We start from the raw sequence: 57,257 nt of genomic DNA, 5'->3' as shown, positions 1-57,257 counted from the left end.
AGCCCCTTGCCTGATTAGGCCAAGCGTTCCTCGGCTTTTTGGCGAGGTAATCTGCCCGGGAACGGCAAAAACGTCACGTCCGGCCTCCAGCGCGGCGTCAGCCGTAATTAACGAACCGCTGCGGGCATCCGCTTCCACGACGACCGTTCCATGCGTTAAACCAGCAATAATTCGATTGCGCTGCGGAAATAATCCAGGATGTCCCGGAGTATCCATCGGATATTCCGACAAAATCAACCCCTGCTCACTGATCATTCGATACAAGGAGGCATTTTCCGGCGGATAAATGACATTTATCGCCGTCCCGAGCACGGCCACTGTTTTGCCCCCGCAGCGGAGCGCGGCTTCATGGCAGTAGCCGTCAATCCCTTTGGCCAGCCCGCTAACAACAACCATGCCCCGGCGGCAGAGCGCTGCGGTTAACTCCGTGCATACCTTGCGTCCATAAGCCGTAGGGAGACGGGTTCCGACCATGGCGATGGAAGGTTCGGCAAGCAGCCTCATATCCCCTATACCATACAAAACCCAAGGCGGCCGAACGCTTTCCTTCATTAATAAGGGATACGGAGGATCGAAGATCGTCAGCGTACTTATCCCCTTGCAATCCAGTTGCTCCAGCCTTTCCTCGATCCAGCTTTTTGTCAATGTCTTAGTCAGCCTTAAAGCGATATCCGCCCCAATTCCCCGCTCCACCCAATCCGTGGCGGTAAAATCCAAAGCATGCACCCAATCGTCGTCCCGGCTCAATATTTGCTCAATCCGCTTCCAGCCGAGCCCCTGGCTTTCATGTAATCCAATAAGTATCGACCGCTTGTCCAATTCCTGTTCCTCCCGTCATATAAGTGGATTAACCGAAAATAAGCAAAAAAAGCAACCCTCCTGCCATTTTGGCCAAGAAGGTTGCTTACCTTACCCACTATTATAACAGAGACCTATTAATGTGTCGTGCAGAGATTAAGAATTCCGCGCTCTTCGAGCACGCTTACCAGCGTGGAGCCCATTTCCGAAGGAGTAGGGGCGACTTTGATGCCGCATTCCTCCAGCTTGGAAATTTTCTCCTTCGCAGTCCCCTTGCCGCCGGAAATGATTGCGCCAGCGTGGCCCATCCGTTTCCCCGGAGGTGCTGTAACGCCGCCGATGAAGCCGACGACTGGCTTCTTCATATTGTCGCGAATCCATTCTGCCGCTTCTTCCTCGGCCGTTCCGCCGATTTCTCCAATCATGATGACAGCATGCGTGTTGTCATCTTCATTAAAGCGGCGCAGAATATCGATGAACTCCGAGCCTTTAACAGGGTCGCCCCCGATACCCACAGCCGAAGACTGGCCGATGCCGCGGGTAGTCAGCTGATGAACGGCTTCATAAGTGAGCGTTCCGCTCCGCGATACTACGCCAACATGACCTGGCATATGAATGTATCCCGGCATAATTCCGATTTTGCACTCTCCAGGCGTAATAACGCCAGGACAGTTCGGCCCAATCAATACTGTCTTCTTCCCTTCCATATAACGGGATACTTTGACCATATCGAGCACAGGTATGCCTTCCGTAATACAGATCACAAGCTCCATCTCAGCTTCGACAGCTTCAAGGATCGAGTCCGCAGCAAACGCCGGCGGCACATAAATGACGCTTGCCGTCGCCCCGGTAGCTTCCTTAGCTTCCTTCACGGTGTTGAACACCGGCAGACTTACCGTTTCACCGTTATCCAGCGCGATATCCACCTTCGTTCCGCCTTTGCCCGGCGAAGTACCGCCAACCATTTGCGTACCGTAATCCAGGGCGCCTTTCGCGTGGAACAGGGCAGTTTTTCCGGTAATCCCCTGCGTAATCACTTTTGTATTTTTATCGACCAAAATACTCATCGTTCGAGCCTCCTCTGATATGGATTGGAAGATTAAATTATGATACTAGTTCGACGATCTTCTGAGCACCGTCGGCCATGGAATCAGCAGAGACGATCGCAAGACCCGAATTCGCCAAAATATTCTTCCCGAGCTCGACGTTCGTTCCTTCCAGCCGCACAACAAGCGGACGATCAAGACCCACTTGCTTCGCAGCCTCAACAATTCCCGAAGCGATGACATCGCATTTCATGATGCCGCCAAAAATATTGACGAAAATTCCTTTGACTTTCGCATCGGACAAAATGATTTTGAAAGCTTCCGTTACTTTCTCTGCGGTTGCGCCGCCCCCTACATCGAGGAAGTTGGCAGGATCGCCGCCGTAATATTTAATAATATCCATCGTCGCCATCGCCAGGCCTGCGCCGTTGACCATGCAGCCGATATTGCCATCTAGGGCAATATAGCTCAAATCGTATTTCGAGGCTTCGATTTCCTTCTCGTCTTCTTCTTCAAGATCGCGAAGCGCCAAAATATCCTTCTGGCGGAACAATGCGTTGGAATCAAAGTTCAGCTTGGCGTCAAGCGCCATCACTTGACCGTCGCCCGTAACAACGAGCGGGTTGATTTCAGCGATGGAACAGTCCTTATCCACAAACGCTTCATACAACGCCAGCATAAATTGAGCCGCTTTGTTCACCAGCTCATTCGGAATATTGATAGCATAAGCCAGTCTGCGAGCCTGGAACGGCTGCAAGCCGATAGCTGGATCAACGATTTCCTTAAAAATCTTCTCTGGCGTAGCCGCAGCTACTTCCTCAATTTCCGTACCGCCTTCTTCCGAAGCCATCAGTACGACGCGTCCCGTTGCCCGGTCGACAACGACGCCGACATAATATTCCTTCTTAATGTCGCAGCCTTGCTCGATCAACAGGCGTTTTACTTCTTTGCCCTCAGGGCCTGTCTGATGAGTTACAAGTACCTTGCCGAGAATTTCTCCGGCATATGCCCGCACTTCATCCAGATTCTTCGCAACCTTGACGCCACCGGCCTTGCCCCGGCCTCCAGCGTGAATTTGGGCTTTGACCACAACGACTCCGCTGCCCAGTTCTTCCGCTGCTTTCACGGCTTCATCCACCGTAAATGCAACTTGTCCCTTCGGCACGGCTACCCCGTATTGCTTCAGGACTTCTTTTCCTTGATATTCATGGATATTCATTCGTAGAATCCTCCTATCAACAGGCGGTAATTAAGGTGAACATATGAAACCCAGTTCATTGTACCATGTTTTTAAAACGCTTTCCTTAAAAATTCATTCTTTATACACAACTTTTTTATATCGGTTCGATCTAATTCCGATATAGGTCATATTCCGGGTCTCTCCATTTTCAGGAATTCCGCCGGATTTGCCCCTTCCTTTACACAGCTGATAAAATACGACCTTTCGGCAAATTGAGTCAAAATCCCCGCCTCGCTTTATCCAGGTAAAATATATCATATCGAGATAGATCGACCTGTAAGCCGCATATCTCTAGCCAATTTTTATCATGTAACTTTTTTAATAGCGAACCAGAACAAAGCAATTGCTCTACGCTCGTTTATTGACTTTTCGTGGATTTTCTTCTAATATACGGTCATGAGATTGTCGGAAAGTTGAGGAAGCACCCTTTTCCTAAATTCGGCATTGGACGTGTCATGCCAATGCTGCAAATGAAAAGAAGGGGTGTTTTTTTATTATGTACGGTAAATTGTACAGCGCATGTCTTTACGGGATAGATGGCAGATTAATCGAGGTCGAGGTAGATTTGTCGAACGGCATTCCGCAAACGATGATTGTAGGCTTGCCGGATTCCGCCGTGCGCGAGGCTGTTGAACGAGTGAGATCGGCGATCAAGAACTGTGGCTATGCCTTTCCTCTTCAGCGGGTAACGATAAATCTGGCGCCGGCTGATCTGCGCAAAGAAGGCTCCGCTTTTGATCTAGCGATCGCGCTTGGCATACTGTCTGCGAGCAAGCAGATTGTATTGCCCGAAAATGAACGGATCCTCATGATCGGAGAACTGTCTCTCGATGGCTTGCTCCGCCCCGTCCCCGGCGTCATTTCTATGGTAGATTTGGCCAAACGCCAAGGCTTTGACGCAGTGCTTCTTTCCAGGGACAATGTGGAGGAAGCGATGCTGATTAGCGGAATTTCAATTTACGGTTTGAAGCATTTAAGCGATTTATTGCCTATAACTGATGGGCGCTCCAATTCAAACAAGCATTCGGCACAGACCATGGAAAGGCCGCTTGTTATCTCATCGTTTGATCACTTACTATGTCCTAAAAACAAGACAAGCAGCCTGCCCCAACTGCGGCGTCCCTTGACGGAGGACTACAGCGATGTCCTAGGACAACGGCACGCCAAGCGGGCTTTGACGATTGCAGCTGCGGGAAGGCATAATATTATGCTCATTGGACCGCCTGGCACCGGTAAAACGATGCTGATCCGCCGCCTCCCTTCTATTCTGCCCGAGTTAAGCGAAGATGAAGCGCTGGAGGTAACGAAAATCTACAGCTCCGCCGGGAAATTCAAAGGAACGGAACCCAGTCTAATTCGCAGCAGACCTTTTCGCTCTCCCCATCATACGATTTCAGCGGCGGGACTGGTCGGCGGCGGCGGCATTCCGCGGGCCGGGGAAATTAGCCTGGCTCATCATGGCGTGCTGTTTCTCGACGAGCTGCCGGAGTTTGCCCGCAGTGCCCTGGAGGTTCTTCGCCAGCCGCTGGAGGAACGTAAAGTTACGATCAGCCGGAGCCGAGCGGCATTCACTTTCCCGGCAAGCTTCCTGCTTGCGGTTTCTTTGAATCCTTGTCCGTGCGGATTTTTTGGAGGCCAGCCACCGCTGCCACGCTGCACCTGCAGCCCCTACCGGGTCGCTCAGTACCGGGAGCGCATTTCCGGCCCTCTGCTGGATCGCATCGATATGCATGTCGAGGTTCCGCTGCCGGCAGCATGGCCGGACGACAAGCAGCCGGTAAGCTCTGGGGAAATGAGAGAGGCGGTGCTTCGTGCACGGGAGCTGCAGAAGCAGCGTTACAACAATTTTGAAATCTCCAGTAATAGCGAGCTAAGCGGTAAGCTGCTGCGGGAATATGCCAGGATGGAGCGGGAAGCGGTGCAACTGCTTGAAGCCACTTTCCAATCGATCGGTCTCAGCATGCGTGCCTATGACCGGATCATCAAGCTTTCCCGCACGATAGCGGATTTGGAAGGGGCAGCAGGCATTTCTGCCGGCCATGTCGCCGAAGCGATCCAGTACCGCCAGCTTGATCGCCGAATCGCGGATACGCTCGGGTAACTCGGCAGATCTATACGAAACAAACATAGCCTTGCCGTCTTCGGGCGCGATCAGAGCATTTCTGGCCGCTTCTTAGACAGCAGGGCTATATGGTTTACATTCCGTGAGAACACTAACGTTAAAATGCAGCGGGGATATGCTCGATGGAAATAATCTCGTCCCTTCTCATCTGCACCGCCAGGACGTCGAACCGAACCGGTTCGTTATATTGATGCGTCCTATGCAAATATACCGCCGCAGTCTCTCTGATTTGCTTGACTTTGCGAGGCGTTACGGATTCCGCGGGCGTCCCGAACTGTTCATTATGTTCGCTCCGGCTTCTCACTTCTATGATTACAATCACGCCGTCTTTTCTTCCGATCATGTCGATTTCTCCAGAACGGCAGCGCCAATTGCGCTCTAGCAGCACGTAACCTTGTTCTTGTAAATAGCGGGCTCCGGCTTCCTCGGCCAATCGGCCTCTTGCCTTTCTTCTATCCAAAGGGCGCTTCCGCTTGCCATTTGGGTCAATATTCATGGGAAATCCCCTTCTCTGCCATTTTATCTGTACGATATATGAAGCTGAGTATCTCAGCTACCAACGTATACAGCTCCGGGGGAATCTGCTGATCCAAATCCAATTTAGAGAGCACTTCTACGAGTGCGGCATCCTCTTGAACGGGCACACCATGTTCTTTCGCTTTCTCCAGTATTTGATCAGCCAAATAACCGCTTCCTTTGGCGGCGATGACCGGGGCGTCGCTTTGTGATGGATCGTATTTAAGGGCGACAGCTTTTCTGATTTGGTAGGGGCGCTGATCTTCGCTGCTCTCGCTCATACTCGATAATCCACCCCTTTATAGGTCGTCGGCGTATACGAAAATGGGGAACCCGGCTCGTTTGCGCCCATCGTTTCAGGCTCGACGGAAGGCAGCAGATCGCTTTTCAGGGATACAAGCTGGTAACCGGCCGTGTGCAGCGCCTCCTGAACCTCCGCTTCCCTTGATTCCAGAAACTGACCCGTCGTCTCCGCTTCAGTATAAATTTTCAGCATGACCTTCTTGTCCAGCACCTGGACGTCAAGCATGATCAAGCCTAGCGATTTCATTTGCAGATCGAACCAGAGCCGGCAATTGGCCGCGTCAAGCTCCCCTTTGCGGCCGCGGCGGGACTCGATATGGACGGCTGCAGTCTGTTCGCCGTCCGCACCAACGAAGGGCAGGAACAGCGTCACCTGCGCAAAAGGCGCGGTACGGTCCGTATTCAGCAGCAACTGCTGCCCTGTAAGCTGATGGACGAGCTGGCGGGCAGCTTCCTGCAGTGGTGCCGGCACGTCATCCGCAGCCAGCAATTGCAGCAGCACGCCCTTCAGCGTCTCGCGGGCCGCTGCCTCTGGCAGGGCGCCAGCTTGCTGTGCTGCGGCGCTCGCGGCAGCTGCGCCATGCGTCTGCGCCCCGGGCACCGCAGCGGCTGCCCTGTCGGCGCCGCCCGTGGCTGCGCCTGCGCTGGCCTGCAGCGTGCCGCTGGCCACTTCGCCGCGTGGCGCCGCCGCATTGTCCGGCGCGGCCGCAGGCGCGCTGCCGGCCTGCCCACTGCCGCCTGGCGCCTCCGCGCCCCCGGCGGCAGCCCGCTGCGCCGCGCCTGCGGCTGGCGGCGCCTCCTGCGCGCTGCTTGGCGCAGCGCGCAGCACCTGCTGCTCGTGCTCCGCACCGAGCAGCTTGAGCACGCGTCCCACCCACGGTTCTGCCTCGGGGGCGGGACGCGTCAGCGCTGGCGAAGCGCCCGGAGGGGCTTCGCCTTGCGCATGCGCCTGCGCTGCAGGCGCCGCTGCCGCTGCCGCATGCGCAGCGGCACTGCCGGCCGCGGCGGTTGGCGCGCCGGCCGGGCTCTGCGGCGGCGGGCTTGCCGCGCCCCGCTCTGCGGCTGCTGCTCCGCCTGGCGGCGACATCGCCGCGCGCAGCTCGTGCAGCACCTGCTGCAGCTTACCTGCTAGCGCTTCGACGGATGGCGCAGCAGCGCTTAGCATCGCTGCCTGTCCGCCCTGTGCCGTTTGTGCGGCTGCCTGTCCGCCTGCCGGGTTGCCTGCAGCTGCCGCTGAATGCGCTGTAGACGAAGCACTGGCAGCAGGAGCCTGACCGGAAGCAGCATTACCCCCCTGGGCGGACGGTTGGCCTGTTGCCATCTGCCCCTGCGCTTGATCCGGCACAACCCGATTTCCGGCAGCAACCTTGGCCCCGTTCCCTACAGCTGAACGCACTACATTACCAAGCAATTCATCCAGCGTTGAAATCAGCTCGTGAAGCGGCGGGCCAAATACGGCCTGGTGCAGTCCCGCAACCGTCTCTCCCGTCAGCGGAAGACCCCGTCCCAGCGCAATTCCCGCAGCTTGAATCCATTCCGACATCGGTACAGCTGCTGGTTTATGTAAAGTTAACTGCTGCAGCGTCTGCAAGCTCTCTTTGGTTAAAGGCAGGCCGCTAGCCCGCATCATCTGCACCAGCTCGCGATTTCCCGCCGTATCCTCCAGTCCCATAGCCGACAAGGCGTTTGCTAGCGAAGCAGCAGACATCGGTGCAGCCGTATTTGAGCCAACAGGCTTTAATACAGCCAATCCGTCAGCTGACGGCTGCTGTACCTGCAGCAACGTCGTTTCTCCTTGACGAAGCGGAGTCTCCAGGGCGGCGTGAAGCTTCACGCCCTGTACCTGTATGACCGCTTCTTGTCCATCCTCCGAGACACTCAGCACAGTCCCTCTCACGATTTGTCCCGTTTTAAGTTCTAACGCTCGCGGTTCTCCTGGCCGGGTATCCCCCATAAGACTGCGCATCAGCGGTCCGATATTCATGAGCATCCTCCTGTATTAACATCAATGATACGGAAAACCCGCCTTACTCAAGACGGGTCATGATATGAAGAAACGTTGTTTAATGTTCTTACTTTAGATGCTTATAATCTCTTTAAAACAACGTCTGTTCTTGCACGAATAAATTACGCATAAAGCTCTTGCGATGCATGGGCGTTGGGCCGAGAGCCTGTATCTGTTCCCGGTGCAGCTTAGTCGCATAACCTTTATGCGCGGCGATGCCGTATTCCGGATATCGCACGTCCCACTCGCCTTCGCATAAGCGGTCGCGAGTCACCTTGGCCACGATCGAAGCGGCGGCGATGGATTGGCTTACCGCATCCCCTTTGATCACCGCAAGCTGCTGGATGTCGACATCGACCTTCTCCGCATCGATGAGAAGAAAATCCGGCCTAATCGCCAACTGCTCTACCGCCTGCTTCATCGCAAGGCGCGTCGCCTGTTTAATATTAAGACGGTCAATCGTTTCCGCATCGACGAACCCCGTGCCCACGGCCAGTGCTTCTTTCATAATGATATCGTATAATTTCTCGCGCTTTTTGGCGGTCAGTTTCTTGGAATCATTGACTTCCTCTAACACTAATCCATGCGGCAAAATAACCGCCGCGGCAACGACGTCGCCGAACAAGCAGCCCCGCCCGACTTCGTCAATTCCCGCGATATGATGGAACGAACGCTGCCAATATTCTTTTTCATAATCTAGTAAATCACTCATTGTGCCTCCTTGTATTTGCAAACCCACCGTCCCAACCTATACAACCAAATCATACAAACCAAATCCGAGTTCCGTATACGGTTATATCAGTAATATCGGAAATTAAGCTTCTTTTATATAGACTTTAAGCAAAATAAAAGACCGGGGCGCTTCTCCCGGCCTGACTTAATTTAAGTTTGAATAAGGAGCAGGATAATCGATGACAGGCAAAGACATGTACTGATCAGCATTAAAAACATGACGGTTTGCCGGTGGGTAAGACCCGCTCGCAGCAAGCGATAATGAACCTGGCTCGCATCTGCCTCGTAAATGGATTTCCCCTGCAAAAAACGTTTGATCACAACGAAAATATTATCGAAAATCGGCACGCCAAGCGCCAATACAGGTATAAAGAGCGATAGCACCGTAGCTTGCTTAAATGCCCCGTCCAGAGCGATTACTGCTAAAATGAAACCAAGAAACGTCGCCCCAGCGTCCCCCATGAAGATTTTGGCCGGCGGCTTGTTGTATCGCAAATAAGCCAGCGTTACCCCGACGAGGATGATTGCCATAATTGCAGAAGTCGATTGACCTTTGGTTAAAGCAACGATGAACAGAGTAATTGCCGATATAGCCGATAGTCCTCCGGCCAGCCCGTCCAAGCCATCCGAGAAATTAATAACCGTAGTTACTCCGAAGATCCACAGAATCGTCAGAATACACTGCAATATTCCCGGTAGCACCACATATTCCCCCGAGATTGGGTTGAAAAAGCCAGTAAACGAAATACCTGATGCATATACGATCACGGCAGCCGATACTTGGACGATCAGCTTGGGAAGAGCCGGAAAATCCTTGCCTTTCGTCTTGTACCAATCATCGAGCGTGCCAATCACGAGCAGCAATACTCCGCCGATAAATATCGCCAGCGTCTCCATGTTGAACTCTCGGCCGATGGCTAAATATGTAACAAAGAAGCCAATAAAAATAACATAGCTTGCCGTAAGCGGAATCGGCTCCCGGTGCAGCTTGCGTTCTACATCCTTCCGGGGTTTATCTACGAAATCGAGCCGAAAAGCCAGTCTCCCAAACGGAGGAATAAGCAAATATACGATAAGAAACGACATAATTAACGAAACTACGTAAATAATGATCAACACCACCATCAAGTATAATCAACAAGATTATACAATCTTAACGAAAGATTGTCGATATTCTAGGTAACTCACCAGCCTCGGCAGACTGTATTATGCTCTAACAAAATAACCGCCTTCCCTTGATGGAAGGCGGTTAAGATGAATTCAGTATGGGGATTCCAGGGAATATCTTCCTAGCCTTCCGGCCCGCAGTTCGCGCAACAATACGCCGGAAGCTTTCTCAAGATCTACCCGTCCGCCACTGACCAAGCAGCCGCGTTTGCGTCCTACGGCTTCCATGACGGCCACGATTTCATCCGGATTCTCAAAATCCTGCGGGGCCTCTTCCAGTTCGAATCGTTCAGCGAGCGGCTCCCAATAATACTTCGCTAAATATTTTACTGCAAAAAAAGCAATATCCTCAATGTTGAGTATTTCTTCACGGACCGCTCCGGTCATAGCCAAACGGTAGCCCACATTCTGATCCTCGAATTTGGGCCATAATATACCCGGCGTATCCAGCAGTTCCATCTCCGTACCTACCTTGATCCACTGCTGTCCCTTGGTAATGCCTGGCCGATCGCCGGTTGCCGCAATATTTCGCCCGGCCATCCGATTGATTAGCGTGGATTTGCCGACGTTTGGAATCCCAACGATCAGCGCTCGGATCGCTCGCGGATTCATGCCCTTAGCCAGTTGCTTCTCGATTTTGTCTTGAAGTAATTCTTTTGCTAATGCCGGAATTTCCTTAACGCCCTGACCGCTGGAAGCATCGATGGCAACAGTGGCAAAGCCCTCTTTCTTGAAATAATCAATCCATTCGCGCGTGACCGCCGGGTCTGCCAGATCCGCTTTGTTGAGCAGAATCATCCGCGGCTTGCCCTGCAATATTTCATCAATCATCGGATTGCGGCTAGACAAAGGCAGCCTCGCATCCACCAGTTCTATTGCGACGTCAATCAGCTTCAGCTTATCCTGAATCTGACGGCGCGCTCTCGTCATATGTCCGGGAAACCACTGTATCGTCATGTCATCACCTCAGTTCCCGTTGATCCCGCTTTCGGGTATTCATTCATTTATGCTTAATCACTTTGATATCCTTGAAGGGCCAGAACACGAGGTCCGCTCTCCCTACGATATCCTTGTACGGCACAAACCCGATTCGGCGGCTATCCGTACTATTGGAGCGATTGTCCCCAAGTACGAAAATATGCCCCTCCGGAACCGTGCTCTCTTGAACGAATTCATTCGGGAAATTTCCTTCTGTATTATAAAGCTGATTATTGTTATGCTTCTCATTTACGACATCTTTAATGTAAGTTTCGTCTACTACTTCCCCATTCACCATAACGGTATCGCCCTCGACCTGCACCGTATCGCCAGGAACGCCGATCACCCGTTTAATGAAATCTCGGCCCTGCGAAGGCACATGGAATACGACGACCTCGCCGTGCTTTGGCCCACGGATGTCATAAAGTATTTTGTTAACGATGATTCTCTCGCTTGTATGAAAGTTCGGCTGCATCGACTCTCCATCTACGATAAAAGGAGCAAACAACAGCCAACGGATGACAAGAACCAGCACGACAGCAATTACTATCGCTTTCAGCCATTCCAAAGCCTCGTTTTTTTCTTTACTTGGCGGATCTTGCGTAACGCCCGATTGACCTGTTTCCGATTGAAATTGCTGTTCCATTGTTCGCAACCTCACTTTGTCATGGATTATGTAGCCTTACGACAGTCAGAAGAAATAGTAAAGGGGCTTGAATAATACAAGCCCCCCCTGATCGTTAACGAATTAACGACGCGCTTCTTTAATTCTAGCTGCTTTACCGCGTAGTTCACGAAGATAGTATAGCTTCGCACGACGCACTTTACCACGGCGAGCCACTTCGATTTTATCGAGTTTCGGGGAATGAAGCGGGAAAGTTCTTTCCACGCCAACACCGTTAGAAATTTTACGAACTGTAAAAGTTTCACTGATTCCGCCGCCACGACGCTTAATTACAACACCTTCAAACAACTGGATACGCTCACGAGTTCCCTCGATAACCTTAACGAACACTTTCAAAGTGTCACCGGAACGAAAGCTCGGAATATCTTTGCGAAGTTGTTCTTGCGTAATCGCTTGTACGATATTCATCTATGACTCCCTCCTTCCACTCAGGTGTTCTTGCCTCTTCCGGAGAACCCCATTGTTCTCCCTCATCATCCGCAGCGGACCACCGAATTCACAACAAGAAAAATTTTATCACATTTAACCAGCGTTAGCAAGCGATAATAAGAAGTGCAAACCCTGTCACCTGTCGTTGCAAGCCTCTGATCAAAAAATACTAATATAGAGTTTAAAATAAGCCTTTTGTATCTACATAAAAAACAAACTGGGATGTTAAAGGACTGCCGTTCAATGCAAAACCAAAAACCATAGTTTGGGTCCCTGGTGAAACTGTTGATATCTTCATAGTACCAGTGACTTCACTATCAACTTCGATAGGATCATTTCTATTCCCCCAACCCTAATATTTCCATCATTCTAACACCATCAACCACATTGATCTAGGGAATTAATGTAAAAATAAAGATTTAAATAAAACTGAATCACTTGGCAAACTGAACAGATTATTTTAGAGCATATGTTAGAAGACTTTGACTATCATGATTCTACTGTCTGAATTCAATATAATAATCAATAAACCCTTATAATAAAAAAGTTATGCAAGAGAATGTAAGTCTCTTTGCATAACTTTATTGGATCGGAGTAGCGGGATTCGAACCCACGGCCTCACCCACCCCAAGGGTGCGCGCTACCTGACTGCGCCATACCCCGATTTGATTAATATATGTATATGTAATTACCCTTCATATATGAGAAATATTAGCATATTCCAAGGGATGATGTCCAGTACGCCTTCCACCAGAAGATAAAGAGCGTTTACAGTGACAACTCACTGTAAACGCTCTTATTATCTTTGACATATCACCCTGTCCTCAATCATATGGCAAGTTCTCGTTCAACAATTCGAATTCTGCGTCTATCGGGTCAATTAAGTATTCACTTAACATCCAGGTCCCTCCTTCGCTGCACAAGCTAATTCCGGCGGCCGGCGTAAAATTCCAGGATATCGTCTACCGTCAACATGCGATCATCTTCACTTCTTCCATGATCCTGAGACTGCTGTTGTTCATTCTTCTCTGTCTGTTCCATGAAGCTCTAGCCTCCCAAACAAATAAGCGTGATTAGACGCTTCTAGTTATTTAACCAGAAGCTTCAACCCTGAAACAAAAATTTCTACATCATATGCTCTGTTTTACGACAAGAAATATACGTGCATATTCATCCTATTCGGCAATAAGCAAACAGGTGCCAGTCCTGCAAAAAAAAATTAATGAATAGTTTACTATTTCTAAACCTTTTCCATACCTGGTTTCATATACAATAGAATGGCATGTTATTGAAAAAGGAGAGTCATTATGCATCGGATTAAGAATTATGCTTTGATTTCGCTTGCTTTCATCATTATCCTTTACGCTGTGGCTGTTGCCAATCCCGGTACAGTCCTATCGCGCAAAGCCTGCAGTTCTTGGAGCTTGGTCAAGGATCAAGCCTTTGTAATGACTCACTCACAGCAGGACAACAACCTGAAGCTTCCCGCCAATTTTTCGATCCAGCCCGGCACTGCCGAGCAGATCCCTGTTCTTATGTATCATTACATTACGCCACAGGCCTACAACGATCAACCCAACAATAAATCGATCATTACGCTGGAAGCCTTTGAAGAGGGCATGAATTACTTGCATGAGCAAGGGTACTACACGGCTACGATGGAGGAACTGGAGCAGTATGTACTCGGCAAAGCGCCCCTGCCAGCCAAAACTGTAGTCATTACTTTCGATGACGGCTATCAGAACAACTATATTTATGCTTATCCTATTTTGAAAAAATACGGATTTCACGCGACCATCTTCGTCATCGGCAGCAGAATACAGCCAGAGACATCGCCCTTTGATCCAGCAAAAAAGAGCTTCCTCTCCTTTGAGGAAATCAAGGCTTCCTCTGACGTATTTCAATATCACAGCCATACGTATGATCTGCATCAAAAAGGCTTTAAGAAATGCGGACTGGATTACGCCTCGGGATTCGATACGCAAAACTTGGAGGCTGACATCGCCAAAATGAAGGAAATTGGCATCGATACCCCGTATTTTGCCTACCCATTCGGCGAGAAAAGCACGCAAATGGTTTATTCGCTGCAACAAAACAACTACCGGATGGCCTTTACCGTAATTCAGGGTTTCGTTAAACCTGGCGATTCTCTCATGAGGCTCAACCGCTTCACGGTGACCTCGGCAACCAATATGGCGGAATTATTGCAAAATGGGGGTCTTTAAGAAAAGCATTTATCACGCGATCAAAACCGCGATCAGCGGCAGTTTTATAGTCTAAAATACAAATTACCCTCGCCGCCGGCGAGGGTTTCCCTTTAAATTCTCTATTCATTATGCTCCGCTCGAATTTCTTCCAGCCACTTTTGATCCTTTGGAGTAAGCTCAACATGCTCCAGCATGTCGGGACGACGCAGCCACGTTCTGCGCAGCGCCTCTTTTCGGCGCCAATCCGCTACGTTCGCATGATGTCCGCTCAGCAGGATATCGGGCACCTTCCAGCCCCTGAACTCCACAGGCCGGGTATAATGCGGATATTCCAGCAGCCCTGTGCTGAAAGAATCGGTGATGGCGCTAGTCTCGTTTCCGAGCACACCCGGCAGCAAGCGAACGACGCTATCGATGACGGCCATCGCCGGCAGCTCCCCGCCCGTCAGCACATAATCTCCGATCGACAGCTCGTCCGTTACGAGGTGCCCCCTGATCCGTTCGTCATACCCCTCATAATGGCCGCATATAAAGATGAGATGCTCCTCCTTGGCCAGTTCCTCCGCTTTACTCTGCGTGAAGCTCTCGCCTTGCGGGCACATCAGGATAATACGGGCTGCCGGCGCATCCGCAGCCTTATCAGACAACAAGTCTTCCACTGCCCGAAAAATCGGGTCAGGCTTTAGCACCATTCCCCCACCGCCACCGTACGGCGTATCATCCACCGTACCATGCTTATTTCCGGCATAATCGCGAAAATTGACCGGCTTTAAGGATACGATTCCCTTATCCTGAGCCTTGCCAAGAATGCTCGTCCCAAACACGCCCGTGAACATCTCCGGAAACAGCGTCAATACATCCACTCTCATGCTTACAGCAATCCTTCCATAAGGTGAACTTTAACGAGCTTCGCCTTCACGTCTACGTCAAGCACGACGTCGTCAATGACCGGGAGCAGGAGCTGCTTGCGGGAAGGCATTTTGACTACCCAGACATCATTTGCGCCCGGGCGGAGAATCTCCTCTATGACACCAAGCTCTTCCCCTTCTTCATCTACGACACGGCAACCGATGATTTCATAGAAGTAATACTCGTTATCCGGCAGCTCAATGGAATCCTCTTTACTGACTTTCACGTCGAAGCCCTTAAATTTTTCAACCTGATTAATATTGTCATACCCCGTGAATCGAACGATGAACGTCCCTTTATTAGGGCGTGCAGAAGCGACCGTTACTTGAACCTGTTCTCCGGTTTCCGGATGAACCAAGGTCAGCTCGTTCTTCGGGGCGAAGCGCACCTCCGGGAAATCCGTGCTGGAAATAATCTTCAGTTCTCCGCGGATGCCGTGTGTATTAACTATTTTGCCAACAGACAGCAATGAATCCGACATAACATCCTCCTTGATAAAAGTTTATCGTTTACTTCATCGTACTCTATTTCCGGCTTCAGCTTCAGCATGTACGAAAAAGGGCTAGGACAGTCATCCTAACCCTCTTTCGTATATTTTTAAGATATGATATCCACGGTGACCCGCTTATCCATCTTAACGGCTGCCGATGCCACAACCGTGCGGAGCGCCTTAGCGATTCTTCCCTGTTTGCCGATCACTTTCCCCACATCGTCAGGATGCACGGATAGTTCGTACACAATCAGGTGTTCCTTCTCTACGACCTCCACACGGACATCGTCCGGATGATCAACAAGAGCCTTCGCAATAACGCCGACTAATTGTTCCATAAAGGGACCCTCCGAATCAGCAATTATTTCTGCTGCTTAAGCTCATGAAATTTCTTCATTACGCCTGCTTTGCTAAGCAAGTTGCGGACAGTATCAGATGCTTGCGCACCGTTTTGAAGCCATTTCAACGCTTTCTCTTCGTCAATGTTTACTGCTGCCGGTTCAGCGACCGGGTTGTAGTAACCAATTTCCTCGATAAAGCGGCCGTCACGCGGGGAACGGGAATCCGAAACCACGATACGGTAGAAAGGAGCTTTATGAGCACCCATGCGTTTCAAACGAATACGAGCTGCCATGAAAATTCACCTCCTTCAAAGAATCAATTCATCATATTGTTACGGCTTAACGGAATGGAAACCGCATCCCTTTGCCAGCTTTCGCCTGCAATTGCTTCATCATTTTGGAGCCCTTGCCTTTCGGCCCCATCATATCGGAGAACTGCTTCATCATCCGGCGCATTTCATCGAACTGCTTGATCAGCCGATTCACGTCCGCGAGCGATGTACCGCTGCCTGTAGCGATACGCTTGCGTCTGCTGTGGTTGATCATGTCCGGATTCTGTTTCTCTTCCTTGGTCATGGAGCGGACGATCGCCTCAACGCGTCCCATCTGCTTCTCATCGACCTTGATATCCTTCATCTGCTTCATCTTGCCCATGCCGGGAAGCATATCCATGATCTGGTCCAGAGGACCCAGCTTCTTGACTTGTTCCATCTGCTCCAGGAAATCATCGAACGTAAACTCGGCATTGCGCATTTTGCGTTCCATTTCCTTGGCTTTCTCAGTGTCGATATTCGACTGGGCCTTCTCAATCAGCGAGAGCATATCGCCCATGCCGAGAATCCGTGAAGCCATCCGTTCCGGATGGAACGGCTCAAGAGCGTCGATCTTCTCGCCTAGCGCCGCGAACTTGATCGGGCATCCAGTAACGGCTTTGACCGACAATGCCGCACCGCCACGAGTATCGCCGTCTAACTTAGTCAGCACGACGCCCGTCAACTGAAGCTGCTGATTGAAGCTCTCCGCAACGTTAACAGCGTCCTGACCGGTCATCGCGTCAACGACAAGCAGCACTTCATCCGGCTGCGTTACTTCGTGAATCTGGCGAAGCTCTTCCATCAATTCCTCATCGACATGCAGGCGTCCCGCGGTATCGATAAGCAGGTAATCGTTGCCGTTGTCCTTCGCATGCTGCAGCGCCTGACGGGCAATCTCTACCGGACTGTTGCCTTCCGGGAGCGTAAATACGGGTACCTTGATCTGTTCACCAAGCACCTGCAGCTGCTTAATGGCAGCCGGGCGGTAAATATCTCCGGCCACGAGCAGTGGGCGATGGTTGCCCTTCAATAACAATTTGGCCAGCTTGGCCGAGGTTGTCGTCTTACCTGCGCCTTGCAAGCCCGCCATCATTACGACGGTCGGCGGACGGTTGCTCTTCGCCAGCTTCGCCTGGCTGCCGCCCATCAGTTCGGTCAACTCTTTGTTAACAATATCAATAATGACCATACCCGGCGTGAAGCTGTCCATCACTTCCTTGCCGACGGCCTTCTCCTTCACCTTGGAGACAAATTCCTTGACCACTTTGAAGTTGACGTCCGCTTCTAGCAACGCGAGCCGCACTTCTCTCATAGCTTCGTTGACATCGTCCTCCGACACCTTGCCTTTGCCGCGCAACTTGCTGAATACGCTCTGCAATCGGTTCGTTAAACCTTCAAAAGCCATCTTCGGTCACCTCCGCTCAAGGATTGAATACTTCATATCAAACACTTCCTGTAAGCCGACGGAAGTCGGCTTATCATATCATAATTGCTCAACCTCGTCGAGCAAGTTCCTTGCTTCCTCTTTATGTACGGCGGGCAGTTCGCTACTTGCGATCAATTCTCCCAGCCGGACAAGCACAGCGCTTCGTTCCTCATGCTTATGAAGCAGCCTGAGCTTCTCCTCATATGCCTCCAGCATGCCTTCAGCCCGTTTGATATGCTCATAAACAGCCTGTCTGCTGATTCCGAACTCGGCGGCAATTTCGCCAAGCGAGAAATCATCGTGGAAATAATATTTCAGGAACGTCTGCTGCTTCTCTGTAAGCAGCTTCTCATAGAAATCAAACAAAAGGTTGATCCGATTCGTCTTCTCAAGCCTATTCTCCTGACTCATATGGGCACTCCCTCCGTCAAGGAAAAACACTTTACAGCGCGCATCAACGTTCTTTATCATACCTAATGGAAAGTATGATGTCAAGTACTTTCCCTTAACATGTGATCAACGCTTTTACTGCTAACATTTCTCGGCAGAGAACGATCGAGGCCGCCTGTCGTTCAAACGGACAGCGGCCTCGCCATAGTCATCTTTTGCATATATTTAGTTACTACCATTTCGGCAGCAGGTATAGCAAAATAGCGAAGAAATGCGTCACGCTGCCACCAAGCACGAAGAGATGCCAAATCGCATGGTGGTAAGGAAATGCTCGCCATACATAGAATACCGTGCCCAGTGAATAAAGAATGCCTCCTGCTACCAGCAACGCGATGCCTTGGGAAGGTACCGCAGCCGTAAGCGGTCCCCAAGCGATAACGATCAGCCAGCCCATAATTAAATAGAAAACTGTGGACATGAACAAAAATCGTTTGACGAAGAATGCCTTAAACAGTACGCCGAGCAAGGCGATTCCCCAAATTACCCCGAACAAGCTCCAGCCAAGCGGGCCGCGTATCGCCACAAGCAAGAATGGCGTGTACGTCCCGGCGATATAAAGGTAAATCGAGGAATGGTCGAAGAACTCGAACAAATCCTTCACTTTGCCTTCCTTGAAGCTGTGAACGAGAGTAGAGCAAACATACAGCAGAAGCATGGTGACCCCGTAAATTGTAAAGCTGACCACATGCCAGGCCGTCCCCTTCAAACTGGAGAATACAATGAGCAGAACGAGCGCTGCCACGCTAAGCACAGATCCAATCCCGTGGGTAATGGCATTGGCGATTTCCTCTCTGCGCGGATAAGTATGCGTATTAGCCATACTGTATCGCCTCCTATCATTTTGGAATGCTTCTCTCTAATCGGTCCGTTACTCAGTACTGGCTCCAGCGGCTTCTTCCTCTTCCTGAATCAGGCCGGCAAATAGGCCGTGGACAAATTGCTCGGAATCGAATTTCTGCAAATCCTCCATCTTCTCTCCAAGACCAACGAATTTCACAGGCAAGCTCAGCTCTTGGCGAATAGCGACCACGATGCCGCCTTTGGCCGTGCCATCAAGCTTCGTCAGCACAAGCCCGGTCACTCCGCTCTTCTCGCCGAACAGCTTCGCCTGGCTGAGCGCGTTCTGCCCGGTCGTGGCGTCAAGCACCATCAGCACTTCATGAGGAGCGTCCGGAATCTCCCGCTGAATCACCCGGTAGATTTTATTCAACTCCTCCATCAAATTTGACTTGTTCTGCAGACGCCCTGCCGTATCGCAGAGAAGAATATCCACGCCGCGCTGCTTCGCGGCCTGCACGGCATCAAACATAACCGCAGCCGGATCGGAACCGGGCTGCTGCTTGACCACATCTACGCCAACGCGCTCTCCCCATACCTCAAGCTGCTCGATCGCTCCCGCTCGGAACGTGTCTCCGGCAGCAAGAAGTACTTTCTTGCCCTGCTGCTTGTAATGATGCGCCAGCTTGCCGATCGTGGTCGTCTTACCGACGCCGTTGACGCCAACGAAGAGGATGACGCTAATCCCATTTGGATTCAGCCTCATCTCATTATCCTCATCGCCCCGCAGCAGCTCCGTGAGCTTCTCCGACAGAACCGGCTGCAGCTCCGCTGCGTCTTCGATCCGCCGTTTCTTCACTTCACTGCGCAAATCATCAATCAGATTCATAACGGTGTTTACGCCAACATCGGCCCCGATCAATATTTCTTCCAATTCCTCGAAAAATTCCTCATCGATCTTCTTGCGCCGAATGACGAGATCGGCCACTTTCTCCACGAAGCCTTTGCGGCTCTTCTCTAACCCGTCCTTAAACTGCTTCGTGACCGCCTCCGTCTTGGAGGAGATGCTGTCTTTTAATTTTTTAAAGAAACTCATAAGGTTCCTCCCTTAAGTAATCATCCCTGATCCAATATCAAACTTAATCTCGCTGCTTTAATTATGCCATGGCTGGGCCGCTCAAGCAATTTCCACCGTTTCCTCATCCTCCAGCTTGACGGAGACGAGCTTGGATACCCCGCCTTCCTCCATCGTTACCCCGTAGAGAACATCCGCCTCTTCCATCGTTCCTTTGCGGTGTGTCACGACGATGAACTGGGTCTGCTCGGAGAATTCGCGCAAATACTGGGCGAACCTTGCAACGTTAGCTTCATCCAGCGCCGCCTCTACCTCGTCAAGCACACAGAAAGGCACCGGCTTGACGTGCAGGATGGCGAAGAGTAGGGCCATTGCCGTCAAAGCCCGCTCTCCCCCGGATAGCAGCTGCAGGTTCTGCAGTTTCTTGCCCGGCGGCTGGGCCACGACGTCGATTCCGGTCTCGAGCAGATTATCCGGATCGATAAGAACGAGATCCGCACGTCCGCCTCCGAACAGCTTGGTGAATACCGTGCCGAATTCACGGCGAATCGCATCGAAGGTAACTTTGAAGCGCTTGGACATTTCGTCATCCATTTCCTTGATGACCTGGTAAAGCGTCGCCTTGGCTTCCACAAGGTCATCCTTCTGCTCGCTGAGGAATTGGTAACGCTCTGAGACACGCTCATATTCGTCAATCGCTCCCAAATTCACTTCTCCCAGAAGAGTAATTTGGCGTTTCAACTCTTTGACCTCTGCCTGTGTCTGCGGCACATCCTCAGGCACGGCATAACGCTGCTTCGCAAGTTCAAAGCTTAGCTCGTATTCGTCGCTTAGCTTGTGCAGTATGTTATCGAGCTCCACATCCAGCCGGTTCGCTTGGATCTCCGTCTGACGGAGCTGTTCCTCAACTGTTTTCAGTCCAACTCTCTGCTCCTTGGTTTCGTTCTCGCCTTCCTCAAGCTTCTTCACCAGCACGCTTCGTGAAGCGCGCTCCATGTCAAGCTGCTCGCTAGTGCGCTCTTTCTTCAGCTTGAAGTCGTTCAGCTCTTCCCGCTGCTTGACACTTTGCAGTTCATTCTGCTTCAAGTCGGCCTCGATCGCCTGCAGGATGCTGCGGTTCTGCTCCAGTTCCTTCTTCTGAATCTCGAACTCTTCCTGCGACCGCTGCAACTGCTCGCGAAGGGAAAGGCACTCTTGATCGAGCTTGCCTTCACGTACTTTGAGCCCGGTCAATTGATGCTGCAGCTCCTCTTTTACGGATTCGTTCGCTTTGCGGGCAAACTCAGCGGCCTGAATCGACTGACGGATCGTCAGTTCTTCCTTCTCCAGCTCCTGCAGTCTCGCTTCGGCGGATACTTTGCTCTTCTCTAGGTCCTCGAGCTCCTGAACGTAATGCCCTTTCTCCTGCCCATACAGCTCGTATTGCTCGGAGACGTGTCTCCACTCATGCTCCACTTGCTTCAATTCACTAGTTTGCGACTGCTCTTCTGCACGCTTTCCGTCGCCAGCTTCGCGAAGCTTCTCCAACTCCTGCTCGCACTGCTTCATTTGACCGCGAACATCGTTTAGCCCGCTTCTCAGCTTATCCAGCATATCCTCGCTTTCGCGAATATCTGCTGCAAGTTGATCCAGCTGGCGCTTCCGCCCTAATAGATTGCTGTTCTTGCGATGCTGGCTTCCCCCGGTCATCGAACCGCCGGCATTGACGACATCGCCCTCCAGCGTGACGATCCGGAAACGATATTGGCAGCGCGCCGCCATTTTGTTCGCCCGTTCCAAGTCGCTGGCGAACACGACGTTGCCAAGCAGGCTGCCCACGATGTTCGCATAACGAGGATCATGGCCGATAAGCTCGGCACCGATGCCGATATAGCCCTCGGCTTCTTCCATTGACCTTTTGTCCGCTGCGGACATCTGCCGGGGACGAATGACATCGAGCGGCAGAAAGGTGGCCCGTCCAAGCTGGCGCTGCTTTAAGAACGCAATCGCCTGCCGGGAAACCGCTTCATTCTCCATGACGATATGCTGCATCGCGGCTCCAAGCGCGGTCTCGACGGCAAGCTCCAGTTTCTCCGGCACCTGAATCAGTTCGGCTACGGCGCCGTGGACTCCGCCCAGCAGCGATTTGCGGGAGGCTTTCAACACTTCTTTTACGCCGAGGGCAAAACCGTCGAAGTCCTCCTCCATCTCCTTCATCGTATCCCGGCGTGAGATCAGCGATTCCCGCCGCTGCTCCCATTTACGGATGTTCGCAGAACTTTCCTCAGCTAATTTCTGCAGGGACTGTTGACGCTCGCTTTCCGTAATGTAGCGACTGCGGAGGTCGGCAATTTCCTTGGCAAGACGCTCCAGAACCTTCTCAAGCTCGGTCTTTTTGCCTTTCAGCCGCTCCAGCTCAACCCGCCATTTTGCGCCCTCTTCCTCCGATCGATCCATACGGCGCTGGACACTTTCCTTCTGTTGATCGGCATAGCGAATTTCATTGCGTGATTCGGCCATCTGATTCATTGTTTCGAGCAATTGTCCCTTGAGTGCTTCCTCCTGAGCCTGACTGATCCCGCCGGTAACGCCAACGAGCTTCACTTCCTCGGCCGACAGCTCCGTTCTGAGCTCATTCAGCTGCTTCTCGGCCTCCGCAAACTTCGCGGACAGAGCATTCAGCTCTTCCGCGCGCTGCGCATAGCGCTCTTCATTGACAGCGAGCGACTGGCGAAGCTGATCCCGGTTCTGAATCAGGTTCTTCTCGCGCTCCCGCAGCACCTCGCCGAATCCTTCGCTCTTCTCGAAGCTCTCGCTGTACTCCAGGAGTTGTCCCTGCAGCACATCGATATGCTCCTCCAATTGGCGAAGCGCCAACCGGTCGCTCTCCAGCTTGGCATCGTGAGCAGATACGATCGTCGATAGCGCAAGCTGCTCCTCCTGCAGCTTGGCCAGCTTGCCATTCGCCTCGCTCCAGTTCTCGTGGATTTTCTCAATTTGGTGGACGTAGAGCGATATTTCCTTATGCTTCAGCTCCTCACGGAGCTCTTTATAACGGAGCGCTTTCTCAGACTGCTCCTTTAAAGGGCCGATTTGGTCCTCGAGTTCACTGACAAGATCGTGAATACGCAGCAGGTTTTGTTCCGTATCATCGAGTTTGCGCCGTGCATCCCGTTTGCGGCTCTTATATTTCACAATCCCAGAGGCTTCTTCGAAAATCCCTCTCCGATCCTCGGAGCGTGTGCTCAGAATTTCTTCGATCCGCCCTTGTCCGATAATCGAATAAGCTTCCTTCCCGATTCCCGTATCCATGAACAGCTCGGTAATATCCTTCAAGCGGCAGGATTGCTTGTTGATCATATATTCGCTATCCCCGCTGCGATGAACCCGGCGCGTTACCGTGACTTCGCTGAAATCGAGCGGAAGAGCATGGTCCGTATTATCGAGGGTTAATGAGACTTCTCCATAATTCACCGCTTTACGTGCATCGCTGCCCGCAAAAATGATATCTTCCATCTTGCCGCCGCGGAGCGATTTGGCGCTCTGCTCGCCCAGCACCCAGCGAATGCCGTCGGAAATATTGCTCTTTCCGCTGCCGTTGGGGCCGACTACAGCCGTAATGCCGCGCACGAATTCCATTTCCGTTTTGTCGGCAAATGATTTAAATCCTGATAACTCGATTCGTTTCAAAAACATACCTTCACGATCACCTCTACCAACTATTGTAACATACAAAAAAGCTTATGGGGACAAGCAAAAAGCCCCCGTGCAGCAAGCAACGGGGACGATCCTTAAACATCAATATGACTGTCATTCATTCGAAGTTTTCAAACGCTCTAGCGCCACTGCGGCAGCCTGCTGCTCAGCTTCCTTCTTGGAACGTCCAGTTCCTTGCCCCAGCGCGCGGCCATCCATAGATACCTCGGAGACGAACTCCCGCTCATGAGCCGGTCCGCGCTCCTCGATAATACGGTACTCCAGCACGCCCATGTTGTGATGCTGGGTGAGTTCCTGCAGCTCCGTCTTGAAATCCGTCGTCTGCAGCTTACCGCTGAGCGTGAACTGCGTGAACACGTACTGATGAAGGAAAGCATCAACGGCCTTTAACCCTTGATCCAGATATAGAGCGCCGATGAACGACTCAAAAACGTCGGCCAGCAGCGCCGGACGAGTCCGTCCGCCGGTTAATTCTTCTCCCTTTCCCAGCAATACGTATTTGCCAAACTCCAGGCTCTCAGCAAATTTCACGAGCGATGGCTCGCATACGATGGCTGCGCGAAGCTTGGTCAGCTCTCCCTCAGGACGGTCCGGAAACATCCGATACAAATGCTCGGATACTGTCAGCTCCAGAACAGCGTCGCCCAGAAATTCCAGGCGCTCGTTGTCCTGATGCTGGCTGAACCGATGTTCATTCACATATGATGCATGGGTAAAGGCCTGTTTCAACAGCTGTCGGTTTTGGAATACAATTTGAAGTTTGTGCTGTAACTGCTTCAGATCTCCACTCAACAGACTGACCCCTTATGCTTCAAATTTCTTCAGAACGATGGTGGCATTGTGACCGCCGAACCCGAAGGAGTTGGACATGGCTACTGTAACATCTGCGGATCTCGCTGCATTTGGCACGTAATCCAAATCGCATTCCGGATCCTGGTTCTCGAGATTGATCGTCGGAGCAATTTTGCTATTAGTGATCGTCAGGCCGCAAATAACAGCCTCCACACCGCCCGCTGCACCAAGCAAATGACCGGTCATCGATTTCGTCGAGCTGACGGCCACTTTGCGTGCATGCTCTCCCAGCGCCTCTTTGATCGCGATGGTCTCGGAGCGGTCGCCTGCCGGCGTCGACGTGCCGTGGGCATTGATATAATCAATCTCGTTTACGTTAATGCCCGCCTCGCGAATCGCCATCTGCATGCAGCGGCGCGCTCCGTTCGGATCCGGATCGGTCATATGATGCGCATCAGCGCTTAATCCGTAACCAATCACTTCCGCATAAATTTTCGCTCCGCGCTTCTGCGCGTGCTCCAGGGACTCCAGCACGAGTACCCCCGAGCCTTCGCCCATGACAAAACCGTCGCGTCCTGTATCGAATGGACGGCTTGCTTTCTCAGGCTCATCATTGCGGGTCGACATCGCCCGCATTGAGCAGAATCCGGCGAGACCGGTCGGTCTGATCGTTGCTTCTGCGCCGCCGCAAATCATGACATCGGCATCGCCACGCTGAATTAATTTAAACGAGTCGCCAATGGAATGAGTTCCGGTCGCGCACGCCGTTACAGCTGTACTGTTTGGTCCTTTCGCTCCGAACAGTATCGACACGTGGCCGGAAGCCATGTTCGCAATCATCATCGGAATGAAGAAAGGGCTTACGCGTTTTGGGCCTTTTTGCAGCAAGATGTTATGCTGGTCTTCCCAGGTTCCCAGTCCGCCAATCCCTGAACCGATAATAACGCCGACGCGCTCAGGATCAACCTGCTCACCAATTACGAGGCCGCTGTCTTTAATAGCACTTGTAGCCGCCGCCGCTGCAAATTGAACGAAACGGTCCATCTTGCGCGCCTCCTTGCGGTCTACGTAATCTTCGGCATTGAAATCCTTTACCGAAGCAGCGATCCGGGTCGGATACTCGCTAACGTCGAACGATTCGATCGCGGATACCCCCGATTTTCCCGCCATGAGATTATTCCAGAACGTATCCAAATCTTGACCGAGGGATGTAACGACTCCCATACCGGTAATTACCACTCTATGCTTCAAACACACTCACCTCGTCTAGATCGCATGTGCAATACAGTAATGTAAACAACTAATGTAAATCTAATGATTTTGCTAATGATGAGGAGAAGTCCCGCCTACATAAGAGGTACGGGACTTTGAATGACATTAGGTATGAGATTGTATGTAGTTTACAACTTCACCTACGGTCGTAATCTTCTCAGCATCTTCATCTGAAATTTCCAAATCGAATTCATCTTCAAGTTCCATAACCAATTCGACTACATCCAGCGAATCAGCACCCAGGTCATCTTTGAAAGACGCTTCAAGCGTCACTTCAGCTTCATCTGCGCCGAGGCGATCCACTACAATGCGTTTTACGCGCTCCAATACATCGGACATCCGGTTCACCTCCTCCTTCGTATTATACGAAAATTAAAATCAAAATGCCATAGAAGCGAGACTCGAAATCACATATACATCCCGCCGTCTACATGCAAGGTCTGCCCCGTCATATAAGACGCTGCGTCGGAAGCCAGGAATACCGCGACTTTCGCGATTTCTTCCGGCTGCCCAAGACGTGCTAACGGAATATCGCTGAGCAGATTCTGCCGCAAATCTTCCGGCAGCTGATCTGTCATATCCGTTGCGATGAATCCTGGCGCAATGCAGTTCACCGTAATATTCCGGCTGGCCAGCTCACGCGCGGACGATTTGGTCAAGCCGATCACTCCAGCCTTGGCCGCCACGTAGTTGGCCTGTCCGGCATTGCCAAGCACGCCCACCACAGACGATATGTTGATAATGCGACCGGAGCGCTGCTTCATCATCGGGCGGGTAACCGCCTTAATGCCGTTGAATACACCTTTGAGATTCGTCTCGATGACTGCGTCGAACTCTTCTTCTTTCATCCGCATAATTAGATTATCTCTAGTAATTCCGGCGTTATTCACCAGAATATCGATTCGGCCCCAAGTATCCAAGGTTTGCTTGACGATCGCCTCGAATTGAGCGCTGTCGCCAACATGCCCTTTGACGGCAAACGCCTGAACGCCAAGAGCCTCGATTTCGGCGACGACGCGAGCCGCCGCTTCCTCATTGCCCGCATAATTGACGGCAACATTTGCCCCTGCTTCAGCAAGCGCGAGCGCAATGGCGCGTCCAATGCCGCGAGAGGCTCCTGTAACCAGAGCTGCCTGACCACTTAGCAATTTCGTCATTGTACTCTCTCCTTTCCTAGGATATACTGTGCCGTTATAGTACTGAACCACCTATTTGCAAGCTACAGCAGCGCGGCTGTCGTCTGCTCCAAGCTCTCCAGGCTGTTCACATTATACGTCGTCACACCTCGGTTAATTTTCTTGATCAGCCCGGTTAACACACTGCCGGGTCCGATTTCCACGAATGTATCTACGCCCTGCTCGATCAGCCAGGCAATGCTGTCCTCCCATAGAACCGGCGAATACACCTGTTCCACAAGCAACCGGGAAATCTCTTCTCCGCGCTGAACCGGACTGGCTGTAACATTGGCAACGACGGGAACCGAAGCGTCACCGATCGTGATCTGCTCCAGCTTGCCAGCCAATTTATCCGCCGCCGATTTCATGAGCGACGAGTGGAACGGGCCGCTGACTTCGAGCGGAATCGCCCGTTTGGCGCCGATCTCCTTGACGCGCTGGACGACGGCGTCTACGCCTTCCTTGGTACCGGAAACCACAATTTGGCCCGGACAATTGACGTTCGCCAGCTCAACCAGGCTCCCGGCAGCCGTAATATCAGCACACAGAGCGGCCAATGCCTCGCGCTCTCCGCCAAGTACCGCTGCCATCGCGCCTTGACCACCAGGAACGGCTTGCTCCATGAACTCGCCCCGTGCACGAACGGTTGCGACTGCGTCGCTGAAGCTTAGCGCTCCGGCGGCCGCAAGCGCGCTGTATTCCCCAAGGCTGTGGCCCGCTACGAAGTCGGGCTTAATACCTTTGGCCGCAAAAGCCTGATATAACGCTACACTCGTCGTTAGCAGAGCCGGCTGCGTATTCGCCGTCTGCTTCAGTTCCGTATCCGGTCCTTCAAAAATAAGGCGGGTCAACGGGAAACCTAGAATCTCGTTCGCTTGATCGAACAGCTGCCGGGATTCCGGCACCGATTCATAGATGTCCTGACCCATGCCTACACTCTGAGATCCTTGACCCGGAAATACAAATGCCAGCTTACCCATAAATTCGTCAGCACTCCTTCTCTCTACAAAAAGCATATAAAGAACGTAATCACACTCGTATCATGAATCAATGATATGATTACCAGACAAGCACGGATGCGCCCCAAGTCAGGCCGCCACCAAATCCTACAAGAAGCAAGGTGTCGCCTTCCTTCACGCGGCCTTCCTCCACTGCTTCCACAAGCGCAAGAGGAATGGATGCCGCCGAGGTGTTCGCATATTTATCCACGTTAATGACGCATTTCTCCTCCGGCAAATTAAGCCGCTGCATAGCGGATTGGATAATGCGGATGTTCGCTTGATGCGGAACGAACAGATCGATTTCGCTCTTGTCCTTGCCCGCTTTGCGCAGCACTTCCTCCGTCGCCGTTCCCATGACGCGAACGGCGAATTTGAACACTTCCCGGCCGTTCATGTAAATAAAATGCTTGCCGCTGCGTACTGTCTCTTCAGACGCCGGGCAGCGCGAGCCGCCGCCTTCAAGCTTGAGCAGCTCTCCACCCGCTCCCTCGGCTCCCAGATCAAAGGAAAGGAAGCCTCTGCCTTCCGGTACCTCACCGACCACAACCGCGCCGGCTCCGTCGCCGAACAGGACACAGGTGTTGCGATCCGTGTAGTCCGTTATGCGGGACAATGCATCCGCCCCGATGATAAGAGCATTGTTGTACATCCCGGTCTGAATGAAGCTGTTGGCCGTAGCGAGGCTGTATACGAATCCGGAGCAGGCCGCCGACAAATCGAAGGCTGCCGCTTTCTTCGCCCCGAGCTTCTCCTGCAAAATGCAAGCGGTGGACGGGAATGTCATGTCCGGCGTTATCGTCGCTACAATGATTAACTCTATATCTTCAGCGGCCAAGCCTGCCGATTTCAAAGCTTGAACGGCCGCCTCGTAAGCCAAATCCGAAGTCGCCTGATCCGGAGCCGCAATGTGACGCTCGCGGATTCCCGTCCGCGATACGATCCATTCGTCGTTGGTCTCTACCATCGTCTCCAGTTCGGCGTTCGTTAACACCCGTTCAGGCACGTACTTTCCTGTTCCGATAATGCCCACTGAACGTGATTTCATCATTCTACCACTCTCTTCCCGCTGATTTCCTGTGCTATGCTCTCTGTCAATCGACTCTGAATTGCTGTTCTAGCCTGCCTTACCGCGTTCTTGATCGCTTCGCCGTCAGAGGAACCGTGCCCCTTTACGACAAGCCCGCTAAGACCAAGTAGCGGAGCTCCGCCATGTTCCTTATAGTCGAGCGTCTTCTTCATTCCCCGAAGTGAAGGCATCAGCATGGCAGCGGCCAGTTTGTTCTTCAGCGATTTGGAGAACTCCTGCTTCAAAATCGAGAATATCGTGCCCGCGGTACCTTCCAGCGATTTCAGCAAAATATTCCCCGCGAACCCGTCGCAAACCAGCACATCGCAAGCCCCCGTCAGGATATCGCGCGCTTCTACGTTGCCGACGAAATTTATCGGAAGCTGCTGAATGAGCGGATAAGCTGCTTTCGTTAGCTCATTGCCCTTCATTTCCTCAGTCCCGACATTCAGGAGGCCGACGCGCGGGCGACTGATACCATGCACCTTCTCCCGGTAAATGCTGCCCATCAGCGCGTATTGCGCCAGATGCTCCGGCTTCGCATCCATATTCGCACCCAGATCCAACGCCAGTACGCCCCGCTCGTCCACCGTCGGAATCATCGGTGCAAGCGCTGGACGCTCGATCCCATCCATCCGGCCAACGACAAGCAAGCCTGTCGTCATCAGCGCGCCCGTATTGCCGGCAGAGATCATCGCTTCGGCCTCGCCTTCGCGCACAAGCCGTCCCGCGACGACCATAGAGGCGTCTTTCTTGCGGCGTACCGCCCGCACAGGCTCATCATCCGCCCCAATCACCTCCGAAGCGTGATGAACCTTCAGATTAGCAGGCACAGTCGAATCTTTCAGCAGCGGTTCGAGCTGTGCCTGGTCACCAACGAGAATAACTTCGATATCATTCCATTCCTTGGCTGCGGCCAGGGCGCCTTCAACCGTGCTTTGCGGCGCGTGGTCGCCACCCATGGCATCAATGGCGATTCTCATGCTGACTTCCTCCTTCGTTGTTGTCCTCTACCGCAGAGCGGTAAATGACGAAGTTCCCTTGGAACACCATCTCTTCGCCGACATAGGTGAAAACTTCGACCTTGGCCTTGCCCTTGTTGCCGGATACCGGACGAACATATGCTTTGGCGATGCACTTCTCGCCCAAATGAACCGGACGGATAAACCGGATATCCGCCGAGAACGTTAGCGCAATTTCATCGTTGATGACCGCTACAGCCAATGAGTTGGCTTGTGCAAATATATGATGTCCGCGCGCGATGCCCGTCCGTGAAAAGACATGCTCCTTGCTTATTTCAAAAATAGAAATCCCGCTCTTATCCAACTGCAAATCGACGATTTCACCGATAACCTCATGCAGCGGCAATGAACGCACCTGGTCATAGGATCGCTCCGCCATCAGCTTCATCCGCTCGCGCAGCTCAGGGATACCGAGCTCCATCCGGTCTAGCCGGATCGTCTGGATGCTCACCTTCAGCTGGCGGGTCAACTCCTGATCCGTGACGAAAGGATTCTCTTCGATCAGTTTGACGAGCTGCTGCTGTCTCGCCCTCTTGGGCAAACGTTCGATGGGTAACACCCCCGAGTGATCACATTGTTTTTTATGTAAAACGAACCGCATCTGTTTAGAACCTGGTACTAAGATAGAGTATAAAACATCTCCCTGCAAAAATAAAGAGAATTCATCATCCATCCTGTAATTTCCACTTCAAACAATAAAAAACAGCACTCCATGGAGTGCTGTTTAGGTTCTGAGATATTATCTGGAATTAACCTTTGATAACTTCTCTTGCTTTGTATGTTCCGCATACTTTACATACGTGGTGAGCAAGCTTCAATTCTCCGCATTGTTCACATTTTACCATGCCCGGCACAGCCAATTTGAAATGCGTGCGGCGTTTGTCGCGGCGCGTTTTGGACGTTCTCCGTTGAGGTACTGCCATGGTTCCCACCTCCTTAATGAAGTCAACCTTATTACGGTATCACATTGTAATCTCATTTTTTGAAAAAGTCACCTAGCGCTGCCAGCCGCGGATCGATCCGCTCATTGTTGCAGCCGCAATCCCGTTCATTCAAGTCCGTACCGCAGTTGGGACAAAGTCCCTTGCAGTCTTCCTTGCATACGACAGCATATGGAAGATTGAGAAGCAAAGCTTCTTCAATATATGGATTCAACTCCACCTGATCTTCGGCAATCAGCCGAATGTCATCCTCTTCTTCATTCTGCCCTTCTTCTTCGGGGGTGTCAATGCGTTTGAAAGTTTCCTCAAATTCGATATCGACTTTACGCTTCAAAGGCTTGAGACAGCGAGAGCAGGACATGTCCATTTCCGCGGACAGCGTGCCTGTTACCCCGACTACGTTCCCTTCCGCGTACTCGGCCGTCAAGTCGCATACGAGCGGACTGATGCCGTGAATATCATTGCGTCCTTTGACGACATGACTCATATCCAGAGCTTCATGCAACTGCTTTGGCCCGTCGTGAGAGGCCATCTGGCGAAATCTAAAATTCATGAGTATCACTCCAAACAAACAAAAATTATTATACCGATTTTAAGTAAGTTTTGTCAACAGCAAAGCGGGAAACAATAGCTGCTGTCTCACTAATATTACACATACCCGCGCAAAACGTCCATGCACATGCTGCCAAGAAGACAGATTGCGCTGTTAGCAGCAGTTATTAGCCCGCTGCCATAAAGGAATTATACGGTCGAGCGCAGGCCAATAAATTCTATCAGCTTCAAAATGCCCTGGCGAACATGGTATAGTCATAAATCATAAGCCTGTAAAGGTGGTATGCGACATTGAACGTCGTCGGATTAATCGTTGAATACAACCCGTTTCACAATGGGCACGCCTATCACATGGCTGAGGCGAAGCGTCTTGCCGACGCGGATGCGGTCGTCGCTGTGATGAGCGGCGACTTCCTGCAGCGGGGCGAGCCCGCGATCGTAAGCAAGTGGGCGCGCGCCGAAATGGCGCTGCATGCCGGCGCCGACCTCGTGCTGGAGCTGCCGGTCGCGTATGCGGCCCAGCCCGCCGAGTGGTTCGCGCACGGCGCCGCAGCGCTGCTGGATGCGACGGGCATCGTGTCGCATCTATGCTTCGGCAGCGAGGCGGGCACGCTCGCCGAGCTGCAGCCGCTCGCCCGGCAGCTTGCGGGCGAGAGCGGCGCGCTCAAGGCGGCAATCGCGGAGGAGCTCGCCACCGGGGCGAGCTACCCCGCGGCCTACGCCGCCGCTGCCGCGCGCAGCGTGGCCGCCCCTGCGGGGGGCGGCCCAGGCGCCGCTGCCGGCACAGCCGCAGCGAGAGCGCTGCTGGAGCAGCCCAACAACAGCCTTGGGCTGCACTACCTCATCGCGCTGCAGCGGCTCGGCAGCCGGATCGCGCCGCTCACCGTGCGGCGCGAGGGCGCTGGCTACCGCGACGCCGTGCCCGGCTCCGCGAGCATCGCCAGCGCCACCGCCATACGCGGGCTCATCGCGGGGGAAGGCGGCCTCAACGCCGCCGCTCCCTACGTTCCGCCCTATACGGCGGAAATTCTCGCCCGGGAGTTCCGTTCCGGGCGAGGCCCAATCACCTGGGAGAGCTTCGCCGCTCCCATGTTCCATCGCCTGCTGACAAGCTCACGGGAGGCGCTGGCCGAGCATCACGAAGTGACCGAGGGCCTGGAATTCCGCATCAAAAAAATGCTGCCCCAGCTGGAGCAGTTGACCATCGAAGAGCTCCTGGAAAAACTTAAGACCAAAAGGTATACGTATACAAAATTGCAGCGCATGCTGCTCCATATTTTGCTCCAGCACCACAAGCTTGCCATGGCCCCGGAGGCGCTGGCACAGGGCCCAGGCTATTTGCGGGTGCTTGCCTTCAGCGCCAAAGGCCGCGAACTGCTCAAACGAATGAAGACCACCGCATCCCTGCCTATCGCTACAAGGGCGGCCGCCTTCTTCCATCCCGGACTGGAGCTCGACATTCAGGCGGCAGCGGCATATGCGAACGCCATGCCTAACCGGAACGATTCTGAAATATTCCGGGACTTCCGCCAGCCGCCGATCACGATTTAGACTTACGTGCCCGGCGGCATTTTTACGGGCAAATCCTGCAAATACCGCAGCGCATCCTCAACATGCTTGACCGGGACAAGCTTCATCGTCGTGCCAATTTCGTCCGCCTTAGCCTTGGCATCCTTATAATTCGCTTCCGGCACAAAAAATATTTCCGCCTTCTCCCGGTGAGAGGCGACGATCTTGAACTGCACCCCGCCGATCGAGCCGATCGTTCCGTCCTCGGCAATTGTCCCGGTTCCAGCGATCCGGTATCCTTTGCTGAGGTCGCCCGGGGTCAGCTGGTTATATATTTCGAGCGTAAACATGAGGCCAGCAGAAGGGCCGCCGATCCGGGTGTCAGCAAATTTAACTTCATTCCCCTTATCCGCGGGCAGGACCTTGCGGACCTCACCAATGCTCACGCCGAGACCGGCCTTAGGCAGCGCCTCATCCTGACCGATTTCGACCAACTCCACCTGCTGTCGGATTTCTTTGCCGCCGCGGCTCAGCACAACCTCTGCAAGATCACCGGCTTTCTTGCCCTGAAGCAGCGCAGGTAAATCCTCAAACCGCTCCACCTTATGCCCTTCAAGCTCGGAAATAATATCCCCGGATTGAAAATCCCCCTTCGGAGCAAACGTCTTGGATAGTCCTACGACAAATACGTACTCAGGCACGATTTCATATTTCACGTTAGCCAAGTTGTAGGCCGCCATAATCGCATTTGATTGGGAGCTGTTCATGTAGTACTGCTGCTGCGTTGCATATTCCTTTTCGTTCCGGTCCGGCTCTTTGCGAACGACCTCAGTATGGGCTTGAAACTGCGAGGTTGCCAGCATCGCCAGATTAGCATAGCTTACGGACACGGTCGTCAGCATGAACGTACCTTCCTCTTCCGGGTCACCGGACGAGATCGTCACCATCGGCTTAATTTCCTCCGCTGTACCAGGTTGATTGATCATATATGGCGTTGGCATGTAAACAATCACATACACTAGAATGGCAAGCGTAATAAGATATAACCCCGCTTTTATGACTGCTGATCTGGATTGACGCATATCTTTGCTCCCTTTCTTTTCACCAAGCGGTGTAACTGATGGTCTTTCAAAGGACAGACGAGCATAGACATGTACTAGCCTTCCATATGTCCATAAAGAGGTGAACGCGCCCGATGAATCACAATAATTCTCGGGACGGCGGCTTGCTCTCCACGATTCTGCTGGGAATGACCGCCGTCTTGCTAGTCGTCTGTATAATTTCTGCACCTAGCCAAGCTTTTGAAGCCTCGAGCCACGGGCTCGCGCTTTGGTGGAGAATCGTCTTCCCCGCCCTGCTGCCTTTTCTCGTGCTCTCACAGATCTTAATGGCGACAGGATACGCCCACGGGCTCGGTTCGCTCATCAATCCGGTCACGCGCCGAATTCTCGGCCTGCCGGGCACGCTGGGCTGGGTGCTTCCCTTAGGCATGACCGCAGGGTTTCCTGCAGCCGCAGAAGCAGCCGCTGCTCTATATAAACAAGGCAAGATCACTGCGCATGAAGCGGAAAAATTGGCAAGCTTCTCGCATTACTGCAGCCCCGTGCTGATCGTCATCGTCGTCGGCACCGCTTATATGAAACAGCCTGAACTGGGGCTATTCCTACTCGGCATACATTGGGCATCCGGCTTAAGCGCCGCAGCCACCATGAACTGGCTCTCCTTTGGCCTCCCGCGCAAGAACGAAGGTTCAAGCCTGAATTCTTCGGAACGGATGGAAAGCCATCCTACCGCCCCCCGCTGGAAGCTCGCCTTGCGCCAAATAGAAGAAGCGCAGCGCGAAGACGGCCGCAGCTTCGGGAAGCTCCTTGGCGACTCCGTAGGCTCAGCTGTGCAGACATTAATGGCGACGGGCGGTTATATGCTTATTTTCGCCGTCATTATCCAGATTGCTTCATCTTGGCTAGCGCCATTCGTATCTCCATCAATGGCGGCCAAGCCCATCGCCGCCCTGCTTGAAGTGCATCTTGGCTCGCACGCCTTGGCTTCGCTCGGCTTAGCCTCTCCTCTGCCGACAGCCCTTACGGGAGCCTTGCTTGGCTGGGGCGGGCTGAGTGCCTGCTTGCAGGCACGAGCCGCACTGAAGCCGACTGGGCTTAGCGGAGTTTTTTTCCTGGTCAACCGAATCATTCACGGGGTATATGCCTATGTACTGACCCTATTGCTTTGGAAGCCGGCAGCTGCAATTATGCCGCTGTCTTCCCCCGCCTACGGCAACCTTAATGGAACCGCAGCATGGCTATCTGGCGAAGAACTGCCGCGAGCGGAATGGCGAGTCTTCTCGAGTGTCGTCTCCTGGCAGTTGTGCATGCTTGGACTGCTGGTCATGCTCGTTTTGTTTACCGCTTTTCTATGGTCCAGGCACTTCAGGACAAACAGCACTTCCTGACATGATCATGCGGCAATGTTGTTAGTCTTAAGGAATTGACAAATTATGCTTTAGCCGGCTTTGACTTAAACTTGGCCTTCAGCGCCTCTTCTACTACCGGCGGGACAAGATCTGACACATCTCCCTGGAAGGTGGCGATCTCTTTAACAACACTAGAGCTTAAATAGGAATACTTCGGATTCGTCATCATAAAAATCGTTTCCACCTGGCTGTTCAGCTTGTGGTTGGTGGATGCCAGCTGAAGCTCATATTCAAAGTCCGTCACGGATCTGATGCCGCGTACGATGACATGAGCTTGCTTGTAATCCATATAGTTGACGAGCAGATCGCGGAAACTGTCGATTTCCACGTTAGGCACATGCTGCGTCGCCTCCCGTAGAAGCTCTTTTCTCTCCTCAACCGTAAACAGCGGATTTTTGCTTGTATTGTTCAGTACGGCCACGATCAGCCTGTCAAACTGGCGGGCGGCACGCTGAATAATATCCATATGCCCTTTCGTTACCGGATCGAAGCTGCCAGGGTAGACTGCGATCCGAAGCTCATGTTGTTTCTCCATGGTGATGCTGCTCCTCCTTCTCCATCGAATCCGATTCCGTCTCATGATCTTTATCGTAGACGTAAATCGTAATTCCCGTCTCTCCATAATCTGTTTTGCGAATCATTCTAAAACGGCCGAAATTCTCCTGATATTCGAAGGAAGATTCGTACTCGAGTACGAGGACAGCCTGATCCTGCAGCAAATTCAGCTCGTCCATCCGCTCCATCAGCTTATCCCCATGCTTCAAGCGATACGGCGGATCGAGAAACACAAGATCAAAAGACGCCCCCCGTTTGGCCAGCGTCTTAAGTGCTCTTTCCGCATCGTTCTTGTACACTTCTGCCTGCTCAGTGAACCCTGATGCCTTTAAGTTTGCTTTTACCGTTTCTACGCTTTTGTAATCCAAATCCACGAAGACTGCTTTATCCATGCCTCGGCTTAACGCCTCGATTCCCAGACCGCCTGTGCCCGCGAATAAATCAAGCACGGTTCCGCCGTCGAAATAGGGGCCGATCATACTGAACAAAGCTTCCTTGACCTTATCTGTGGTTGGCCTTGTGCCCATACCAGGAACAGCCTTCAACGGTCTGCCCCTCGCGCTTCCCGAAATTACCCTCATCGTTATTCACACCTTATTCGAATTACCTGTTTGTCCATGCTTTCATGGTATGTCGATATCGTACCACAATCAATGACAGATTGAAATTTGACGAGAAACGCTTTTCTTAACAATTTTTTCTTCCTGCAGGTATAAAACAAACGAACCGGGACAAACTTTAGATATCGACATCACAAATGTCGTAGACAACCGCGGAGAAGACTTACGTTTCCCCATAAGCTCTTCGTCCGGTTTCTCCTCTCCCATGATGGGCGTCCCGCGAGGGGCGCCCGGACAAAAGCCTTCGTAGCGTAGAATTCTACGAGGGCTTTTGTCCTTTTTTTATGTTTTGGGGACAGTATCGATACCATACTCGGCTACTAACTCCAAATTATTATCTAAATACTATATACATACTTTTGAATTGACCTCAAAAGTTTCGTCCGGTTCACCCAAAAAGGAAATAGCTTCGCTTATTTTCATATTCTAAATCTTCTCAAAACAATCTCACCAAAAGAACGACAACCGCAATAATGGCCACCAAAATCAGCAAATTGCTAATTTGCCGCCAGAGCCCCGGAACGCCAGTGGATTGAAGTTTTTGCTGATCCGCGTCGAACTTAGCTTTAGCGGCGTAAGGATCCGAAAAGGGCGGAAAAGGCTGCTGATTATGTTCATTTCCATTCATATCATATCTTCACTCCTTTTAAGCTTCCCTTATGGAATATTGTACCACACGCTGCCCTTTTTGCCCGCCCACGAACGCGCCAACAAACCGTAATCCGCCGGGCAATGCCCGCCGGACTACGGTTTTAATAGTTCAACTCCAAGTTAGATACAAGCCCGCAAAACAATGACTAGCAGGATGAACAGTACGAGTATTGCCCCAGTGGAAGTCCACAGTCCAGCACCTGCAATGTCGCCCATAGGGATACCTCCTTTGCCTATGAATAATATAATATATTCAGAGACGAAAGAAGAGGTTCAGGCAAGCTCTAAAACTGTATGCTTATCCAGCTTCCGGTTTATTAAACAATCCTCTGCGGTACATGATCGTAATTATCCGATAGAAATCATAACTGCCTTGCTCGGGAGACTGGATCAGAGGATGCTTCCTGTCATAATTTACGGCTGCCTTCACCGCTTCTTTGGCCCAATCCGGCATCTTCAGGTCAGCCCGCTTCTCCAATTCAGCGATTCGATTCGCCTGCTTCTGCACCGTCTCTTTAAGTGCATCGAACTCCTTCTTCTCCTCTGCCGTCATCGGCTCCTCCCCCCGTTCTGCTTCATAACGGTACAAATCGTATTTATCCATTAGAGCAATGAGCTTGTTCGCGTAATTCGGATCAGTAGCATAGCCTGCTGCCGCAACGTTCCGGGCTGCCTCTCTGCCCAGGCGATGGAGAACCTGCCCATAGCGTTTGTTCAACAGCAGTTGGGTATGGTCGGCAATGGACTCTTCCCACGATTTATATTTCCGAAAGGCTGCCTGAACTGTATAGGATGCCCCTCCGCGATATTCGGTCGTAGGCAAGGTAATGCTCCCGGCAGAACCTGTACCCTTCATCCCAAACAGATTGTTTGCCCGATTCGCCAGCGCGCTCGTTCCCCAATTTGATTCGAGAATTGCCTGGGCGATGGTCAGCGCTGCCGACACGCCGTTATCGCGCCAATCCCTGACCGCCGCAGGCGTAATTTTTGCGATAAACTCATCAGGATTCATTCCAGTCCCACCCTTGCTGTGCTAATAGAAAAAGAGTTTCTTCCTACATTGAATGATGCTGCGCAGGGGACCGCTTGGACATCACCGCCTATTTTACTCCATAACCCGGTCGGGGTCGGCCACTTTTTCAATTTTTCGTTCGACTCTCGTATCACTGCCGAGATAATATTTTTCCATAGGAAGCAGCTTGTCATCCAGCGAATAGACGAGCGGAGTCCCTGTCGGAATACTAACCTGCATAATTTCGGCCGCGCTCAGATTGTCCAAATATTTGACGAGCGCCCGCAAACTGTTCCCGTGGGCTGCGATAATGACTTTTTTCCCCGTTAGAATTTGCGGCTTGATCTCGCGCAACCAATAATCCTCTACCCGTATAATCGTCTCCTTCAGGCTCTCCGTTACTGGAATGAATTGATCAGGCACATCCTTATATTTCGGGTCATTTCGCGGATATCTCTCATCTTCTTTGGTCAATGCCGGAGGCAGCACGTCATAGCTTCTACGCCATAGCTGCACTTGCTGCTCCCCGTACTTCTGAGCGGTCGTCAGCTTACTGAGGCCTTGCAATGCTCCATAATGCCGTTCATTCAGCTGCCACGTTTTATAAGTAGGAATCCACAGCAAATTCATCTCGTCCTGAATAAAATACAACGTCCTGATCGCCCTTCTCAAATAAGAGGTATAAGCGATATCGAATTCGAATTTATGCTCCTTCAGCATTTTTCCGGCCTCTTTAGCTTCATCAATTCCTTTGCTGGACAAGTCCACGTCCGTCCATCCGGTAAATAAATTCGATTTATTCCATTCACTTTCACCATGCCGGACAAGCACAAGCTTATACATGCTCCACTTCTCCTTTCCTGATCCAATCCTGAACCGAGTATATGTCCCTCGTGTTCGTCTCTATTCTGACCGCGCCGGAACCTAAGTTTCTATGAATATCTTTACCCACCCTGGGAAAGCTAACCCTGGCTTCTGATTACCATAACCAATGAGGAGGATTATCAGCATGAATCAAAACGTAAACCATCAAATTCGCCAAATCGAGCAAACAATTCAGCAATTGGAACAGCAAACCCGCCAGGCCTCGACCTTGTATCAACAGCTTCTCGAGCAGGAGCAGCAAAACGCGATGCAGCTTGAAGAAATTGCCCAACGCGAACGCAAAGCTGCACAAACGATTCAATCTGCACTGCAAGGACATCAAACAGCAATGCATCAATACCAGCAAATTTCGCAGCTGGCAGGGCAAATCGAGAACATCGTAAGTTCCGGCGTGTCCCATTTCAGCAATCCTTCCAGCTATGGTCAATCCGGAATCGGCCAACGCTCCATGGGCGGACAGAGCTTCGGACAACCTAGCTTTGGACAGCATAGTTATGGTCAGCAAAGCTACGGACAGCAAGGCAGCTTCGGTCAAGGAAACTACAATACGCCCCATTCCGGTTCTTCGATGGGCCATATGGGCCAAGCGGGGCAAGGGCAAGGCTCCCAAATGCGCAGCTACCAATAACAATAAGAAGACTAAAAAGGCGGACCAAGAAATCTTGATCTGCCTTTTTAGTCTTTCAATCCCGCTGCCTCATCAACTACAGTAGAACATCTTTCGTGGTATAATTGGAAAATAATCTTACCAACGGAGGAGAACATGAAATTTCTAATTCTCATCATTCTTTCCTGGTTGACAGGAAATGTATTCCTTTCTTTGATTATTTTTCTGGGCATCCTGTACTTTCTGGACAGGCGCTTCGTCGGCATTTTTCCCAGCTTGACCAAGCCGTTTCGCAGATCGCGCCAAATTGCCCGCTTGAAGCAGCAACTGGCCGTCAACTCCTTTGATGTCTCCTCAAAACGGGAACTGGCCCGGCTCCTGCTGGATCAAAAAAAGTTCAAAGAAGCCTTTACCCTTCTTCAAGAAGCCAAGTCCTCATCCGAATCCTCAGCAGAATTCTGGAGCGATTTGGGTGAGGCCCAGCTGGGAATGGGGCAATTGGACGAAGGAGAGCAGCATGTTCTTCAAGCACTAAACATCAATGAACGTGTCAAGTACGGGCAGCCCTATCTCAGCCTGGCCTTCGCCTTCCGCGAGCAGAACCCGGAAAAAGCGCTGCGTTACGCCAAGCAATTTGGCGAGCACTATTCCTCTTCCAGCGAAGCGTATTATCTGCTCGGCAGCCTGTACCAATCTTTGAACCAGACGGACGAGGCCAAGCGGTCCTGGGAAGAAGCGATCGCCATTTACCGCTCCCTGCCTAGATACAAGAAACGTGCCGAACGAAAATGGGCATGGAGAAGCTATTTCAAAAAACTTACCCGATAATTAAAAAACCAACCCCGAAGTTTATACTTTCTGATATCTTAATTCAAAACAAAGCCGTCAGCCCTACAGGGCCGGCGGCTTTGTTTCTGGATTGCTGATCACATTAATCTTCTTCGGTCTGTTCGGTCTCGTACGTGCAGCGAAAATATTCCGGACCGCCCGGAAACTTCGAAAATCCGGTTACTTGAAAACCGATGCTGCGGAAGAAATCAGCGCTCTCTTCATCTGTCTCCGCTAAAACGACAGCAGGCCGTTCAAGCACCATAGCATCCAGAATGATTCCTCGGCCATATCCCATCCCGCGATCCTCCGGATGCACGGCGAGATGCAGCAGCTCCATTACGCCGTTGTCTGCGCTGCGATAGCCGATCATGCCGATACACTGGCCTTCTTCCTCATAAGCAAGCAGCTTGCAACCGCTGTCCGCTCCATACTGCTTCACCGCTTGGCCAAGCTCCTCCTCATCGCCATGAACCGCATACTCAAGCAGCTCCCGAATCTCTTCGCTGTCCATTCGCGGTTTAACGTCTATAAGCATGCCAAGCACATCCTTCCTACTTCTCGATAATCTCCGTACTTCCGTCCTCGTGGCCGATGATGACCGTACGGGCAATGCCCACAAACAAGCCGTGCTCCACGACCCCGGTCGTTGCCTTCAGCTCATCGCTCAGCTTCCCTGGCGATTCGATCTTGCCGAAAGCCGCATCGGCGATATAGTTGCCGTTATCTGTAACATATAGCTTATCGCCGTTCATCCGCATTTCAATCGCTACATTATAACGGCTCCGCAGCAGGCGAAGTGTCCATTCATAACAAAAAGGCACAATTTCAATCGGCAGCTTGAATTGCCCCAAATGTTCTACTCTTTTATTACTGTCGGCAATGACGACGAACCGGTCGCTTTGAACCGCAACCAGCTTCTCCCGCAGCAATGCGCCGCCGCCACCCTTGATAAGAGCCATCTCCGGGTCTACTTCGTCCGCGCCGTCAATCGCGATATCTAACCGTTCAATCTCGGCCGCAGGAATAAGCGGAATATTATATTTAGCAGCGAGCTCTTCCGAAGCTTTAGATGTAGCAATCGCCCGAATACTGAGCCCACCCGCAACCATTTCACCGATTTTCTCAATGGCATAAAAGGCCGTCGATCCTGTCCCTAGCCCGACCGTCATTCCTTCCTTGACAAATTCTGCCGCACGGTAGCCCGCCGCTTGTTTTGCATTCATGGTTACCCCTCCTGATCTAAAAATCACGATTACATCATACCAAAATATGAGACAAAAAAGAACAGCAAGTCCATTGCGGACTTGCCGATCTACAATAATGGTATTCATTTCTCAATCGCGGATTGAATGCCGGCAAAAGAAGCGTCTTCGATCTCTTTTCCATTGACAAAAACCGTTGGCGTTCCTCTGACCTGATAATGCTCAACGAGCATGAGATCTTTTTTTACATTAGCGCTATATGTCCAGCTATCCACATCCTGCTCGAATTTCTCAATATCCGCTTCGGGGATATAGGTGCGTACCAAATCGAGAATAAATGACTTCGTTGCCCAAGTATCGTCCTTCTTCCCTTGCAGCTCACTCATCTTCTCATGATATGTCCAGAAATAATCCTGATTCTGCTGATACAGCGTCTCACCGGCTAATGCCGCGAGGTTAGAGTCCGGCGCCAAAAAAGGATAATCGATATAATATAATACGGCTTTGCCCGTATCTAGGTATTCCCGCTTCAGCTCGGGAAGAACCTCCTCGTTCCATCTTTTGCAGGCCGGACATTTATAGTCGGCGAATTCAACGATCGTAACCGGAGCGTTTCTATCGCCGATGTAAGGCTGCTCCGCTTCATTAAATCCGTCCAGACTAAATTCAATCGAAACCTGGTCGAAATCAGGAAACTCCGCTTTCGGCTTGCTGTCCCTCAAGCTGGTAAAGATCACAATGGCTACTGCAGTCAAGGCTATCGCAGCAAGCGTCACAAGACCCATCTGCCGATTTTGCTGCTTCATCACTATTCCCCTCTCATTATCGAAAAATCATTTGATTGTTCGATTGTACAAAGCAGCAAGAGGGAACAATAGGACAAATTTAACACTAATTAAGTATATATTAGGATAAATTGTGATTTTTTTGAACTTAAGGCTAGTGAGCGGGATGCGGCGCTTTTTTGATTTTACCTTTTTCCTTATCCGTTTCCGGTTTAACCATCAGCAGCAGCAAAATTACCGCTATGAGAGATATGCCGGCGATTACGAAGAACAGCGTCATATGCCCTGCTTTATTGAGCAGCGATACGATCGGAGGCCCTAAGGAAACACCGATGAAGCGCATGCTTCCATAGATGGACGTAATTGTGCCGCGCAGGGATTTCTCAATCCCTTCGGTAATGAGGGCATCGGAGCTCGGCAGAACCATGCCGATGCCAGCGCCGCAAACGACCAGACAAGCGATAACAAAATAAATATTGTTAAAAAAGCCAATGCCAAAAAGAGCACCCGTGGACAGTACCAATCCTACGACCCCGCACCATTTCATCAACGTCTTGTTGTTACCGATCTTCTTACCTGTAAAAAAGGCGGCAAGGCACAGCGCAGCCAGCGGTATCGCCAGCACCAGCCCCTTCAGCACTCCATCCAGTCCATGCTTGGTCTCAAGCTGCTCGGATAAGTAGAAGAGCACGCCAAACACTAGAAACATACAAATACAACCAATCGCAAAAATAGCGTAAAGCCAGCGGCCCTTCTCCTTAAATACTTTTTTTACCGTGCCCAAAAACTCGCCTAACGGCTTGGCCTCTTCCTTGCGCTCCGGTTCCTTCACCATGAAAATAACGAGCAGCAAAGAAGCAAGGCACAAAACGGGAATTGCCAAAAACGGCACGTACCAAATCCAGGCGCCAAGCAAGGCTCCCAAAATTGGGCTGAGCACTTTGCCAAACGTGTTGGATGTCTCAATAATCCCCAGGCTATGGCTTACCTGTTCGTCATCGTCAAACATATCGCCAACAAGCGGGAGAACGATCGGAAAGGCTCCCGCCGCCCCGATTCCCTGCAGCAGGCGGCCGCCTAAAATGATCCAGTAAACCGTCATTCCCTCCGCAAACCAACTGGCCACGCCTGCTACCGCACCACCGACGCCAGCGATGATCAGGCTTGGAATAATGATCATTTTCCTGCCGTATTTATCGGAAAGATAGCCGGCGATTGGCACAAGCAAAATCGCGACAACCGCGTATACCGTTATAAGCATGCTGACTTGGAACGATGAAATGTGCAGCTTGCGCGAAATTTGAGGCAATATCGGAATGATCATCGAACTCCCTAAAGTCATGATCAACGGTATGGAGGCTAGAGCGAACAAATCGCCTTTTTTGTTATCCATCCTTACTTGGCCACCTTTCAACACACGATATGATTAGTGTGGTTGAAATGCGAAAATATATTCGAACTGACCCTGCCTAAGCCTGGATATAAGTCGACTGCCCGCTCTCTGTAATGAATCGGCTTGGCTCACCCGCCGAATATACATGCAGCAGATGCATGGCTCTCGTACAAGCGGTGTAGAACAACTTGCGCTCTGTTTCTTTGGTGTAGTTGCGATTGGAACCGTCATAGATAAGGACCGCGTCAAATTCCACGCCCTTTGCCAGGTATGCAGGTATAATATGGATCCCCTTTTCGAACGAAAGCGTCGTTTTCTTGATCAGCTTGGCGGGCAAATCCTGTGCCAGCATTTCATGCACCTGCTCGCTTTGTTCGGCCGTTCTGCAGATGACCGCAATCGTCTCGTAACCTTCATCCCGCAATGACAGAAGATCCCGTTTGATCTCGCGATTCATATCTTCCTGATCCTGAAGCACTCTTACCAGCGGTTTCTCGCCTTCACGGTTGAAGGGAACGATTTCCTCGCCGCCGGCAATCATCCGTTTCGTAAATTCGACAATTTCGCGAGTTGACCGGTAGCTCTGCCTCAGCACGATAAGCTCGCTTTCCTCTGTCCCGTACAAATCAGTCAGCGTCGCCGACTGCTGAAGCACCGAGGCATGGGCGTAAATCGCCTGATTCAGGTCACCGAGCGCCGTCATGCGCGCCCGAGGGAACAGCCGCTTGAGGAAGAATAACTGAAACGGTGAATAGTCCTGAGCTTCATCGATAATAACGTGACGAATATCTGTATTAGCGTGAAAGCCTAATACAAGTTCCTTTAAATATAGGAAGGGGGTAATATCCTCATAGAACATTTCTCCCGCGCGGATTTTGTCCACGCTCTGCCGGCCAATCTCGCGCCAATCCTCCGGTAGATCTTCCAGCCCCAAATCAGCCGCAATTTCCGGTTGCTCGAACAACTGCGTGTACAGCGTCGTAATGTCGACGAAACGCAGCGTCTTTACCCATCTGCGCAACGGCTTCAATCGGTCGCTAACGACCATCCGCCCGAGAATTTCCTTCTCGTCCTCGTAGTCGTTAAACGAAGCGCCGCTGCCCCGCTGTTTCCGGCGCATGCGCTGGTATGCCCGCTGATAGTCCTCCGCATCTAGAAGCTGAATCTGCTCCTCGACCCAAGGTGCGTCCAACTGGCTTTTCCCGAACGCGGCAATCTCCTTAAGCAGCCATTCTTTCAGCAGTTCACAGCGGTTCGCCAAGGTAATCGCCTGATCGTAATCGTAGAACTGCCGGCTGATCTCCTCGGCACCTACGACGGTCTGGCCTTGAAAACGGAGTGGTCGGAACTTCATCCCCTTCTTCTCGAGCCAATGCTTATAGCGGTTAACCGCATCAAGATACAGTGGGGACGATTTATAGCGTATCCCGCTAATTCTGTGCGCATAATCCTCATCCTCTGTCCCGGTTAGGACGTATTCGATTTGCACGAACGGATCCTCCAGCTGAAACTCCCGGCCCAAACGATGTTCCAGGTATTCCTGAAACGTAGTCTGCTGCATATTCTCTTCTCCAAGCTCTGGGAGCACGGTAGAGACATAGCTATTGAACATCGGATTAGGGGAGAAAAGAATCATCTGGTCGGCGTTCAAACGCTCCCGATGTTTATACAGCAAGTAAGCGACCCGCTGCAGTGCGGCTGAAGTCTTCCCGCTGCCCGCTGCCCCCTGAACGATCAGCATCCGACTGTGATCGTTGCGGATAATCCGGTTCTGCTCCTTCTGGATCGTCGCCACTATGCTCTTCATTTGCGCATCCGAGCTGCGGCTCAGCACTTGCTGGAGCATTTCGTCGCCGATCGTTACTCCCGTATCGAACATGAGTTTAATGACCCGTCCATGAATGACGAATTGGCGTTTCAGTGACATCGCGCCTTCAATTTTCCCGGAGGGAGTCATATAAGAAGCCGGACCCGGCACTCCGTCATAGTACAAATTGGAAATCGGTGCGCGCCAATCGTATACGAGGAACTCTTCGTCCCCCTCCTCCAGCAGAGAAGCAATTCCTAAATAAATTGTTTCTTCCTCGCCGCCTTCCTCGGCGAAATCAATACGGCCGAAATATGGAGACTGCTTGAGGCGCCTCATTTTTCCCAAAGCCGCCGAAGCATGAAGATGACTTCTCTCCCGGTCGGATAGAACTTGCGATTGCTGACGCAAGCTCGTCGAAGTCTCGCCAACATCGTCCGCTTCACTGAAGTTCACAGTGACTTCGTCCCAGAAATCCCGGCGCATGCCGACTACGTCTTCCCGGACAACCGTAACTTCCGACTCCAGCCTGCGAATGCGCTTCTCGATTTGATCAGCAACGTACTCGACGCGCCCCTGCTCTTCCTGCCAAGCCTTATCCGTTCTATCCAAAGATGATCGCCCCTCTACATAATCTTAATAATGGCTGCCTCGCCGGCCGTTTCCTTGCTAACACATTATTGACAAACGAAGATATACGTGATAAAATATATTTAGGTTTATTATGTCTAAACTCATTTATTTTTCAGTCCATTTCTCATTCTAACCATTTATTGTGTCAATTTCAACAGTCCCCCTGCCCTAACCGGACAGAGGGACTGTTTTTGCTTTGGCATGCAGCCGCTACAAGGCTGGCTGATACCTATGAGGCCGAAATCGGCATATCGGAGTGATCCGCCAGGCGGTTCAGACGCTGCAATTGATGACCATATTCATATATTGCCGCCGAAACGATGGATAAACGAAGGATTCCCTCCCGCTGCTCGGCATAACGATCCAGCATGCCCCGCTGGAACATGTCGTTCTCCTGCTCGAACAATTCCGCCTCTCGGGTATTCGGTTTCAGCTTCCCCTCAAACTTCAGCATAATATGCTCGTGGAACTTGATAAGCTTCTCTAGATGCATATCAAATGCCTCGTTGACTTCCGGCGGACGAACCGCCTGAAAATAATGCTGTTCGATGGCATCCAGTACCTCATAGCCCTTGCGAAGCGTCCGTAATATTTGCTTATATACGACCAGTTGGCGGCTGTTGCTGAATTTGGGAGCTTTCAGTTTCTTCTGGTCTTCCTCCATCATTTTATACGTCTCGCTAATCGAATTTATCGTGTCTTCAAGCTCACGCTTCTGATTGCGGAACACGCTTTCCTTCATTTCGCTGGAAATCGCCGTGCGAAGCAGAATGGATAATTGCTCGAACGTCTTCTTGGTCTGGCTATCGTACTGCACCCTCGGTTTCGGTGGAAATACGAGTATATTAATGAGGAACGCGGAGACGATTCCGATCAATATAAGCGTAAACCGGGTAATCGCGAATTCCCATTGTCCTGACGCCTCCATAACCGCAACGACCGTGACGAGCGTAACCCCAATCGTCTCATTCATTTTCAGGCGAATGCAGATCATGATTACAAGGATGCACACAAGCCCGACCGCAATCGGCTCATTCGAGAAGAACGCGCCTCCTGCCATGGCGAGCACCGCGCCAAGCGTATTCGTCTGCAATTGATCGAGCAAATAGCGCCATGAGCGGTAGATCGTCGGCTGCATCGCAAAGATCGCAGCAACCGCAGCGATGACGGGCGACGACAGGCCAAACCAGAAAACTACATAAAGCGCTAACGTTACGGCAATTCCGGTTTTGAGCATTCTGGGTCCAAACGTCACACAAATTCCTCCTGTTCCCTATCCGTTCATTACTTCATTTTACCCAATTCCCCGCTTGATTCAATTTTTAGCTAATTTTAAGATAAGCTTTCGTTTTTTGGTCAAAACTACATGAGAGAAAGACCCAATCATTCTAAACGATGAGGTGAAAAATGTCTATGAGACACATACGCAAACTACTGGAGAAAGGTTTCTTGGCGGCCGTCATAGCCGTCGGCGGATATGCAGCTATCGCTGAAACCGCACTGGCTTATCATGAACCAACGGCGATTCCCGAGGCTTCGCCAAGAGGGGAAAAGGAGCAGCAGAAACCCCACCATCATCACAAAGGACATTTCCGGGGCGGGCATATCGTCAAGGATACTGCTGAATTGCTGGGGGTGGAGCCGAAGGTGCTTATCGAAGATTTAAAGCAAGGCAAATCCCTGCTCCAAGTCGTCCAGGCCCGCAAGGGCTGGAGCGAAGCAGAATACGTGCAGAAGCTGACCGTGGTCGTCACGGGCCATATCGACAAAGCTGCTGCTGATGGCAGGCTAAGCAAGGAAAAAGCGGAAACGATGAAAATGGAGCTCCCCGTCAAGCTCAAAAAAATCGTCAACCGCACTTGGAAAAACTCAAGCAAAGAACACCCCGTGACGGATTATCGCAACAATAACACGATTCTATGGCACAAGGCAGATTAGTCTAGAACAAAAAAGGGCTATCCAGTAAGTGCTATGCATTAAAACCTGTTACTGATTTTGAATAAAAAAGAACATAGCTAAGCGGCCTCAGTCCGATGGAATTCAGGACAAAGGCCGCTTAGCTAACTTTATTATTTGTAATGTCTATTTGAAACGGAGCACTTTATGTTTTCATTGGCCTCTGGATAGCCCCTTTTTTCTACATGTCTTAGCAATGCTAACAGACCTTGGTTCCGCTATTCGGTGAAAACACCTGAAAAATCGAGCTTTACGGACATAGGTTCCGCTATATCGCTAAAATGAAGTGAAAATGAGATGATTGAGCCCCATTAAGGGCTTCTCTGTCCGTTGGCAGGTATAAAAAAGGAGTTTCACCACAAATAGCGGATCTTATGTCCGTTAGAAGCTCCTAAGCTCTCGGCACCACGCTGTTACCCAGCCTCTCGGCACATCCAGCCTCGTAGCAACAGTGTTGCCTAGCTTTTCAGCGTTCAGTTACTCCATACCGCGACTGCACCAAGCTACTTTTCCCATAATTGCTCAGCCATTGAGCACAAGAAGCGCTTCATGATGCCGTCCTCGTTCTGCAATTCGCGTTCCAGTTCGCGATTGCAAGAGCAGCCTGGATCAGCGACCCGCTCCTTTGAGCGCGGCTTTCTTCTTCTTCGGTTTAGCGGCTCCATTCCCCACCGGGACCTCCAATATATCCAAAAGGAAGATGAAGACCGGCACGCCGACGATCAGCCCCCATACACCGAGGAAATGCTCCCCTACGAGCAAAATCATGAATGTGTAGAAAATCGGTAAATGCGTCTTGTTCGACATGAATTTCGGATTGAGGAAGTAGGTCTCAAATGCATGGACAACCGCAATCATGACTAGGACATAGACGATTTTGACCAGACCGCCGATTTTGAAAGCAATCGCGCAAAGCGGAATCAAAGAGATAATGACACCCATCACCGGAATCAGCCCGAGAAGGAAAATCATGATGCCGATGGCAACCAGATTCGGAAATCCGAAGATCCACAGAAAGATCGTGGATAAAATGGCATTCACGGTAGCAATCAAGAACTGAACCTCGATCACTTTTCCGAAGGAAGCGACGAATTTTTTGCCGAAATACTCTAGCTCATTAAACAGGAACGCCGCGCGGCTCTCTTTAAATTTGGCCGTAAAGTTCGTGACCTTCTCCTTTTCCAGCAGGAAGAACAAGCTAAGTATAATCGCAACGAATAGATTCAAACTCCACTTCCCGATATCGGATACGGTCTTAAGCAGAAAGTTAAAGCCGTTACCAACATACTTGGACAGATCAATCTCCCTCAAGGAATCCACCAGGAAGTTTAACAAGACGTTGTCCGGCAAATTCGTAGGGGGATTATCGTAGAACGAAATAACCTGGTTGACCAGATCGTTGAACTCATCCAGAAATACGGGCAAATAGTGATACACGGTCGTGACGAGCAAGGTTAATATTACGGCATATATGATAAGAATCGTAATGTTCCGATTAATTTTGACGACTTTGTCGACATTCCGTGTTATGAAATTATGCAGACGATTGATCAGATAGGTTAGGATGAAGGTGATCAGCAGCATGTTCAGCATGCTTCGTGAAAAGTAGAGGACTAAAATGACGAAAACCAAGGCAAGAAACCTGCGGAAACCCGCAATTTGAAATAGCTCTTTAAAAAAAGTCATTATAAGCGACCTGCTCCTTTGATATTAGACTATCTAACGGTGTATGAGGAATTACGGCATCTTCCGAACTTCCTTGAATTAATCTTAAGTCAGCATACCAGTGAAAGCAAGTAAGCGAGAACTGTTTTTTCGTAAAATTACTGTTAATAATGAAAAACAGTCCCGCCCAAACAACTTGGACAGGACTGAAATATGTTACAGTTCGAACAATACGGGCTGCACGCATACCGGTTTCGAGATAGTCGCGGTTTGCCCCGTAAACTCCAATCTACCGGTAGCCTGGTCAATACGGAATACGGCCAAATTATCCGAATCACGGTTAGCCGCTACGAGATAATCGCCCGCGGGGGTCAATGCGAAGTGTCGCGGATGACCGCCTTCGCTGGAAATATGCTGAACCAGAGTCAGCTTGCCACTGTCTTGATCGATGGCAAAGACGACGATGCTGTCGTGGCCGCGGTTGGAGCCATATAGGAATTTCCCGTCTCGGGAAATCGCTACCTCCGCCGTCGTATTCTCTCCGCCATAGCCTTCCGGCAAAGTCGGCACTGCATCGACGGCCGCAAGCGTTCCTGCTTCCGTATCGAAGGCGAACAGCGTCAGCGAGGAATTAACTTCATTGATCGAATACAGCCACTTGCCGTTCGGATGAAGCGCAAGATGACGGGGTCCCGCGCCCGGTGCCGTCTTCACTTCGCTATGGTACACCAGCTTGTCGCCTTGTGCATCAAGCCGATAAACGAATACTTTATCGAGCCCCAGGTCGGCGACGAGAACATAGCGGCTGTCCGGGGTGAACAGCGCGGAATGCGGATGCGGCCGGTCTTGCCTTACCGGGTCTGCGCCTTTTCCTTCATGCTGCCGCTCATCCGTCTGCTTGCCAGCAAGCCCGTCATTCAGCAGGCGAACGAGGCCGACATTGCCCCCATGATAACCAGAGACGACGGCATAGTGGCTTTGCGGTTCAAGCTCGATATGCGATGTCGATGGCTGCAGCGTAAGTGCCCGGTTCAATTCCGTTAGAGTACCCGCTGCCGGATCAACGGCAAAGCTTGCAACCTCGCCGATCCGCTCTTCGCTTGCCGTCTTCGTCTCGGAAATGGCGTACAGCATCCTGCTGGCGGCATCCACTTTCAGAAAGGTCGGATTCTTAAGTCCGGCAGCTTCGCCAAGGCGAGTCAGTTCACCCGTCGACGGGTTCATCTCCACCACATAAAGTCCCGGATCCGCAGCTTCGGCATATGATCCTATGTATAATAGTAGTCGTTGTTGTTCTGACACTATGGTCACACTCCCTCTCTACATCATCTTGTCTTCCTATTCTTCCGTACTTTCGGTCAAATGTCCAGTCCGGCATTAATTGGAAATATTTAAAATTTGAGCCTAAGTACTACACAAACCCCGAAAAATATGTTATACTGCAAGCGCTTCCACAACATCATCTAAAGGGGGATTTTGGAATGATGAATGTCGGACTAGAGGAGAAGAACGTCTACGAGGTCCTCGATCCACATGACGCTTATTTCTTCAAAGTAGGAGGTCATGGCTTAGTTTGTTTCCACGGCAGAAACTACAGTATAAAAAAGAGACTCTCTGCTGACCAAACCTCAAAACTAATCTCAGACCCCTCTTTCTACCGCGTAAGCACCAACTGTTACGTCAACCTGCATAAGGTGACGGACATCCAGGACAACGTACTGCTATTCAGGGATCACATTCATGGCATCAAGACGATCAACGTGCCAAGAAGAAATTTGGAGCAGATCAAGCGCCTCCTTCCCGAGCGGAACGAAAGTGTAGCTGAAGTCGGGTAAACTGCCGTCGTTCCATCAGACCAAACAAAATAAGCAGCCTGATCCCGCCTTTAGCAAGGGAGCAGCGCTGCTTTTTTTGTTTTCTACTAAGAATGTTTCCTGCTGCTATATAATTATTTTGCAGCCTTCTTCACGTACAATCTCGCGGACTCCTCCCAGATTTCACCCGGCGCCAGGCTGAACAGCCCAATTTCATCGGCCGGCAGGCCAACATGAGGCGCATTCACCAGATTGATCTGCGGCTCAGGGCAGAAGAATCCTTCCGCGCCTCCGTTGTTCCAGATCATCCACTGCTTGTAGGACGTTCCTACGTCGTAAACGAGCATAAGGCCCAGCTTGGAATCCGTCAGCTCCATGCGATTTCTGCCGTTTTGCGGTACTGCCGTATAATGGTTGTCCAGGGAGGTAAAGAATGGATATACACCTTCATTCTTCATCGCTTCTTCCTCTGCGCTCAAAGGCATATGCTTCCCTGTCGGCAGCATTCGTTCATTCAGCTCCCATCGCTCGCCGATCGTGAATTTCATCTTGTAATCGCTCGCTTGACTTCCAGCTGCAAATGGAGCGTTAACAGCAGTATGGAAGGCTAGCAGGCAAGGCATCTCGTTCTCGCCGTCATTTCGCACGAACACATGCTGTGCCAAACCATGCTCGCCCAGCGTATATTTCAGGCGGACGGTGAATTTAAACGGCAGATAACGATAGACCTCGTGAGCTTCGTCTACGCTAACCTTGACGACAACATAGCTCTCCTGCTGCGTGCTGCCGAACTCCTCCACTTGCCATGGAATCGTATGTAGGAAGCCGTGCAGATGGTTGCCCGTAGCCTCCTCGTTGACCGGGAACTGGTAGGTCGTGCCTTTCCAAGGAAACTTGCCGTCCTCATAACGGTTTGGCGGGAAAAGAACGGGAATCCCGTATACGCCCGGATTGCTGCGGAACTCATCCATCTCCTGCTCCGCCGGCTCGCGCAGAAAGCGGAAACCGCTTACGTTGTCCCGAAATGCGATCAGGTTGCCGCCTACGTTCGGAACAAGCGCAGCTTCGTATTTTCCAGCCTGCAGCCATACGGCCTTCTCGCCTTGATACATGCCTTCATAAGCTTTGAGTTGCGTCATTTGATTAGTCTCCCTTCAATATTAAGCAAGTAAATACAGTATCTATCAAACCGTGCTCCACTTCAAGCATCCCGTAATATTCGCCGGCCAAACACGAGAGCCAGTACAATCATCGCCGCGGCGACCCCAAGCTGCATCCCGAACACTTGAATCCATTGCGGCCAATCCGCAATCCATTCATAGACCTTGCCGCCGAGAAGCGGTCCAAAGAATGCGGCAACCCCGGTAATGGCCGAATACATCGCCATATACATCGGCCGTTCGCTCTTGGGCGTATCCCCAATCATGAAATTGAACGCCAGTTGGTTAAAGCCCCCGACACCGACACCGAACAGCATATGGGCTGCGAACAGCACCGGCAACTGCGGCAATACGGACAGCATACCCCAGCACATGATCGAGGCCGCAATGATCGGCAGCGTCCAATACAGCAGGCGCTTGTTGCTGTATCTCGCATTCAAACTTCCCCAAATATAGAAGCTCGACATCATCGTTAACGTTTGCGAGACGTTGAGCAGGGAAATCGTCTGATAGTTAATTTTCAGCAGTTCGAGCATCACGTAGGAGTATAGCGGCACAACCAGGTTTTGTAAGAAAAGAAAACTGGCCAGAAACGTAGTCGCTTTAATAAATGAGCTGTCCTGCAGCGGCTTGCGCAGCATCGGCAAAAACTTGCTCTCCACCGAGCGCTCGAACGTTACGTCCGGATAGAACATGAAAATAATGATATTGGCGATAATGCATACCCAAACGATGATATATAAATACAGAAAGCCCTGACTCTCCGGAAATCGATCCAGAATCATACCGCCGGTAAACATCGTAAGGGTTCCCAGCGCATTCAAGAACGTATTCCTGATGCCGAAATACCGCCCCCGCACCCGTGCGGGCACAATATCGCTGATGAGCGAATTCCACAGCATTCCCCCAATTGTGTTGAACAGGCATGCCGTCACATAAAAAGCGATAAATGCGCTAACCCAATACGGTTTAGGGAACAAAAACGGGACAAGTCCCGTAAACGCCCATAAAATCCGGTGTATTGCAATGAATAATACCAGAGCCCATTTCCGGCTTGTCAGCCGCTGAATGAGAAACGCCACGGCAATTTGGGCAATATTTACAAAGGTCGTAATTGCCAGCACAAATCCCAGCTGTCCGGAAGTAGCTCCTAAATAGAGCAAATAGCCTGTCAAAAATTGACCGCCCAGCAGGGTTTGAAATATAACGGCGGGAAAACCTTCCCAGGTCGCAATAGCTAGGTTTCTACGCTGGAGAGACGTTTTGCGTCGCGTATAAAACTTCAGTTTAAAGCTGTCCCTCATGATGCCACTCCTTCTAATTCCTAATCCCCACCCGCGGACCTCTTCATGACTTATATGCAAGAACGGTTTCGCGCCAAATCCAAATATTCGGCAAATCACTCCCTTATACCGTGTTAGCATGCAAATTTCCATTCGTTCCAAATTAACAGTATAATAAATACATGGGTTTCTTTCCATACAATTTCTATACATAATGAAGAGAAACAGAGGAGATTTTGGCATGGACGATTTGAAAAAAGCATACGAACAGCTCGGCCTGCCCGAGAACGCTTCCAGAGAAGAAGTGGAACAAGCTTTCGACATGGCGCTGCGCAAGTCTCGTTCCCGCAAAGGAGCCGATGAGGCGGAAAGCGAATATGAGCGCTCGCTGCGGGCTTACAAGCTGATCACCGGGCGCGAGGACCAACGCAAGCTTGAGCAAATGAGCCAGGAAAGGTACGCCAAATGGGGAAAATTCGCGGGAACGGCAGAGAAAATCGACGACTTCTTCCGCATTTACAGAACGCATGTCATCGTCGGCATCATTGCGGTCATCGTATTGATCTTCGGCATTAACGCTTTCGTGGATTACCGCGCGGAGCAGAAACGCATTGCGGCGCTGCCTCCTCTCGATCTATCCCTATTGTTTATCGGCAATTTCGCGGTACCTGATGCGAATAACGGAGAAGAAGCGCTGGAACAAGCTATTCTCAAGCAATTTCCCGAATGGAACCGGGTCGATTTGCAAATCACTTACGTTCCTGAACAGGGAGAAATGGTATACCGACAAAAGGCAATGGCCATTATCGCTACCGAAAAACCTGATTTATATATTATCGACAAACCGACCTTCGACTGGATTTCTGGCGGCGGCGGTTTCAAGAACCTCCAGCAGGAGAGCGAAGGCGTATTAAGCCCAGTGCTTCCTGATCATGCTGCTCTTCGCGCACAAGCGGAGGAGGATCCGGAGCCCCAAGTGTATGCCATCGACCTGACGTCCAGCGAGCTGGCGGATCAGCTCCCGCTCGGCAAGAAGGAATTGATCGCGGCGGTAGGCTGGAACGAAGAGCGCTATGACAACGTGATGTTATTCATCGAGCGTTACCTTGAGCATATGAAATAGCAGAATTATAACGGCACGGAGCGGTTCCACCGCTTTGTGCTTTTTTTGTCATGCTTTTTACGATTGATTTATCCCTAGGCTTCATTTATGATAGTGTCATAAACGCGCGTTTACAGAAAGAGTGATGAACATGCGCAGCGAAGATATCGCTAAGTTGGCCGGGGTGTCACGCAGCACCGTATCCCGCGTCATCAACAATTATCCTAACGTTCCGGAGGCAACCCGGACCAAGGTGCTTGAAGTCATTGAACGGCATCATTACGAGCCAAACAGCTTTGCCCGCGCCCTAGCCGGCAAACGAACGGACACGATCGGCCTGTTTGCCATCAGTATGAACGAAAAGGAAAATGCCCGCCGCATATACCAGAACAGCTACTTCGCCCCCATCGTCGACCTGGTGGTCGACACGGCCAACGCCCGGGGTTTCTACGTGCTGATCCATACGGTTTATTCGCGGAATGACTTCCAAAAGGTGAAGCAGGCCTTCCAGCAGAAACGAATCGACGGCGGCATTCTCGTCGGCACCCAGAAGGACATCGAACTCGTCCGAGAAATGGTCGGGCAAGGAGCCCCGCTCGTCCTCATCGATTACGACATTGCGGAAATTACGGCCGAGCGACTCGACAAAAATCACTTGGCCGTCATCAATTCCAATGACTACGAGGGCACGGTGGAAGCTATGGAATACCTCATCGGACTAGGCCACCGGCATATCGGCATCATCCAGGGACGGATGAATACCTATTCTGGCCGGGAGCGCTATATGGCGTATGAGGATACGCTGCGGAAGCATGGCTTGCCGATCGTAGAGAGCAGCATCCTGCAAGGGGAATTCTTGAAGGAACAAGCTTACAGTGCCGTGCTGGGCCTGCTTGATTCCGGGGAAGAGCTGCCTACCGCCTTGTTCAGCTCGAACGATGACATGGCAATTTCAGCGATGGAAGCCTTTGCAGAACGAGGCATATCGGTTCCGGGCGACCTGTCCGTCATCGGCTTCGACGATGTGCAGCTGGCCTCCCGCGTCCATCCTAAGCTAACCTCAGTCAGCCTGCCGATCGAGGAAATGTCCAAAGCCGCGGTAGATAGAATTATCCGTATTTGCAGCGGCGAACAGACGGGTTTCAGCACACTGAGCTTTCCGACCCGCCTGGTGACAAGAGATTCTTGCAGACCTCTGTCATCTCAATAGCTTTATCAAGGGCATTACAGGCTCCTCTCTATCATGAGAGGATGCCTTTTGCAATAAAATAAACGCGCGTTCATAAACGAAAGGAGCCATCATTCATGAAATTCGGAAAATTTGACGATCAACGCAAGGAATATGTCATCAACACCCCTAAAACTCCTTATCCCTGGATCAACTACCTTGGCAACGAGGAATTTTTCGGTCTGATCTCCAACACTGCCGGAGGGTACACGTTCTACCGTGATGCCCGGCTGCGCCGGATTACCCGCTACCGCTACAATAACATTCCGTTGGATACGGGCGGACGGTACTACTATTTGTACGATAACGGCGATTTCTGGACGCCGGGCTGGATGCCAGTCAAACGCGAGCTCGACTTCTATGAATGCCGCCATGGCCTCGGTTATACCTCCATCACGGGGGAGCGGAATGGCATTTCGGTGACGCAACTGGCCTTCGTTCCGCTAGGCTACCAGGGGGAGGTACATCGCCTCACCGTCAAGAACACGAGCAGTGAAGCCAAAAACGTATCTCTGTTCTCCTTCGCCGAATTCTGTCTCTGGAACGCGCAGGATGACATGAC

At 51.4% G+C, this 57,257-nt stretch carries 58 protein-coding genes and 1 tRNA gene (2 of these 59 cut by a window edge); 11 read left to right on the top strand and 48 right to left on the bottom strand.

Annotation, left to right across the window (positions count from 1 at the left end):
• The 3 genes from dprA to sucC form a co-directional block, all read right to left on the bottom strand.
• Window positions 1-819 carry the 5' portion of a DNA-processing protein DprA gene (dprA, locus tag ACYUJT_RS04875; protein WP_460319208.1) on the bottom strand. It extends 270 nt beyond the left edge of the window, so 819 of the gene's 1,089 nt are visible here — the first part of the coding sequence; its start codon is at window positions 817-819; its stop codon lies off the left edge, out of view.
• A 116-nt stretch (window positions 820-935) separates the two neighbouring features.
• Window positions 936-1,865, bottom strand: coding sequence for a succinate--CoA ligase subunit alpha (gene sucD / locus ACYUJT_RS04870; protein WP_460319206.1), 930 nt, complete (start codon window positions 1,863-1,865; stop codon window positions 936-938).
• 37 nt (window positions 1,866-1,902) lie between these two features.
• On the bottom strand, window positions 1,903-3,063 hold the full coding sequence (gene sucC / locus ACYUJT_RS04865) for an ADP-forming succinate--CoA ligase subunit beta (RefSeq protein WP_460319205.1): 1,161 nt from the start codon (window positions 3,061-3,063) through the stop codon (window positions 1,903-1,905).
• A gap of 517 nt (window positions 3,064-3,580) precedes the next feature.
• Between sucC and ACYUJT_RS04860 the strand changes: the two genes are divergently transcribed.
• Entirely contained in the window at window positions 3,581-5,185 is a 1,605-nt protein-coding gene (locus ACYUJT_RS04860; protein ID WP_460319204.1) for a YifB family Mg chelatase-like AAA ATPase, read from the top strand.
• Window positions 5,186-5,303: 118 nt separating this feature from the next.
• On the opposite strand, the gene ACYUJT_RS04855 is transcribed toward ACYUJT_RS04860, so the two are convergent.
• The 9 genes from ACYUJT_RS04855 to ACYUJT_RS04815 form a co-directional block, all read right to left on the bottom strand.
• Entirely contained in the window at window positions 5,304-5,702 is a 399-nt protein-coding gene (locus ACYUJT_RS04855; protein ID WP_460319203.1) for a YraN family protein, read from the bottom strand.
• Window positions 5,692-6,003 (bottom strand): EscU/YscU/HrcU family type III secretion system export apparatus switch protein, encoded by a 312-nt coding sequence (locus ACYUJT_RS04850; RefSeq protein ID WP_460319202.1) that lies wholly within the window; start codon window positions 6,001-6,003, stop codon window positions 5,692-5,694. The genes ACYUJT_RS04855 and ACYUJT_RS04850 overlap by 11 nt, the downstream gene beginning before the upstream one ends.
• Window positions 6,000-8,009, bottom strand: a complete 2,010-nt coding sequence (locus tag ACYUJT_RS04845; protein WP_460319200.1) for a flagellar hook-length control protein FliK — start codon at window positions 8,007-8,009, stop codon at window positions 6,000-6,002. Before ACYUJT_RS04845 ends, ACYUJT_RS04850 begins: the two co-directional genes overlap by 4 nt.
• Before the next feature lie 112 nt (window positions 8,010-8,121).
• Window positions 8,122-8,742: a ribonuclease HII gene (locus ACYUJT_RS04840; protein ID WP_460319199.1), complete on the bottom strand. Its 621-nt coding sequence runs from the start codon at window positions 8,740-8,742 to the stop codon at window positions 8,122-8,124.
• Between the two features lie 170 nt (window positions 8,743-8,912).
• Complete coding sequence (locus ACYUJT_RS04835) at window positions 8,913-9,887, bottom strand: MraY family glycosyltransferase (protein WP_460319769.1); 975 nt, start codon at window positions 9,885-9,887, stop codon at window positions 8,913-8,915.
• Between the two features lie 135 nt (window positions 9,888-10,022).
• Window positions 10,023-10,886, bottom strand: a complete 864-nt coding sequence (gene ylqF, locus ACYUJT_RS04830; RefSeq protein ID WP_460319198.1) for a ribosome biogenesis GTPase YlqF — start codon at window positions 10,884-10,886, stop codon at window positions 10,023-10,025.
• A gap of 43 nt (window positions 10,887-10,929) precedes the next feature.
• A complete protein-coding gene (lepB, locus tag ACYUJT_RS04825; protein WP_460319196.1) occupies window positions 10,930-11,553 on the bottom strand; it encodes a signal peptidase I in 624 nt (207 codons plus the stop codon).
• 102 nt (window positions 11,554-11,655) lie between these two features.
• Window positions 11,656-12,000 (bottom strand): 50S ribosomal protein L19, encoded by a 345-nt coding sequence (rplS, locus tag ACYUJT_RS04820; RefSeq protein WP_460319194.1) that lies wholly within the window; start codon window positions 11,998-12,000, stop codon window positions 11,656-11,658.
• Between the two features lie 606 nt (window positions 12,001-12,606).
• Window positions 12,607-12,685, bottom strand: a tRNA-Pro gene (locus ACYUJT_RS04815).
• Between the two features lie 643 nt (window positions 12,686-13,328).
• Between ACYUJT_RS04815 and ACYUJT_RS04810 the strand changes: the two genes are divergently transcribed.
• A complete protein-coding gene (locus tag ACYUJT_RS04810; RefSeq protein WP_460319192.1) occupies window positions 13,329-14,246 on the top strand; it encodes a polysaccharide deacetylase family protein in 918 nt (305 codons plus the stop codon).
• A gap of 101 nt (window positions 14,247-14,347) precedes the next feature.
• Here the strand turns inward: ACYUJT_RS04810 and trmD are convergent, their stop codons facing one another.
• From trmD to ACYUJT_RS04715, 19 genes are all read right to left on the bottom strand, one after another.
• Entirely contained in the window at window positions 14,348-15,097 is a 750-nt protein-coding gene (gene trmD, locus ACYUJT_RS04805; RefSeq protein ID WP_460319191.1) for a tRNA (guanosine(37)-N1)-methyltransferase TrmD, read from the bottom strand.
• 2 nt (window positions 15,098-15,099) lie between these two features.
• Window positions 15,100-15,618, bottom strand: coding sequence for a ribosome maturation factor RimM (rimM, locus tag ACYUJT_RS04800; RefSeq protein ID WP_460319190.1), 519 nt, complete (start codon window positions 15,616-15,618; stop codon window positions 15,100-15,102).
• Window positions 15,619-15,734: 116 nt separating this feature from the next.
• Complete coding sequence (locus tag ACYUJT_RS04795; RefSeq protein WP_019638108.1) at window positions 15,735-15,965, bottom strand: KH domain-containing protein; 231 nt, start codon at window positions 15,963-15,965, stop codon at window positions 15,735-15,737.
• 23 nt (window positions 15,966-15,988) lie between these two features.
• Window positions 15,989-16,261 (bottom strand): 30S ribosomal protein S16, encoded by a 273-nt coding sequence (rpsP, locus tag ACYUJT_RS04790; RefSeq protein WP_019638109.1) that lies wholly within the window; start codon window positions 16,259-16,261, stop codon window positions 15,989-15,991.
• Between the two features lie 46 nt (window positions 16,262-16,307).
• Complete coding sequence (gene ffh / locus ACYUJT_RS04785; protein ID WP_460319189.1) at window positions 16,308-17,687, bottom strand: signal recognition particle protein; 1,380 nt, start codon at window positions 17,685-17,687, stop codon at window positions 16,308-16,310.
• A 78-nt stretch (window positions 17,688-17,765) separates the two neighbouring features.
• Entirely contained in the window at window positions 17,766-18,119 is a 354-nt protein-coding gene (locus tag ACYUJT_RS04780) for a putative DNA-binding protein (RefSeq protein ID WP_460319188.1), read from the bottom strand.
• Between the two features lie 211 nt (window positions 18,120-18,330).
• Window positions 18,331-18,978, bottom strand: a complete 648-nt coding sequence (trhA, locus tag ACYUJT_RS04775) for a PAQR family membrane homeostasis protein TrhA (RefSeq protein WP_460319186.1) — start codon at window positions 18,976-18,978, stop codon at window positions 18,331-18,333.
• A 48-nt stretch (window positions 18,979-19,026) separates the two neighbouring features.
• Window positions 19,027-20,031: a signal recognition particle-docking protein FtsY gene (ftsY, locus tag ACYUJT_RS04770; protein ID WP_460319185.1), complete on the bottom strand. Its 1,005-nt coding sequence runs from the start codon at window positions 20,029-20,031 to the stop codon at window positions 19,027-19,029.
• Between the two features lie 81 nt (window positions 20,032-20,112).
• Window positions 20,113-23,685 (bottom strand): chromosome segregation protein SMC, encoded by a 3,573-nt coding sequence (gene smc / locus ACYUJT_RS04765; RefSeq protein WP_460319183.1) that lies wholly within the window; start codon window positions 23,683-23,685, stop codon window positions 20,113-20,115.
• 114 nt (window positions 23,686-23,799) lie between these two features.
• A complete protein-coding gene (gene rnc / locus ACYUJT_RS04760; protein WP_460319182.1) occupies window positions 23,800-24,498 on the bottom strand; it encodes a ribonuclease III in 699 nt (232 codons plus the stop codon).
• Window positions 24,499-24,510: 12 nt separating this feature from the next.
• Entirely contained in the window at window positions 24,511-25,749 is a 1,239-nt protein-coding gene (gene fabF, locus ACYUJT_RS04755; RefSeq protein ID WP_460319181.1) for a beta-ketoacyl-ACP synthase II, read from the bottom strand.
• Window positions 25,750-25,875: 126 nt separating this feature from the next.
• Window positions 25,876-26,109, bottom strand: coding sequence for an acyl carrier protein (acpP, locus tag ACYUJT_RS04750; protein WP_019638123.1), 234 nt, complete (start codon window positions 26,107-26,109; stop codon window positions 25,876-25,878).
• 68 nt (window positions 26,110-26,177) lie between these two features.
• Window positions 26,178-26,927: a 3-oxoacyl-[acyl-carrier-protein] reductase gene (gene fabG / locus ACYUJT_RS04745; RefSeq protein ID WP_155608917.1), complete on the bottom strand. Its 750-nt coding sequence runs from the start codon at window positions 26,925-26,927 to the stop codon at window positions 26,178-26,180.
• 62 nt (window positions 26,928-26,989) lie between these two features.
• Window positions 26,990-27,925, bottom strand: a complete 936-nt coding sequence (fabD, locus tag ACYUJT_RS04740; protein ID WP_460319178.1) for an ACP S-malonyltransferase — start codon at window positions 27,923-27,925, stop codon at window positions 26,990-26,992.
• Between the two features lie 79 nt (window positions 27,926-28,004).
• Entirely contained in the window at window positions 28,005-28,994 is a 990-nt protein-coding gene (locus ACYUJT_RS04735) for a beta-ketoacyl-ACP synthase III (RefSeq protein ID WP_460319176.1), read from the bottom strand.
• Window positions 28,991-29,995, bottom strand: coding sequence for a phosphate acyltransferase PlsX (plsX, locus tag ACYUJT_RS04730; protein ID WP_460319175.1), 1,005 nt, complete (start codon window positions 29,993-29,995; stop codon window positions 28,991-28,993). Before plsX ends, ACYUJT_RS04735 begins: the two co-directional genes overlap by 4 nt.
• Entirely contained in the window at window positions 29,979-30,575 is a 597-nt protein-coding gene (gene fapR / locus ACYUJT_RS04725; protein ID WP_055108504.1) for a transcription factor FapR, read from the bottom strand. Before fapR ends, plsX begins: the two co-directional genes overlap by 17 nt.
• Before the next feature lie 208 nt (window positions 30,576-30,783).
• A complete protein-coding gene (gene rpmF, locus ACYUJT_RS04720; RefSeq protein WP_055108505.1) occupies window positions 30,784-30,957 on the bottom strand; it encodes a 50S ribosomal protein L32 in 174 nt (57 codons plus the stop codon).
• Between the two features lie 52 nt (window positions 30,958-31,009).
• Window positions 31,010-31,528 carry a YceD family protein gene (locus ACYUJT_RS04715; protein WP_460319173.1) on the bottom strand — a complete coding sequence of 173 codons (519 nt, stop codon included), beginning with the start codon at window positions 31,526-31,528 and terminating at the stop codon, window positions 31,010-31,012.
• A gap of 290 nt (window positions 31,529-31,818) precedes the next feature.
• Between ACYUJT_RS04715 and ACYUJT_RS04710 the strand changes: the two genes are divergently transcribed.
• Entirely contained in the window at window positions 31,819-33,078 is a 1,260-nt protein-coding gene (locus ACYUJT_RS04710; RefSeq protein ID WP_460319171.1) for a nucleotidyltransferase, read from the top strand.
• A 2-nt stretch (window positions 33,079-33,080) separates the two neighbouring features.
• Here ACYUJT_RS04710 and ACYUJT_RS04705 read toward each other — a convergent pair whose 3' ends face one another.
• Window positions 33,081-34,118 (bottom strand): SepM family pheromone-processing serine protease, encoded by a 1,038-nt coding sequence (locus ACYUJT_RS04705; RefSeq protein WP_460319169.1) that lies wholly within the window; start codon window positions 34,116-34,118, stop codon window positions 33,081-33,083.
• A 113-nt stretch (window positions 34,119-34,231) separates the two neighbouring features.
• Here ACYUJT_RS04705 and ACYUJT_RS04700 point away from each other — a divergent pair, with 113 nt between their 5' ends.
• A complete protein-coding gene (locus ACYUJT_RS04700; RefSeq protein WP_460319167.1) occupies window positions 34,232-35,485 on the top strand; it encodes a nucleoside recognition domain-containing protein in 1,254 nt (417 codons plus the stop codon).
• Window positions 35,486-35,528: 43 nt separating this feature from the next.
• Here ACYUJT_RS04700 and coaD read toward each other — a convergent pair whose 3' ends face one another.
• The 6 genes from coaD to gpmA all read right to left on the bottom strand — a co-directional run bounded on the left by coaD (window position 35,529) and on the right by gpmA (window position 39,187).
• Window positions 35,529-36,041: a pantetheine-phosphate adenylyltransferase gene (gene coaD / locus ACYUJT_RS04695; protein ID WP_460319166.1), complete on the bottom strand. Its 513-nt coding sequence runs from the start codon at window positions 36,039-36,041 to the stop codon at window positions 35,529-35,531.
• Window positions 36,025-36,642 carry a 16S rRNA (guanine(966)-N(2))-methyltransferase RsmD gene (rsmD, locus tag ACYUJT_RS04690; protein ID WP_460319165.1) on the bottom strand — a complete coding sequence of 206 codons (618 nt, stop codon included), beginning with the start codon at window positions 36,640-36,642 and terminating at the stop codon, window positions 36,025-36,027. The genes coaD and rsmD overlap by 17 nt, the downstream gene beginning before the upstream one ends.
• A gap of 475 nt (window positions 36,643-37,117) precedes the next feature.
• Window positions 37,118-37,309, bottom strand: coding sequence for a hypothetical protein (locus ACYUJT_RS04685; protein ID WP_460319164.1), 192 nt, complete (start codon window positions 37,307-37,309; stop codon window positions 37,118-37,120).
• A gap of 143 nt (window positions 37,310-37,452) precedes the next feature.
• Entirely contained in the window at window positions 37,453-37,548 is a 96-nt protein-coding gene (locus ACYUJT_RS04680; RefSeq protein ID WP_460319162.1) for a YjcZ family sporulation protein, read from the bottom strand.
• 82 nt (window positions 37,549-37,630) lie between these two features.
• Window positions 37,631-38,344, bottom strand: coding sequence for a glycoside hydrolase family 73 protein (locus tag ACYUJT_RS04675; protein ID WP_460319160.1), 714 nt, complete (start codon window positions 38,342-38,344; stop codon window positions 37,631-37,633).
• Window positions 38,345-38,437: 93 nt separating this feature from the next.
• Window positions 38,438-39,187, bottom strand: coding sequence for a 2,3-diphosphoglycerate-dependent phosphoglycerate mutase (gene gpmA / locus ACYUJT_RS04670; RefSeq protein ID WP_460319158.1), 750 nt, complete (start codon window positions 39,185-39,187; stop codon window positions 38,438-38,440).
• A gap of 166 nt (window positions 39,188-39,353) precedes the next feature.
• Between gpmA and ACYUJT_RS04665 the strand changes: the two genes are divergently transcribed.
• Window positions 39,354-39,857, top strand: a complete 504-nt coding sequence (locus ACYUJT_RS04665; RefSeq protein ID WP_460319157.1) for a hypothetical protein — start codon at window positions 39,354-39,356, stop codon at window positions 39,855-39,857.
• Between the two features lie 135 nt (window positions 39,858-39,992).
• Window positions 39,993-40,664 (top strand): tetratricopeptide repeat protein, encoded by a 672-nt coding sequence (locus ACYUJT_RS04660; RefSeq protein ID WP_460319155.1) that lies wholly within the window; start codon window positions 39,993-39,995, stop codon window positions 40,662-40,664.
• A gap of 103 nt (window positions 40,665-40,767) precedes the next feature.
• On the opposite strand, the gene ACYUJT_RS04655 is transcribed toward ACYUJT_RS04660, so the two are convergent.
• The 6 genes from ACYUJT_RS04655 to ACYUJT_RS04630 all read right to left on the bottom strand — a co-directional run bounded on the left by ACYUJT_RS04655 (window position 40,768) and on the right by ACYUJT_RS04630 (window position 47,742).
• Window positions 40,768-41,202, bottom strand: a complete 435-nt coding sequence (locus tag ACYUJT_RS04655; RefSeq protein ID WP_460319154.1) for a GNAT family N-acetyltransferase — start codon at window positions 41,200-41,202, stop codon at window positions 40,768-40,770.
• Between the two features lie 16 nt (window positions 41,203-41,218).
• A complete protein-coding gene (gene rpiA / locus ACYUJT_RS04650) occupies window positions 41,219-41,890 on the bottom strand; it encodes a ribose-5-phosphate isomerase RpiA (protein WP_460319152.1) in 672 nt (223 codons plus the stop codon).
• Between the two features lie 104 nt (window positions 41,891-41,994).
• Complete coding sequence (locus tag ACYUJT_RS04645; protein ID WP_460319151.1) at window positions 41,995-42,675, bottom strand: DsbA family protein; 681 nt, start codon at window positions 42,673-42,675, stop codon at window positions 41,995-41,997.
• Window positions 42,676-42,808: 133 nt separating this feature from the next.
• Window positions 42,809-44,047 carry an MFS transporter gene (locus ACYUJT_RS04640; protein WP_460319149.1) on the bottom strand — a complete coding sequence of 413 codons (1,239 nt, stop codon included), beginning with the start codon at window positions 44,045-44,047 and terminating at the stop codon, window positions 42,809-42,811.
• 76 nt (window positions 44,048-44,123) lie between these two features.
• Window positions 44,124-46,466 (bottom strand): RNA polymerase recycling motor HelD, encoded by a 2,343-nt coding sequence (gene helD, locus ACYUJT_RS04635; RefSeq protein ID WP_460319147.1) that lies wholly within the window; start codon window positions 46,464-46,466, stop codon window positions 44,124-44,126.
• A gap of 250 nt (window positions 46,467-46,716) precedes the next feature.
• Window positions 46,717-47,742: an FUSC family protein gene (locus tag ACYUJT_RS04630; RefSeq protein ID WP_460319145.1), complete on the bottom strand. Its 1,026-nt coding sequence runs from the start codon at window positions 47,740-47,742 to the stop codon at window positions 46,717-46,719.
• A gap of 158 nt (window positions 47,743-47,900) precedes the next feature.
• Between ACYUJT_RS04630 and ACYUJT_RS04625 the strand changes: the two genes are divergently transcribed.
• Window positions 47,901-48,425 carry a hypothetical protein gene (locus ACYUJT_RS04625; protein WP_460319144.1) on the top strand — a complete coding sequence of 175 codons (525 nt, stop codon included), beginning with the start codon at window positions 47,901-47,903 and terminating at the stop codon, window positions 48,423-48,425.
• Between the two features lie 627 nt (window positions 48,426-49,052).
• Here the strand turns inward: ACYUJT_RS04625 and ACYUJT_RS04620 are convergent.
• Window positions 49,053-50,129 carry an AI-2E family transporter gene (locus tag ACYUJT_RS04620; RefSeq protein WP_460319142.1) on the bottom strand — a complete coding sequence of 359 codons (1,077 nt, stop codon included), beginning with the start codon at window positions 50,127-50,129 and terminating at the stop codon, window positions 49,053-49,055.
• 195 nt (window positions 50,130-50,324) lie between these two features.
• On the bottom strand, window positions 50,325-51,410 hold the full coding sequence (locus tag ACYUJT_RS04615) for a lactonase family protein (RefSeq protein ID WP_460319141.1): 1,086 nt from the start codon (window positions 51,408-51,410) through the stop codon (window positions 50,325-50,327).
• 179 nt (window positions 51,411-51,589) lie between these two features.
• Here ACYUJT_RS04615 and ACYUJT_RS04610 point away from each other — a divergent pair, with 179 nt between their 5' ends.
• On the top strand, window positions 51,590-51,943 hold the full coding sequence (locus ACYUJT_RS04610; protein ID WP_460319139.1) for a LytTR family transcriptional regulator DNA-binding domain-containing protein: 354 nt from the start codon (window positions 51,590-51,592) through the stop codon (window positions 51,941-51,943).
• Between the two features lie 113 nt (window positions 51,944-52,056).
• Here ACYUJT_RS04610 and ACYUJT_RS04605 read toward each other — a convergent pair whose 3' ends face one another.
• Together ACYUJT_RS04605 and ACYUJT_RS04600 are read right to left on the bottom strand one after the other, a co-directional pair.
• Window positions 52,057-53,061, bottom strand: coding sequence for an aldose epimerase family protein (locus tag ACYUJT_RS04605; RefSeq protein ID WP_460319137.1), 1,005 nt, complete (start codon window positions 53,059-53,061; stop codon window positions 52,057-52,059).
• A gap of 62 nt (window positions 53,062-53,123) precedes the next feature.
• A complete protein-coding gene (locus ACYUJT_RS04600) occupies window positions 53,124-54,386 on the bottom strand; it encodes an MFS transporter (protein ID WP_460319136.1) in 1,263 nt (420 codons plus the stop codon).
• 220 nt (window positions 54,387-54,606) lie between these two features.
• On the opposite strand from ACYUJT_RS04600, the gene ACYUJT_RS04595 reads away from it, so the two are divergent.
• From ACYUJT_RS04595 to ACYUJT_RS04585, 3 genes are all read left to right on the top strand, one after another.
• Entirely contained in the window at window positions 54,607-55,488 is an 882-nt protein-coding gene (locus ACYUJT_RS04595) for a molecular chaperone DnaJ (protein WP_460319134.1), read from the top strand.
• A 130-nt stretch (window positions 55,489-55,618) separates the two neighbouring features.
• Window positions 55,619-56,677 (top strand): LacI family DNA-binding transcriptional regulator, encoded by a 1,059-nt coding sequence (locus ACYUJT_RS04590; RefSeq protein ID WP_460319133.1) that lies wholly within the window; start codon window positions 55,619-55,621, stop codon window positions 56,675-56,677.
• A 95-nt stretch (window positions 56,678-56,772) separates the two neighbouring features.
• On the top strand, window positions 56,773-57,257 hold the 5' end (the start) of the coding sequence (locus ACYUJT_RS04585; protein ID WP_460319132.1) for a GH36-type glycosyl hydrolase domain-containing protein. It continues 1,951 nt past the right edge of the window; 485 of the gene's 2,436 nt are visible here — the first part of the coding sequence; it begins with the start codon at window positions 56,773-56,775; its stop codon lies beyond the right edge, outside the window.

It is taken from the genome of Paenibacillus sp. YSY-4.3 (assembly GCF_054767475.1).
Note: the sequence above shows the minus strand (reverse complement) of the source record. Positions and strands in the feature narration are given on the sequence as shown.

Excerpts from the sequence above, each read along its gene's own strand:
- sucD (WP_460319206.1), bottom strand. The coding sequence starts at position 1,865 with ATGAGTATTTTGGTCGATAAAAATACAAAAGTGATTACGCAGGGGATT.
- sucC (WP_460319205.1), bottom strand. The coding sequence starts at position 3,063 with ATGAATATCCATGAATATCAAGGAAAAGAAGTCCTGAAGCAATACGGG.
- ACYUJT_RS04860 (WP_460319204.1), top strand. The coding sequence starts at position 3,581 with ATGTACGGTAAATTGTACAGCGCATGTCTTTACGGGATAGATGGCAGA.
- ACYUJT_RS04855 (WP_460319203.1), bottom strand. The coding sequence starts at position 5,702 with ATGAATATTGACCCAAATGGCAAGCGGAAGCGCCCTTTGGATAGAAGA.
- ACYUJT_RS04850 (WP_460319202.1), bottom strand. The coding sequence starts at position 6,003 with ATGAGCGAGAGCAGCGAAGATCAGCGCCCCTACCAAATCAGAAAAGCT.
- ACYUJT_RS04845 (WP_460319200.1), bottom strand. The coding sequence starts at position 8,009 with ATGAATATCGGACCGCTGATGCGCAGTCTTATGGGGGATACCCGGCCA.
- ACYUJT_RS04840 (WP_460319199.1), bottom strand. The coding sequence starts at position 8,742 with ATGAGTGATTTACTAGATTATGAAAAAGAATATTGGCAGCGTTCGTTC.
- ACYUJT_RS04835 (WP_460319769.1), bottom strand. The coding sequence starts at position 9,887 with ATGGTGGTGTTGATCATTATTTACGTAGTTTCGTTAATTATGTCGTTT.
- ylqF (WP_460319198.1), bottom strand. The coding sequence starts at position 10,886 with ATGACGATACAGTGGTTTCCCGGACATATGACGAGAGCGCGCCGTCAG.
- lepB (WP_460319196.1), bottom strand. The coding sequence starts at position 11,553 with ATGGAACAGCAATTTCAATCGGAAACAGGTCAATCGGGCGTTACGCAA.
- rplS (WP_460319194.1), bottom strand. The coding sequence starts at position 12,000 with ATGAATATCGTACAAGCGATTACGCAAGAACAACTTCGCAAAGATATT.
- ACYUJT_RS04810 (WP_460319192.1), top strand. The coding sequence starts at position 13,329 with ATGCATCGGATTAAGAATTATGCTTTGATTTCGCTTGCTTTCATCATT.
- trmD (WP_460319191.1), bottom strand. The coding sequence starts at position 15,097 with ATGAGAGTGGATGTATTGACGCTGTTTCCGGAGATGTTCACGGGCGTG.
- rimM (WP_460319190.1), bottom strand. The coding sequence starts at position 15,618 with ATGTCGGATTCATTGCTGTCTGTTGGCAAAATAGTTAATACACACGGC.
- ACYUJT_RS04795 (WP_019638108.1), bottom strand. The coding sequence starts at position 15,965 with ATGGAACAATTAGTCGGCGTTATTGCGAAGGCTCTTGTTGATCATCCG.
- rpsP (WP_019638109.1), bottom strand. The coding sequence starts at position 16,261 with ATGGCAGCTCGTATTCGTTTGAAACGCATGGGTGCTCATAAAGCTCCT.
- ffh (WP_460319189.1), bottom strand. The coding sequence starts at position 17,687 with ATGGCTTTTGAAGGTTTAACGAACCGATTGCAGAGCGTATTCAGCAAG.
- ACYUJT_RS04780 (WP_460319188.1), bottom strand. The coding sequence starts at position 18,119 with ATGAGTCAGGAGAATAGGCTTGAGAAGACGAATCGGATCAACCTTTTG.
- trhA (WP_460319186.1), bottom strand. The coding sequence starts at position 18,978 with ATGGCTAATACGCATACTTATCCGCGCAGAGAGGAAATCGCCAATGCC.
- ftsY (WP_460319185.1), bottom strand. The coding sequence starts at position 20,031 with ATGAGTTTCTTTAAAAAATTAAAAGACAGCATCTCCTCCAAGACGGAG.
- smc (WP_460319183.1), bottom strand. The coding sequence starts at position 23,685 with ATGTTTTTGAAACGAATCGAGTTATCAGGATTTAAATCATTTGCCGAC.
- acpP (WP_019638123.1), bottom strand. The coding sequence starts at position 26,109 with ATGTCCGATGTATTGGAGCGCGTAAAACGCATTGTAGTGGATCGCCTC.
- fabG (WP_155608917.1), bottom strand. The coding sequence starts at position 26,927 with ATGACGAAATTGCTAAGTGGTCAGGCAGCTCTGGTTACAGGAGCCTCT.
- fabD (WP_460319178.1), bottom strand. The coding sequence starts at position 27,925 with ATGGGTAAGCTGGCATTTGTATTTCCGGGTCAAGGATCTCAGAGTGTA.
- ACYUJT_RS04735 (WP_460319176.1), bottom strand. The coding sequence starts at position 28,994 with ATGATGAAATCACGTTCAGTGGGCATTATCGGAACAGGAAAGTACGTG.
- plsX (WP_460319175.1), bottom strand. The coding sequence starts at position 29,995 with ATGAGAATCGCCATTGATGCCATGGGTGGCGACCACGCGCCGCAAAGC.
- rpmF (WP_055108505.1), bottom strand. The coding sequence starts at position 30,957 with ATGGCAGTACCTCAACGGAGAACGTCCAAAACGCGCCGCGACAAACGC.
- ACYUJT_RS04715 (WP_460319173.1), bottom strand. The coding sequence starts at position 31,528 with ATGAATTTTAGATTTCGCCAGATGGCCTCTCACGACGGGCCAAAGCAG.
- ACYUJT_RS04705 (WP_460319169.1), bottom strand. The coding sequence starts at position 34,118 with ATGCGTCAATCCAGATCAGCAGTCATAAAAGCGGGGTTATATCTTATT.
- ACYUJT_RS04700 (WP_460319167.1), top strand. The coding sequence starts at position 34,232 with ATGAATCACAATAATTCTCGGGACGGCGGCTTGCTCTCCACGATTCTG.
- coaD (WP_460319166.1), bottom strand. The coding sequence starts at position 36,041 with ATGGAGAAACAACATGAGCTTCGGATCGCAGTCTACCCTGGCAGCTTC.
- rsmD (WP_460319165.1), bottom strand. The coding sequence starts at position 36,642 with ATGAGGGTAATTTCGGGAAGCGCGAGGGGCAGACCGTTGAAGGCTGTT.
- ACYUJT_RS04685 (WP_460319164.1), bottom strand. The coding sequence starts at position 37,309 with ATGAATGGAAATGAACATAATCAGCAGCCTTTTCCGCCCTTTTCGGAT.
- ACYUJT_RS04680 (WP_460319162.1), bottom strand. The coding sequence starts at position 37,548 with ATGGGCGACATTGCAGGTGCTGGACTGTGGACTTCCACTGGGGCAATA.
- ACYUJT_RS04675 (WP_460319160.1), bottom strand. The coding sequence starts at position 38,344 with ATGAATCCTGATGAGTTTATCGCAAAAATTACGCCTGCGGCGGTCAGG.
- gpmA (WP_460319158.1), bottom strand. The coding sequence starts at position 39,187 with ATGTATAAGCTTGTGCTTGTCCGGCATGGTGAAAGTGAATGGAATAAA.
- ACYUJT_RS04665 (WP_460319157.1), top strand. The coding sequence starts at position 39,354 with ATGAATCAAAACGTAAACCATCAAATTCGCCAAATCGAGCAAACAATT.
- ACYUJT_RS04660 (WP_460319155.1), top strand. The coding sequence starts at position 39,993 with ATGAAATTTCTAATTCTCATCATTCTTTCCTGGTTGACAGGAAATGTA.
- ACYUJT_RS04655 (WP_460319154.1), bottom strand. The coding sequence starts at position 41,202 with ATGCTTATAGACGTTAAACCGCGAATGGACAGCGAAGAGATTCGGGAG.
- rpiA (WP_460319152.1), bottom strand. The coding sequence starts at position 41,890 with ATGAATGCAAAACAAGCGGCGGGCTACCGTGCGGCAGAATTTGTCAAG.
- ACYUJT_RS04645 (WP_460319151.1), bottom strand. The coding sequence starts at position 42,675 with ATGAAGCAGCAAAATCGGCAGATGGGTCTTGTGACGCTTGCTGCGATA.
- ACYUJT_RS04640 (WP_460319149.1), bottom strand. The coding sequence starts at position 44,047 with ATGGATAACAAAAAAGGCGATTTGTTCGCTCTAGCCTCCATACCGTTG.
- ACYUJT_RS04625 (WP_460319144.1), top strand. The coding sequence starts at position 47,901 with ATGAGACACATACGCAAACTACTGGAGAAAGGTTTCTTGGCGGCCGTC.
- ACYUJT_RS04620 (WP_460319142.1), bottom strand. The coding sequence starts at position 50,129 with ATGACTTTTTTTAAAGAGCTATTTCAAATTGCGGGTTTCCGCAGGTTT.
- ACYUJT_RS04610 (WP_460319139.1), top strand. The coding sequence starts at position 51,590 with ATGATGAATGTCGGACTAGAGGAGAAGAACGTCTACGAGGTCCTCGAT.
- ACYUJT_RS04605 (WP_460319137.1), bottom strand. The coding sequence starts at position 53,061 with ATGACGCAACTCAAAGCTTATGAAGGCATGTATCAAGGCGAGAAGGCC.
- ACYUJT_RS04600 (WP_460319136.1), bottom strand. The coding sequence starts at position 54,386 with ATGAGGGACAGCTTTAAACTGAAGTTTTATACGCGACGCAAAACGTCT.
- ACYUJT_RS04595 (WP_460319134.1), top strand. The coding sequence starts at position 54,607 with ATGGACGATTTGAAAAAAGCATACGAACAGCTCGGCCTGCCCGAGAAC.
- ACYUJT_RS04590 (WP_460319133.1), top strand. The coding sequence starts at position 55,619 with ATGCGCAGCGAAGATATCGCTAAGTTGGCCGGGGTGTCACGCAGCACC.